Annotated in this window: 54 protein-coding genes, 2 tRNA genes and 1 riboswitch (1 of these 57 cut by a window edge); of the genes, 31 read left to right on the forward strand and 25 right to left on the reverse strand. The window is 71.6% G+C overall.

What is annotated here, in order from left to right:
* The 3 genes from JHAT_RS03285 to JHAT_RS03295 form a co-directional block, all read left to right on the forward strand.
* Window positions 1-932: AIM24 family protein (locus JHAT_RS03285; RefSeq protein ID WP_143660348.1), on the forward strand; the 932-nt coding region annotated here is incomplete at its 5' end.
* 13 nt (window positions 933-945) lie between these two features.
* Window positions 946-1,626: an AIM24 family protein gene (locus JHAT_RS03290; RefSeq protein ID WP_077796505.1), complete on the forward strand. Its 681-nt coding sequence runs from the start codon at window positions 946-948 to the stop codon at window positions 1,624-1,626.
* A gap of 17 nt (window positions 1,627-1,643) precedes the next feature.
* Window positions 1,644-2,399 carry an AIM24 family protein gene (locus JHAT_RS03295; RefSeq protein ID WP_077796506.1) on the forward strand — a complete coding sequence of 252 codons (756 nt, stop codon included), beginning with the start codon at window positions 1,644-1,646 and terminating at the stop codon, window positions 2,397-2,399.
* A 173-nt stretch (window positions 2,400-2,572) separates the two neighbouring features.
* Here JHAT_RS03295 and JHAT_RS03300 read toward each other — a convergent pair whose 3' ends face one another.
* Both JHAT_RS03300 and JHAT_RS03305 read right to left on the reverse strand, forming a co-directional pair.
* Entirely contained in the window at window positions 2,573-3,094 is a 522-nt protein-coding gene (locus tag JHAT_RS03300; protein ID WP_077796507.1) for an NUDIX hydrolase, read from the reverse strand.
* Window positions 3,091-4,536 (reverse strand): zinc-dependent metalloprotease, encoded by a 1,446-nt coding sequence (locus JHAT_RS03305; protein WP_077796508.1) that lies wholly within the window; start codon window positions 4,534-4,536, stop codon window positions 3,091-3,093. The genes JHAT_RS03300 and JHAT_RS03305 overlap by 4 nt, the downstream gene beginning before the upstream one ends.
* Window positions 4,537-4,729: 193 nt before the next feature.
* Between JHAT_RS03305 and JHAT_RS03310 the strand changes: the two genes are divergently transcribed.
* The 4 genes from JHAT_RS03310 to JHAT_RS03320 all read left to right on the forward strand — a co-directional run bounded on the left by JHAT_RS03310 (window position 4,730) and on the right by JHAT_RS03320 (window position 8,049).
* Window positions 4,730-5,851, forward strand: coding sequence for an SDR family oxidoreductase (locus JHAT_RS03310; RefSeq protein ID WP_077796509.1), 1,122 nt, complete (start codon window positions 4,730-4,732; stop codon window positions 5,849-5,851).
* 97 nt (window positions 5,852-5,948) lie between these two features.
* A complete protein-coding gene (locus JHAT_RS03315; RefSeq protein ID WP_077796510.1) occupies window positions 5,949-6,407 on the forward strand; it encodes a molybdenum cofactor biosynthesis protein MoaE in 459 nt (152 codons plus the stop codon).
* Window positions 6,408-6,739: 332 nt separating this feature from the next.
* Complete coding sequence (locus tag JHAT_RS34520) at window positions 6,740-6,904, forward strand: hypothetical protein (protein WP_171990725.1); 165 nt, start codon at window positions 6,740-6,742, stop codon at window positions 6,902-6,904.
* A 50-nt stretch (window positions 6,905-6,954) separates the two neighbouring features.
* Complete coding sequence (locus JHAT_RS03320; RefSeq protein WP_077796511.1) at window positions 6,955-8,049, forward strand: PDZ domain-containing protein; 1,095 nt, start codon at window positions 6,955-6,957, stop codon at window positions 8,047-8,049.
* 93 nt (window positions 8,050-8,142) lie between these two features.
* Here JHAT_RS03320 and JHAT_RS03325 read toward each other — a convergent pair whose 3' ends face one another.
* A complete protein-coding gene (locus tag JHAT_RS03325) occupies window positions 8,143-8,685 on the reverse strand; it encodes a PPA1309 family protein (protein WP_171990726.1) in 543 nt (180 codons plus the stop codon).
* Between the two features lie 163 nt (window positions 8,686-8,848).
* Between JHAT_RS03325 and JHAT_RS03330 the strand changes: the two genes are divergently transcribed.
* The 4 genes from JHAT_RS03330 to JHAT_RS03345 all read left to right on the forward strand — a co-directional run bounded on the left by JHAT_RS03330 (window position 8,849) and on the right by JHAT_RS03345 (window position 14,225).
* Window positions 8,849-11,824 (forward strand): UPF0182 family protein, encoded by a 2,976-nt coding sequence (locus JHAT_RS03330; protein WP_077796512.1) that lies wholly within the window; start codon window positions 8,849-8,851, stop codon window positions 11,822-11,824.
* A 48-nt stretch (window positions 11,825-11,872) separates the two neighbouring features.
* Window positions 11,873-11,946: transfer RNA gene (locus JHAT_RS03335), tRNA-Met, on the forward strand.
* Window positions 11,947-12,175: 229 nt separating this feature from the next.
* Complete coding sequence (locus JHAT_RS03340; protein ID WP_171990727.1) at window positions 12,176-14,044, forward strand: tetratricopeptide repeat protein; 1,869 nt, start codon at window positions 12,176-12,178, stop codon at window positions 14,042-14,044.
* A gap of 107 nt (window positions 14,045-14,151) precedes the next feature.
* Window positions 14,152-14,225, forward strand: a tRNA-Met gene (locus JHAT_RS03345).
* A 126-nt stretch (window positions 14,226-14,351) separates the two neighbouring features.
* Here JHAT_RS03345 and JHAT_RS03350 read toward each other — a convergent pair.
* Window positions 14,352-14,768, reverse strand: coding sequence for a Fur family transcriptional regulator (locus JHAT_RS03350; protein ID WP_077796514.1), 417 nt, complete (start codon window positions 14,766-14,768; stop codon window positions 14,352-14,354).
* 144 nt (window positions 14,769-14,912) lie between these two features.
* Between JHAT_RS03350 and JHAT_RS03355 the strand changes: the two genes are divergently transcribed.
* Window positions 14,913-16,364 (forward strand): catalase, encoded by a 1,452-nt coding sequence (locus JHAT_RS03355; RefSeq protein ID WP_077796691.1) that lies wholly within the window; start codon window positions 14,913-14,915, stop codon window positions 16,362-16,364.
* Between the two features lie 100 nt (window positions 16,365-16,464).
* Here JHAT_RS03355 and JHAT_RS03360 read toward each other — a convergent pair whose 3' ends face one another.
* Together JHAT_RS03360 and JHAT_RS03365 are read right to left on the reverse strand one after the other, a co-directional pair.
* Window positions 16,465-16,872: a cyclic nucleotide-binding/CBS domain-containing protein gene (locus JHAT_RS03360; protein ID WP_171990728.1), complete on the reverse strand. Its 408-nt coding sequence runs from the start codon at window positions 16,870-16,872 to the stop codon at window positions 16,465-16,467.
* A 144-nt stretch (window positions 16,873-17,016) separates the two neighbouring features.
* The gene (locus tag JHAT_RS03365) at window positions 17,017-17,871 is read right to left on the reverse strand and encodes an inositol monophosphatase family protein (RefSeq protein ID WP_077796516.1); all 855 of its coding nucleotides are present in this window, start codon (window positions 17,869-17,871) and stop codon (window positions 17,017-17,019) included.
* 199 nt (window positions 17,872-18,070) lie between these two features.
* Here JHAT_RS03365 and JHAT_RS03370 point away from each other — a divergent pair, with 199 nt between their 5' ends.
* Window positions 18,071-18,682, forward strand: a complete 612-nt coding sequence (locus tag JHAT_RS03370; RefSeq protein ID WP_375603542.1) for a TetR/AcrR family transcriptional regulator — start codon at window positions 18,071-18,073, stop codon at window positions 18,680-18,682.
* A gap of 42 nt (window positions 18,683-18,724) precedes the next feature.
* Here the strand turns inward: JHAT_RS03370 and JHAT_RS03375 are convergent, their stop codons facing one another.
* From JHAT_RS03375 to JHAT_RS03390, 4 genes are all read right to left on the reverse strand, one after another.
* Window positions 18,725-19,048 carry a multidrug efflux SMR transporter gene (locus JHAT_RS03375; RefSeq protein ID WP_030145926.1) on the reverse strand — a complete coding sequence of 108 codons (324 nt, stop codon included), beginning with the start codon at window positions 19,046-19,048 and terminating at the stop codon, window positions 18,725-18,727.
* Window positions 19,049-19,174: 126 nt separating this feature from the next.
* On the reverse strand, window positions 19,175-20,188 hold the full coding sequence (rsgA, locus tag JHAT_RS03380) for a ribosome small subunit-dependent GTPase A (RefSeq protein WP_077796517.1): 1,014 nt from the start codon (window positions 20,186-20,188) through the stop codon (window positions 19,175-19,177).
* A 12-nt stretch (window positions 20,189-20,200) separates the two neighbouring features.
* Window positions 20,201-21,517 (reverse strand): 3-phosphoshikimate 1-carboxyvinyltransferase, encoded by a 1,317-nt coding sequence (gene aroA, locus JHAT_RS03385; RefSeq protein WP_077796518.1) that lies wholly within the window; start codon window positions 21,515-21,517, stop codon window positions 20,201-20,203.
* 151 nt (window positions 21,518-21,668) lie between these two features.
* Complete coding sequence (locus tag JHAT_RS03390) at window positions 21,669-22,391, reverse strand: M50 family metallopeptidase (RefSeq protein ID WP_077796519.1); 723 nt, start codon at window positions 22,389-22,391, stop codon at window positions 21,669-21,671.
* Window positions 22,392-22,441: 50 nt separating this feature from the next.
* Between JHAT_RS03390 and JHAT_RS03395 the strand changes: the two genes are divergently transcribed.
* From JHAT_RS03395 to JHAT_RS03440, 10 genes are all read left to right on the forward strand, one after another.
* Entirely contained in the window at window positions 22,442-23,257 is an 816-nt protein-coding gene (locus JHAT_RS03395; RefSeq protein ID WP_077796520.1) for an SOS response-associated peptidase, read from the forward strand.
* A gap of 1 nt (window position 23,258) precedes the next feature.
* A complete protein-coding gene (locus JHAT_RS03400; RefSeq protein WP_077796521.1) occupies window positions 23,259-23,888 on the forward strand; it encodes an alpha/beta family hydrolase in 630 nt (209 codons plus the stop codon).
* Between the two features lie 278 nt (window positions 23,889-24,166).
* On the forward strand, window positions 24,167-24,850 hold the full coding sequence (gene sigR / locus JHAT_RS03405; RefSeq protein ID WP_077796522.1) for an RNA polymerase sigma factor SigR: 684 nt from the start codon (window positions 24,167-24,169) through the stop codon (window positions 24,848-24,850).
* A complete protein-coding gene (rsrA, locus tag JHAT_RS03410) occupies window positions 24,847-25,158 on the forward strand; it encodes a mycothiol system anti-sigma-R factor (RefSeq protein WP_077796523.1) in 312 nt (103 codons plus the stop codon). Before sigR ends, rsrA begins: the two co-directional genes overlap by 4 nt.
* Before the next feature lie 121 nt (window positions 25,159-25,279).
* Window positions 25,280-26,608, forward strand: a complete 1,329-nt coding sequence (locus tag JHAT_RS03415; protein ID WP_077796524.1) for an HD-GYP domain-containing protein — start codon at window positions 25,280-25,282, stop codon at window positions 26,606-26,608.
* An 83-nt stretch (window positions 26,609-26,691) separates the two neighbouring features.
* Window positions 26,692-27,936: an HD-GYP domain-containing protein gene (locus JHAT_RS03420; RefSeq protein WP_077796693.1), complete on the forward strand. Its 1,245-nt coding sequence runs from the start codon at window positions 26,692-26,694 to the stop codon at window positions 27,934-27,936.
* Window positions 27,937-28,050: 114 nt separating this feature from the next.
* On the forward strand, window positions 28,051-29,031 hold the full coding sequence (locus tag JHAT_RS03425) for a hypothetical protein (RefSeq protein ID WP_077796525.1): 981 nt from the start codon (window positions 28,051-28,053) through the stop codon (window positions 29,029-29,031).
* A gap of 71 nt (window positions 29,032-29,102) precedes the next feature.
* Window positions 29,103-29,753 (forward strand): peptide deformylase, encoded by a 651-nt coding sequence (gene def, locus JHAT_RS03430; protein WP_077796526.1) that lies wholly within the window; start codon window positions 29,103-29,105, stop codon window positions 29,751-29,753.
* Between the two features lie 284 nt (window positions 29,754-30,037).
* Window positions 30,038-31,123 carry an epi-isozizaene synthase gene (cyc1, locus tag JHAT_RS03435; protein WP_077796694.1) on the forward strand — a complete coding sequence of 362 codons (1,086 nt, stop codon included), beginning with the start codon at window positions 30,038-30,040 and terminating at the stop codon, window positions 31,121-31,123.
* On the forward strand, window positions 31,120-32,496 hold the full coding sequence (locus JHAT_RS03440) for a cytochrome P450 (protein ID WP_077796527.1): 1,377 nt from the start codon (window positions 31,120-31,122) through the stop codon (window positions 32,494-32,496). Before cyc1 ends, JHAT_RS03440 begins: the two co-directional genes overlap by 4 nt.
* A gap of 18 nt (window positions 32,497-32,514) precedes the next feature.
* On the opposite strand, the gene JHAT_RS03445 is transcribed toward JHAT_RS03440, so the two are convergent.
* Complete coding sequence (locus tag JHAT_RS03445; protein WP_077796528.1) at window positions 32,515-33,483, reverse strand: GlxA family transcriptional regulator; 969 nt, start codon at window positions 33,481-33,483, stop codon at window positions 32,515-32,517.
* Window positions 33,484-33,576: 93 nt separating this feature from the next.
* Between JHAT_RS03445 and JHAT_RS03450 the strand changes: the two genes are divergently transcribed.
* Window positions 33,577-33,846 carry a hypothetical protein gene (locus JHAT_RS03450; RefSeq protein ID WP_077796529.1) on the forward strand — a complete coding sequence of 90 codons (270 nt, stop codon included), beginning with the start codon at window positions 33,577-33,579 and terminating at the stop codon, window positions 33,844-33,846.
* Here JHAT_RS03450 and JHAT_RS03455 read toward each other — a convergent pair.
* From JHAT_RS03455 to JHAT_RS03480, 6 genes are all read right to left on the reverse strand, one after another.
* Window positions 33,759-34,799, reverse strand: a complete 1,041-nt coding sequence (locus JHAT_RS03455) for a ribonucleotide-diphosphate reductase subunit beta (RefSeq protein WP_077796530.1) — start codon at window positions 34,797-34,799, stop codon at window positions 33,759-33,761. The two genes, JHAT_RS03450 and JHAT_RS03455, sit on opposite strands and share 88 nt — an antisense overlap.
* Window positions 34,799-37,180, reverse strand: a complete 2,382-nt coding sequence (locus JHAT_RS03460) for a ribonucleoside-diphosphate reductase subunit alpha (protein WP_077796531.1) — start codon at window positions 37,178-37,180, stop codon at window positions 34,799-34,801. Before JHAT_RS03460 ends, JHAT_RS03455 begins: the two co-directional genes overlap by 1 nt.
* Before the next feature lie 124 nt (window positions 37,181-37,304).
* A riboswitch (cobalamin riboswitch) is annotated at window positions 37,305-37,474 on the reverse strand.
* A gap of 16 nt (window positions 37,475-37,490) precedes the next feature.
* Window positions 37,491-37,997, reverse strand: coding sequence for a GNAT family N-acetyltransferase (locus JHAT_RS03465; RefSeq protein ID WP_077796532.1), 507 nt, complete (start codon window positions 37,995-37,997; stop codon window positions 37,491-37,493).
* Window positions 37,998-38,070: 73 nt separating this feature from the next.
* The gene (gene mctP / locus JHAT_RS03470; protein ID WP_171990729.1) at window positions 38,071-39,681 is read right to left on the reverse strand and encodes a monocarboxylate uptake permease MctP; all 1,611 of its coding nucleotides are present in this window, start codon (window positions 39,679-39,681) and stop codon (window positions 38,071-38,073) included.
* Window positions 39,678-39,935 carry a DUF3311 domain-containing protein gene (locus tag JHAT_RS03475; RefSeq protein ID WP_077796533.1) on the reverse strand — a complete coding sequence of 86 codons (258 nt, stop codon included), beginning with the start codon at window positions 39,933-39,935 and terminating at the stop codon, window positions 39,678-39,680. The genes mctP and JHAT_RS03475 overlap by 4 nt, the downstream gene beginning before the upstream one ends.
* Before the next feature lie 149 nt (window positions 39,936-40,084).
* Complete coding sequence (locus JHAT_RS03480) at window positions 40,085-40,849, reverse strand: GntR family transcriptional regulator (protein ID WP_077796534.1); 765 nt, start codon at window positions 40,847-40,849, stop codon at window positions 40,085-40,087.
* A gap of 454 nt (window positions 40,850-41,303) precedes the next feature.
* Between JHAT_RS03480 and JHAT_RS03485 the strand changes: the two genes are divergently transcribed.
* The 4 genes from JHAT_RS03485 (at window position 41,304) to JHAT_RS03500 (ending at window position 45,965) form a co-directional block, all read left to right on the forward strand.
* Complete coding sequence (locus tag JHAT_RS03485) at window positions 41,304-42,566, forward strand: extracellular solute-binding protein (RefSeq protein WP_077796535.1); 1,263 nt, start codon at window positions 41,304-41,306, stop codon at window positions 42,564-42,566.
* An 88-nt stretch (window positions 42,567-42,654) separates the two neighbouring features.
* Window positions 42,655-43,641 carry a carbohydrate ABC transporter permease gene (locus JHAT_RS03490; RefSeq protein ID WP_077796536.1) on the forward strand — a complete coding sequence of 329 codons (987 nt, stop codon included), beginning with the start codon at window positions 42,655-42,657 and terminating at the stop codon, window positions 43,639-43,641.
* Window positions 43,638-44,468: a carbohydrate ABC transporter permease gene (locus tag JHAT_RS03495; protein ID WP_077796537.1), complete on the forward strand. Its 831-nt coding sequence runs from the start codon at window positions 43,638-43,640 to the stop codon at window positions 44,466-44,468. The genes JHAT_RS03490 and JHAT_RS03495 overlap by 4 nt, the downstream gene beginning before the upstream one ends.
* 9 nt (window positions 44,469-44,477) lie before the next feature.
* A complete protein-coding gene (locus tag JHAT_RS03500; protein ID WP_077796538.1) occupies window positions 44,478-45,965 on the forward strand; it encodes a glycoside hydrolase family 3 protein in 1,488 nt (495 codons plus the stop codon).
* A gap of 108 nt (window positions 45,966-46,073) precedes the next feature.
* Here the strand turns inward: JHAT_RS03500 and nagB are convergent, their stop codons facing one another.
* Window positions 46,074-46,859, reverse strand: coding sequence for a glucosamine-6-phosphate deaminase (gene nagB, locus JHAT_RS03505; RefSeq protein WP_077796539.1), 786 nt, complete (start codon window positions 46,857-46,859; stop codon window positions 46,074-46,076).
* Between the two features lie 540 nt (window positions 46,860-47,399).
* On the opposite strand from nagB, the gene JHAT_RS03510 reads away from it, so the two are divergent.
* Entirely contained in the window at window positions 47,400-48,875 is a 1,476-nt protein-coding gene (locus JHAT_RS03510; protein ID WP_077796540.1) for a sensor histidine kinase, read from the forward strand.
* A 179-nt stretch (window positions 48,876-49,054) separates the two neighbouring features.
* On the opposite strand, the gene JHAT_RS03515 is transcribed toward JHAT_RS03510, so the two are convergent.
* The gene (locus JHAT_RS03515) at window positions 49,055-49,312 is read right to left on the reverse strand and encodes a WhiB family transcriptional regulator (protein WP_003973730.1); all 258 of its coding nucleotides are present in this window, start codon (window positions 49,310-49,312) and stop codon (window positions 49,055-49,057) included.
* A 319-nt stretch (window positions 49,313-49,631) separates the two neighbouring features.
* On the reverse strand, window positions 49,632-50,600 hold the full coding sequence (locus JHAT_RS03520; protein ID WP_077796541.1) for a diacylglycerol kinase family protein: 969 nt from the start codon (window positions 50,598-50,600) through the stop codon (window positions 49,632-49,634).
* 116 nt (window positions 50,601-50,716) lie between these two features.
* Between JHAT_RS03520 and JHAT_RS03525 the strand changes: the two genes are divergently transcribed.
* The gene (locus tag JHAT_RS03525; protein ID WP_077796542.1) at window positions 50,717-51,169 is read left to right on the forward strand and encodes a hypothetical protein; all 453 of its coding nucleotides are present in this window, start codon (window positions 50,717-50,719) and stop codon (window positions 51,167-51,169) included.
* 13 nt (window positions 51,170-51,182) lie between these two features.
* Here JHAT_RS03525 and JHAT_RS03530 read toward each other — a convergent pair whose 3' ends face one another.
* The 3 genes from JHAT_RS03530 to JHAT_RS03540 form a co-directional block, all read right to left on the reverse strand.
* Window positions 51,183-52,268 carry an RNA polymerase sigma factor SigF gene (locus JHAT_RS03530; RefSeq protein ID WP_171990730.1) on the reverse strand — a complete coding sequence of 362 codons (1,086 nt, stop codon included), beginning with the start codon at window positions 52,266-52,268 and terminating at the stop codon, window positions 51,183-51,185.
* Window positions 52,269-52,285: 17 nt separating this feature from the next.
* The gene (locus tag JHAT_RS03535) at window positions 52,286-52,699 is read right to left on the reverse strand and encodes an anti-sigma regulatory factor (RefSeq protein WP_077796544.1); all 414 of its coding nucleotides are present in this window, start codon (window positions 52,697-52,699) and stop codon (window positions 52,286-52,288) included.
* A 260-nt stretch (window positions 52,700-52,959) separates the two neighbouring features.
* Window positions 52,960-53,220 carry a UBP-type zinc finger domain-containing protein gene (locus tag JHAT_RS03540; protein ID WP_077796545.1) on the reverse strand — a complete coding sequence of 87 codons (261 nt, stop codon included), beginning with the start codon at window positions 53,218-53,220 and terminating at the stop codon, window positions 52,960-52,962.
* Between the two features lie 60 nt (window positions 53,221-53,280).
* On the opposite strand from JHAT_RS03540, the gene JHAT_RS03545 reads away from it, so the two are divergent.
* Window positions 53,281-54,876, forward strand: a complete 1,596-nt coding sequence (locus JHAT_RS03545; protein WP_077796546.1) for a Na+/H+ antiporter — start codon at window positions 53,281-53,283, stop codon at window positions 54,874-54,876.
* A gap of 108 nt (window positions 54,877-54,984) precedes the next feature.
* Here the strand turns inward: JHAT_RS03545 and JHAT_RS03550 are convergent, their stop codons facing one another.
* Window positions 54,985-55,893 (reverse strand): 1-aminocyclopropane-1-carboxylate deaminase/D-cysteine desulfhydrase, encoded by a 909-nt coding sequence (locus tag JHAT_RS03550; RefSeq protein ID WP_077796547.1) that lies wholly within the window; start codon window positions 55,891-55,893, stop codon window positions 54,985-54,987.
* A 39-nt stretch (window positions 55,894-55,932) separates the two neighbouring features.
* On the reverse strand, window positions 55,933-56,272 hold the 3' portion of the coding sequence (locus tag JHAT_RS03555; RefSeq protein ID WP_171990731.1) for an N-acetylmuramoyl-L-alanine amidase. 251 nt of this gene lie beyond the right edge of the window; only the last 340 of its 591 coding nucleotides appear in the window; its start codon lies off the right edge, out of view — the gene reads right to left on this strand; the stop codon is at window positions 55,933-55,935.

The raw sequence follows: 56,272 nt of genomic DNA on the forward strand, positions 1-56,272 counted from the left end.
CCATCGTCGCGCCCCTGCACACCCCGCCCGGCGGCTCCCCGGTGCCGCCCCCGGCCCCGGCGCCCGCGCCGTTCGGGCAGCCGCAGCCGTACGGCCAGGTCCCCGGCCAGACCGCCCCGCCGCCCCCCGGCTACGGCCAGCCCCAGGTCCCCCAGACCCCCCAGGCCCCGCCCCCGCCGTCCGGCTACGGCCAGCCGGTCCCGCCCCCGGGACACGGTCAGCAGGCTCCTTACGGTGCCCCGCAGGCCATGCCCCAGGGTGCCCCGCAGGGCCCCGGTGTGGCCGCCGCGCTCCAGCAGTTCCGCGAGACGGCGACCGGGCAGCGCTGGACGCAGCAGAACAAGAAGCTGGTCCGCGTCGACCTCGGCGCCGAAGGACAGCCCGTCCTTGCCCGGCAGGGCAGCATGGTGCTCTACCAGGGCAAGGTCGACTTCAGCTACAAGGGCGCCGGATTCGCCGGCCGGGTCGTGGGCAACGCGACCGGCCAGGAGATGCAGCTGATGCGCTGCTCCGGCAAGGGACAGGTGTTCCTCGCCGACAACTCCGCGATGCTGCACCCCATCGAGCTCCAGGGCGACGCCGTCTGCGTCTCCGCCGAGAACGTCCTCGCCTTCGACGAGAGCCTCCAGTACGAGGTCCGCCGCATCGAGGGACACGGCATCCCCGGGGGCGCGCTGTTCACGATGCAGTTCCAGGGCACCGGCACGATCGTCGTCAAGACCCGAGGCATGCCCGTGGTGCTGCCGGTCACGCCCACGACGTTCGCCGACTGCAACGCCGTCGTCGCCTGGTCGGCCGCCGCCCAGGTCGTCGTCTCCAGCCAGGTCCGGATGCGCCGCAACGCCTACGCGGGCGACACCGGCGAAAGCGTCAACCTGCAGTTCCGGGCCGCACCCGGCAACTTCGTCGTCGTCCAGCCGTACGAGATCTGAGGGAGAGCCCGACATGAACCAGCCGCTCGCGGGCTACGCCCCCGCACCGGTCACCGCCCGCATGGAGAACCACGGCAACCACATGCTGAAGGTCGCCATGCAGACCGGGCACGACCTCTTCGCGCGCGTGGGCTCGATGGTCGCCTACGAGGGCTTCGTCCAGTACGAGCCCAACCCGCCGGCCGTGCGCCAGATCGCCAAGGACTGGATGACCGGTGAGGGCGCGCCCCTGATGAAGTGCTCCGGTGACGGTCTGCTGTACCTCGCCGACTACGGTGCCAACGTCGTCGTGATCAACCTCAACGGCGACGGGATCAGCGTCAACGCCACCAACCTGCTCGCCTTCGACGCCCACCTCACCTGGGGCGTGGAGCGGGTCAAGGGGCTGGCGAAGTTCGCCGGACAGGGCCTGTGGAACACGAAGATCTCCGGCCAGGGCTGGGTCGCGCTGACCTCCCGCGGCAAGCCGATCGTCGTCGACTGCGGCGGCGGCGAGGACGAGACGTACGTCGACCCGGACGCCCTCGTCGCCTGGTCCCCGAACCTCAAGGTGAAGGGCAAGCGCAGCTTCAAGGCGCAGTCGCTGATCGGCCGCGGCAGCGGCGAGGCCTACCAGATGGCCTTCTCCGGTCAGGGCATCGTCGTCGTCCAGCCCAGCGAGGACAGCACCGACCGCCTTCGGATCCGGGGCTGAGGGGGAGCCAGAACACCATGCAGAGCCCACTTTTCGCCTACAACGACCAGCAGACCCAGGAAGCCTGGAGCCTGCAGAACAAGCACATGCTCCGCATCGCCCTGACGGGTCACGACGACGTGCTCGCCCGCAAGGGCACGATGGTCGCCTACCAGGGCCTCGTCGAGTTCGACGCCGAGTACCAGAGCAACAACCAGTCCCGCGCGCGTGCGCACACCGGCGAGGGCCTGGACCTGATGCGCTGCCACGGGCAGGGCACCGTCTACTTCGCCAACCTCGCCCAGTACATCCACGTGATGGAGGTCGAGCAGGACGGCCTCACCGTGGACAGCAGCTACGTCCTGGCCATGGACTCCTCCCTGCACCACGAGGTCATCGCCGTCGACAGCCTCTACGGCATCTCCGGCTCGGGGAAGTACCAGCTCAACATCACCGGCCGCGGCAGGGTGGCCCTGATGACCTCGGGCGCCCCGCTGCTGATGCAGGTGACGCCCGACAAGTACGTCAACTGCGACGCCGACGCGATCGTCGCCTGGTCCACCGGTCTGCGCGTGCAGATGCAGGCCCAGACGCACTCCTCCGGGGTGTGGCGGCGCCGGGGCAACACCGGCGAGGGCTGGGAGCTGAGCTTCATGGGCAGCGGTTTCGCGCTCGTGCAGCCCAGCGAACTGCTGCCGCCGCAGAACGCCCAGATCGGGTCGGGCCTGGCGGCGCAGTACGGCATGGGGCAGCAGGGAGCGCGCGGTCAGAACCAGGGCAACGTCTGGAGCTGAGCCCTCCGCGACGGGGGCCGGGAAGCCCGGAGGCCCACGGTCCGTGCTCCCGGCTGCCGACCATGAGCGGCCGGCTGGCCGGTCGCGCGGTTCCCCGCGCCCCTCGCGGGGCGTCGGCCCACCGCAGGACGGCGCAAGGGGCGATCCGGAAGACGGAGCGCCCCTTACCGGCCTCAGGCCGGAAGCCTCGCGCGCGTGGCCTCCAGCAACCGTACGACCGACTCGTCGGCCACGTCCGCGACCTCGGTGTACGGGAACCAGCGCAGGTCGAGGGACTCGTCGCTGATCGCCTCCACGGCCCCCTCCGGAGCCACCGCCGCGTACTGGACGTCCAGGTGCCAGGCGCACGGCGTGTGGTGGCGGTCCAGCCGCACGGGGCCGCCGGGCAACAGCGTCAGACCGGCGATGCCCGACTCCTCCGTGCCCTCGCGCAGGGCGGCGCGCGCCAGCGTCTCGTCGACCGGCTCGCAGTGACCGCCCATCTGCAGCCACATGCGCAGCTTCTTGTGCAGGGTGAGCAGCACCCGCTCACGCGACGGATCGATCACCAGGGCGCTCGCCGTGATGTGTCCGTCCGCGCAGGCCTTCCACATCCCGTCCGGATGGGCGGCGAGGTGGTCCAGGTACACCTGACGCAGCTCGTCCTGGCCCTCGTGGCCCTTGAGGACCAGGACCGCGTCGTCGTGGAGGCTCACTCGGCGTCGTCGCCCTTGCCGCCGGCCTCGCCCCGGCCCTCCTCGTCCTTCTTCCGCAGGTCGGGCTTGCCCGCCGCCTCACCGAGCATCTTGTCCAGCTCGGAGAAGTCCATCTGCTCGCGGTGCACGAAGCCGTCCGGGTCGTCCAGGTCGGTGGCCGTCGGCAGCATGTCCGGGTGGGCCCACAGGGCGTCCCGGCCGTCCACACCGCGCGCGTCCGTCACGGACGCCCACAGGCGCGAGGCGTCCCGCAGGCGGCGCGGACGCAGCTCCAGGCCGATCAGCGTGGCGAACGTCTGCTCCGCCGGACCGCCCGAGGCGCGACGGCGGCGCAGGGTCTCGCGCAGCGCGTCCGCGGAGGACAGGCGCGGCTTGGCGGCGGCGTGCACCACCGCGTCCACCCAGCCCTCGACGAGCGCCAGCGCCGTCTCCAGACGGGCCAGGGCGGCCTTCTGCTCCGGGGTGTCCTCCGGCTGGAACATGCCCTGCTGGAGGGCCTCCTGCAGCTGCTCGGGGTTCTGCGGGTCGAACTGGCCGACCACGTCCTCCAGCTTGGCCGTGTCGACCTTGATCCCGCGGGCGTAGCCGTCGACCGCGCCGAACAGGTGCGAGCGCAGCCACGGCACGTGCGCGAACAGGCGCTGGTGGGCGGCCTCGCGCAGGGCGAGGTACAGCCGCACCTCCTCCTGGGGGACGCCCAGGTCCTTGCCGAACGCCTCGATGTTCGCCGGCAGCAGCGCGGCCTTGCCGGCCGGGCCGAGCGGCAGGCCCACGTCGGACGAGCCGACGACCTCGCCGGCGAGCACGCCGACGGCCTGCCCGATCTGGGTGCCGAACATGGCGCCGCCCATGGAGCGCATCATGCCGATCAGGGGGCCGGCCATGGCCTGCATCTCCTCCGGCAGCACGTCGCCCATGGCGGTGCCGACGCGTTCGGCGACCGGGTCGACGAGCTCACGCCAGGCGGGCAGGGTCGCCTCGACCCACTCCGCGCGGCTCCAGGCCACCGCGGAGCCCGCGCCGGAGGGCAGGGCAGTCGCGTCGTCCAGCCACAGGTCGGCCAGGCGGACGGCCTCCTGGACGGCGCTGCGCTCGGCGGGACCGACGCTCGCGTCCTTCGTGCCGTCCGGGGTGCCCTGGGCGACCGTCTGGCGGGCGATCTGCTTGGCCATGTCCCAGTTCACCGGGCCGCCCTCGTAGGAGAGCATCTGGCCGAGCTGCTGGAACGCGGCGCCCAGGTCGGTGGGGTTCATGGAGCCGAACATGGCAGCGAACGGGTTGTCCGCACCAGGGCCGCCAAAGCCTCCGGCTCCGGTCATCCCGAAACCGAACGGGTTGGCCGGTCCCTGACCACCGCCGCTCTGCTGGTCCTTCTTCTTGCCCTCGTCGCCGTCGTCCGGCTCCTCCGGCGGAAGGCCGAATCCGAATGGGGTGTCACTCACGGGGTTCCTCGGCTGGTAAGGCCGCCGGTTCTTTCCGGCGGCACGGCTGCCCGACATTCACCACCCAGCGTAGACACCTGGGACGGTTCGGGCCTCGGTGCTTCGCCGACTGACGGCCTGCGGCAGGATGGATGCCACCTGGTACGTACGCGTCGCTCGCGCCCGTACTGAAGACAACCGCTGGAGACGCCCGGTGAGTTCCCCAGATCCGCAGGTTCGCGCAGCGCGAAACCAGTCAACCAGTTCCCCCGCCTCCGGCGCGCGCGGGCCCGTCGTCGCGGTCACCGGTGCAGCCTCCGGCATCGGTGCCCTGCTCACGGCGCGGCTGGCCGCGTCCGACGAGGTCAGAGAGGTCGTGGCCATCGACGAGCGGCGCGGGGAGTGCGCGCAGGCGCGCTGGCAGGTCCTGGACGTGCGGGACCCGGCCATCGCCGAGAAACTGCGCGGTGCGGACGTCGTGGTGCACCTGGCGCTGGACCTCGATCTGGAGACCGACGCGGCGGCCCGGACGGCTTACAACGTCCGGGGGACGCAGACCGTCCTGACCGCCGCCGCGGCGGCCGGAGTGCACCGCGTCGTGCTGTGCACCTCCGCGATGGTCTACGGCGCGCTGCCGGACAACGAGCTGCCGCTGTCCGAGGACGCCGAGCTGAGGGCCACGGCCGAGGCCACCGGGGTCGGGGACCTGCTGGAGATCGAGCGCCTCGCGCGCCGGGCCCCGCGCGCCCATCCGGGCCTGAACGTGACCGTCGTCCGCCCCGCCGTGCTGGTCGGGGGCATGGACACCGCGCTGACCAGGTACTTCGAGTCGCCCCGGCTGCTCGTGGTGGCCGGGTCGCGGCCGGCCTGGCAGTTCTGCCACGTCGACGACCTGTGCAGCGCCCTCGAGTACGCCGTCCTGGAGAAGGCCGACGGAGAGCTGGCCGTCGGGTGCGACGGCTGGCTGGAACAGGAGGAGGTCGAGGAGCTCAGCGGGATCCGGCGGATGGAACTGCCGTCGGCCGTCGCCCTCGGCGCCGCGGCCCGCCTGCACCGGATCGGCCTGACGCCCTCCCCGGCCGGCGACCTGGCCTACACGATGTACCCCTGGGTGGTGAGCGGCAGCCGGCTGCACGACGCCGGGTGGCGGCCGAAGTACACCAACGAGGAGGTCCTCGCCCAGCTGCTGGAGGAGGTCGCGGGGCGGCACACGGTGGCCGGGCGGCGCCTCGGGCGCAAGGACGCGACGGCGGCCGGGGCCGCGGGCGCGACGGTCGCCCTGCTGGGCGCGGCGGCGGTGGTGCGGCGGGCACGGAAGGCCCGGCGGCGGATCTGAGGCGGACGCCGTCCTGGAGGAGGCTCCAAGGCGGTACGCGCGCGTACCGGGCGATGACGCTATTCCGTGCCTGCGCACCGTGGGGCACGATGGGCACATGGCATCCACGAACGATCACCCCGGTGAGCAGGGCGCACCGGACCCCGTCAAGCTGATCGGCATCCGGGAGACGCCCCTCTCGGTGGACGAGGTCTTCCGGGCCGTCGGGGACGACGCGGCCGGGGGGACCGCGCTGTTCGTCGGGACCGTGCGGAACCACGACGGGGGCACCGACGTCGACCGGCTCGGCTACTCCTGCCACCCCAGCGCCGAGGCCGAGATGCGGCGGATCGCCGAGAAGGTCGTCGCCGAGTACCCCGTACGGGCGCTCGCCGCCGTACACCGTGTGGGGGACCTGGAGGTCGGGGACCTCGCCGTGGTCGTCGCCGTCTCCTGCCCGCACCGGGGCGAGGCCTTCGACGCCTGCCGGAAGCTCATCGACGACCTCAAGCACGACGTACCCATCTGGAAGCACCAGACCTTCTCCGACGGAACCGAGGAATGGGTCGGCGCGTAGCGCTGTCGTGTGGGGGTGGTGGTCGGGTGACGGGTGGGCGGGTCGGCGCGTAGCGCTGTCGTGTGGGGGTGGTGGTCGGGTGACGGGTGGGTGGGTCGGCGCGTAGCGCTGTCGTGTGGGGGTGGTGGTCGGGTGACGGGTGGGTGGGTCGGCGCGTAGCGCTGTCGTGTGGGGGTGGTGGTCGGGTGACGGGTGGGCGGGTCGGTGCCTGCTGAGGCAGGAACCTTCCCGACTCCGGTTGCGTAACCGGCCCCCCGACGTGAGCGTTGTCACGGCGGAGAGTTAATCTGCTGATCAGTCAGTCGCGGAGCTCATAGGGTCGGGAGGTCGGTATGGCGGCGCTCACCTGGTTGCTGATTCCGCTGGTGGCTGCGGTGGCCGCGGGTCTGTGGGGAAGCTGGGCCAACCGCACCCGCAAGATCCGGAGCGACGGTCCGGAGCTCGACGGGTACGCCCGCTTCCGCGAGGCGATGGAGAAGTCCCGCACCGGAGCCTGACGGCACCGCCCTGACGGTGCTCCGACAGCCGCGTCCCGTAATGTCGTCCCATGCCACGCCGCACCGCGACGATGCTCGCTTCCACCCTGATGCTGATCGCGCTCCTGTGCGCGGGTGTGTTCATTCCCGTGCCCTACGCGGAGATGTCACCGGGGCCGACGGTGAACACCCTCGGGGACCACGACGGCGAACCGGTGCTGCAGATCTCCGGGCACAAGACGTACGAGACGAGCGGTCACCTGAACATGACCACCGTCCGGGTCACCAGCGCCGACTACCGGATGAACCTCGTGGAGGCCGTCTACGGGTGGTTCTCGCACGACGACCGCGTGGTGCCGCACGACACGCTCTACCCGGACGGCAAGACCGAGGAGGAGGCCACGCAGGAGAACGCCGAGGAGTTCAGCCAGTCCCAGGAGAGCGCCAAGGTCGCCGCCCTCAAGGCGCTGGACATCCCGGTGAAGTCCTGGGTGGTCGTCTCCACGGTCGTCAAGGGCTCCCCGGCGCAGGGCAGGCTGCACGCCGGTGACGTGATCCGGGCGGTGGACGGCACGATGGTCGAGGAGCCCGGCGACGTCGCCGACCTGGTGACCGAGCACAAGCCAGGCCAGGACGTCGTCTTCACCGTCGTGCCCGCCAAGGAGCAGGCCGCCGCGGAGAAGGAGGGCCGGACGCCGACGAAGACTGAGGACGTGACGATCACCACCGCGACCTCCGACGACGCCGGCGAGAAGCGCGCCATCGTCGGGATCAGCGCCGGGACGGACCACACGTTCCCGTTCTCCATCGACATCAAGCTCGCCGACGTCGGAGGTCCCAGCGCCGGTCTGATGTTCGCGCTCGGCATCTACGACAAGCTCACGCCGGGCAGCCTCACCGGCGGTACGTTCGTCGCCGGCACCGGGACGATCGACGACGCCGGCAAGGTCGGCCCGATCGGCGGCATCGGGATGAAGACCATCGGCGCGCGGGAGAAGGGCGCCCGGTACTTCCTGACGCCCGCCGACAACTGCGCGGCCGCCGCCGAAGACACCCCGGACGGGCTCACCCTCGTGAAGGTGAACACCATCGACGACGCCCTCGGCGCCCTCGACGACATCCGCTCCGGGAAGATCGCCGACCTGCCGAGCTGCACGACCGGATAGACGGCGCCCGCCCGGACGGACGGCGCACGACCCGTCGGACGGCGCCCCGGGCAGTCCGACGGGCCGCCCGGGACCGCTGGGGACCGCCCGGGACTACTCCTCGAAGGTCGCCGTCAGCGCCTCGGCCAGGCCGGGCACCAGGTCGGAACCCGTGAGGACCTCGGTGGCGGTGTCCTTCTCCCGCAGCCGCAGAGCCGACTCGCGGGCGCCGTCGCGCAGCACCGCGACCGTCATACGGACCTCCTGGCGGTCCGGGTGCTCCGCCACCCACTGCGTCAGCTTCGCCCCGTCCAGGTCCGCCGGCACCTGTGCCTCGGCGGACGGCGGCAGCATCAGGCGCTCCACGGCCAGCGCGCAGCCGACCACGGCGTCGGGCCAGGCGATGGTTCCGAGGAACTCGTCCAGCGGCTGGTCCGTGGGAATCTCGTCCTGCTCGATCGGGGTGAGGCCGGAGCTCTCCGTCTCCTCCTGCAGACCGAGCCGGTCCGCGAGCGTGGGCTGGTCGGCCCGCAGGCGCGCGGTGTCGACAAGGGCGAAGAGGCGTGCGGGCTGGTCCCAGCCGAGGCCGGAGACGTACTCGTCGATCTCGAGTACGGCCCGGGTGAGGGGGCTCGCTGCCATGGGGGTGTTGGACATGGTCACAATCCTGCCTCGTTCCTGGGCCGAATCGGGAACCGAGTAAACGATGAGTAAGTTGCATAGGTGTGGGCCCACGGTCACGGGGGCGCACGGGGGGCCCGCGAACCCGAGGGCCTGACGGAACAACAGCGACTTCGAGGTGCGCACCTTGGCTTTCCAGATGCCGGACCGAGGCGGAGGCCCGACGGGGCCACGGATCAGAGTGGGCCGCCCCTCCCGGCGTGTCCGCACCCTGCTGATGACGCTTGGCGTCCTCGCCGTGCTCGGCATGGCGTTCACCATGTTCGCGGGCTTCTGGACGGACTGGCTGTGGTACCGGTCGGTCCATTACTCGTCGGTGTTCACGACGACGCTGTGGACGAAGATCGGTCTGTTCTTCGTCTTCGGCCTGCTCATGGCCCTCGCCGTGGGGTTCAACGTCTGGCTGGCCCACCGGCTCCGGCCGCCGCTGAGCGCCATGTCGATGGAGCAGCAGAACCTCGACCGCTACCGGATGGGCATCGCCCCGTACAAGAAGTGGCTGCTTCTCGGCGTCACCGCCCTGGTCGGTCTGATCGCCGGCGCGTCGGCGTCCGGCCAGTGGCGGACGTGGCTGATGTGGGTCAACGGCGTGCCCTTCCACCAGAAGGACCCCCAGTTCGGGCTGGACGTCTCCTTCTACGCCTTCGACCTGCCCTGGTACCGGTTCCTGCTCGGCTTCGGTTTCGCGACCGTGATCATCTCGGTGATCGCCGCCGCGCTCACCCACTACCTCTACGGCGGTCTGCGCGTCACCAGCCCGGGAGCGCGCGCCACGGCCGCGGCGACCGGCCACCTGTCGGTGCTCATCGGCGTCTTCGTCGCCCTCAAGGCGGTCGCGTACTGGCTCGACCGGTACGGACTGGCGGTGAAGTCCAGCGACTTCAAGGCGACCGACAGCTGGACGGGCCTGAGGTACGTCGATGCCAACGCGTACCTGCCGGCCAAGACGATCCTGTTCTGCATCGCCGTCATCTGCGCGCTGCTGTTCTTCGCCACCCTGTGGCGGCGCACCTGGCAGCTGCCCGTCATCGGCTTCGGCCTGATGGTGCTGTCGGCGATCCTCATCGGCGGCCTGTACCCGGCGCTGGTCCAGAAGTTCGAGGTGCAGCCCAACGAGCAGGCCAAGGAGGCGCCGTACGTCGAGAAGAACCTCGAGGCGACCCGCAAGGCCTACGGCATCGAGGGCACGGAGGTCACCGAGTACGCCGGCGTGAGCGAGACCGAGGACAAGACCGAGCTCCGGGACGACGTCGACGCCGCGGCATCGATCCGGATCATGGACCCGAACGTCATCTCGCCCACGTTCCAGCAGCTCCAGCAGATGCGGAACTACTACGCGTTCCCGAACAACCTGGACGTCGACCGCTACTCCAAGGACGGCAAGGAGCAGGACACGGTCATCGGGCTGCGCGAGCTGAACCTCGCCGGCATCCCGAAGAAGAACTGGATCAACAACCACTTCCGCTACACCCACGGCTTCGGAGTGGTCGCCGCCAAGGGCACCCAGGTCGACTCCGAGGGACGCCCCGTCTTCACCGAGTCCGACCTGCCCTCCAAGGGTGACCTCGGCACGTACGAACAGCGGGTCTACTACGGCGAGAAGACCACCACCTACTCCATCGTCGGCGGTCCCCAGAAGGAGATCGACTACTCCGACGACAGCGGTGAGAAGACCACCAGCTACAAGGGCGACGGCGGGGTGGACCTGTCCAACCCGGTCAACCGCGCCGCGTACGCGGTGGCGTTCAGCGAGCCGCAGATCCTCTACTCCGGAGCCATCGGCGAGGGGTCGAAGATCCTCTACAACCGCACGCCGAAGGAGCGCGTCGAGGCGGTCGCCCCGTGGCTGACCATCGACGGCGACGCCTACCCGGCGGTGGTGGACGGCCGGATCCAGTGGATCGTGGACGCCTACACGACGACCAACGGCTATCCGTACGCCTCCCGCACGACGCTCGGCGACACGACCGCCGACTCGCTGACCGCGCGCAACGACTCGCGCGCGGTGGTGGCCCAGCAGAACCAGGTCAACTACATCCGCAACTCGGTCAAGGCGACCGTCGACGCCTACACGGGCGACGTCAAGCTGTACCAGTGGGACACCCAGGACCCGGTCCTGAAGACCTGGATGAAGGCGTTCCCGGACACGGTCAAGGCCAAGAGCGAGATCTCCGACGCGCTGATGGCCCACCTGCGGTACCCGCAGGACCTGTTCAAGGTCCAGCGCGAACTGCTCACCCGCTACCACGTGAAGGACGCCACGACGTTCCTCAGCGGCAGCGAGGTGTGGCAGGTGCCGGACGACCCGACCAACAAGTCGGGCGACGCGGTGCCGCCGTACTACCTGAGCATGAAGATGCCCGGCCAGAACCAGCAGGCGTTCTCGCTGACGACGACGTTCACGCCCATCGGACGCGACAACCTCAGCGCGTTCATGGCGGTCGACGCGGAAGCGGGCACGAAGGGCTACGGCAAGATCAGGATCCTGAAGCTGCAGACGAGCACGACCGTGAACGGACCCAAGCAGGTCCAGAGCCAGTTCAACTCCGAACAGGACATCGCCGAGTCCATCAGGCTGCTGAGAGGCGGCGACTCGGAGGTGGAGTACGGCAACCTGCTGACGGTGCCGCTCGACGGCGGACTGCTCTACGTGGAACCGGTCTACGTGCGCGGTGGTGACCTCAAGTACCCGCTGCTGCGGAAGGTGCTGGTGTCCTACGGCGGCAACACCGCCTTCGAGGACACGCTCGACGAAGCCCTGAACAAGGTCTTCGGCGCGAAGGGCCCGGCCACCGAGCCGCCGGACCAGGACGACGACACCACCACACCGCCGCCGACGTCCGCCAATCCCACGGTCCAGGAGGCGTTGGACGACGCCCAGAAGGCCTTCGAGGCCGGCCAGGAAGCGCTCAAGCAGAACGACTGGACGGCGTACGGCGAGGCGCAGAAGGACCTGGAGGACGCCCTCAAGAAGGCCGAGGACGCGCAGGCCCGGGCCGGCCGGAGCGGTGGCGACAAGAACGGCGAGGAGAGCGAGGACGGCAAGAACCAGGGCGGCAAGGCGAGCCCGAGCCCGACCCCGACCGGCACCGCCGGCGGATCGGGCAGCGGCTGAGCTGGTCAAACGCCATCCCGCGCCGTGATACGGTGGTGAACACAACGGCGCGGGGTGGAGCAGCTCGGTAGCTCGCTGGGCTCATAACCCAGAGGTCGCAGGTTCAAATCCTGTCCCCGCTACTCAGGTCGTGAGCCACGTGCGCACGACGACGAAGGCCCGGATCCCGAAAGGGATCCGGGCCTTCGTGATGTGCGAACGCATGTGCCGATGGGAACGACGGCCGCGCCGAAGGGGAGTTGGAGGCGATCCGTGTTTGACTTGTCTCCCTGTGGGCATGTCGACAAAACGCTGAAGTGACCTCGATGGCTGCGGTATACCAGGTGTACCCGGGGTACGGATGGTGCGACGATGGACGTTATGGGGGACATGGTAAATCTGTTCGAGACGGGGCGTTTTGTACAGCCGTCCGGCCGTGAGGAGGCCGGGGACGAGGCCCAGGAAGCCGCCGACGAGGCCGCCGAGGAGATCCGCCGGCGGCTCGCCGCCGAAGCCGGTGACGTCGAGGCGATGAGTGTCCTCGGGGCCATGCTGCTGCGCCGTGGCGATCTCGACGGAGCCGAGTCCCACCTGCGTGCCGCCACCGCCGCCGGTGACCGCGCGGCCGCCAACAACCTGGGCGTCCTGCTGCACCAGCGCGGCTACGCCGACGAGGCCGCCGGGTGGTGGCGGATCGCCGCCGTCGCCGGGTCCTGCGCGGCCGCCCACGCGCTGGGGCGGCACTTCCGTGAGCGCGGCGACGAGCCCGCCGCCGAGTACTGGCTCCGCCAGTCCGCCGAGCAGGGACACGTGCTGGGCGCCTACGCGCTCGCCGACCTGCTGGAGCACCGCGGCGACCGCGCCGGCGCCGAGCGGTGGATGCGGGCCGCGGCCGAACGGGGGCACCGGGAGGCCGCGTACCGGCTGGCCCGGGCGCTGGACCGGCGCGCGGGGCGGGACCTCGACGGCGACGGCGGCGCCGGTGTCGTGCGCTCCGCGACCGAGCGAACCCCTCGGACCGGGCGGGCCGAGGGGAGCGAGGAGGCCGAGCAGTGGTACCGGCAGGCCGCCGCGCGCGGACACCGGCGGGCCGCGCTGCACCTCGGCGCGATCCTGGAGCGGCGGGGCGAGCTCAAGGAGGCCGGGCGCTGGTACCTGACGTCCGCCAAGGACGGCGAGCCGCGTGCGGCCTGTGCGCTGGGCTTCCTGCTGCGCGACGCCGGGGACGCCGAGAGCGCCGCCGTGTGGTGGCTGCGGGCCGCGCAGAACGGCGACGGCAACGCGGCCAACGCCCTGGGCGCGCTGCACGCCGAGCGCGGCGAGCCGCAGACCGCCGAGCGGTGGTACCGGGCCGCGCTGGACGCCGGGGACGACAACGGCGCCTACAACCTGGGGCTCCTCTGCGCCGAGCAGGGGCGTACGGCACAGGCCGAGCAATGGTACCGGCGCGCCGCCTACGCCGGGCACCGGGAGGCCGCGAACGCGCTGGCGATCCTGCTGCTGCGGGGCGGGGACGCGGTCGGCGCCGAGCCGTGGTTCTCCAAGGCCGCCGAGGCGGGCAGCGTGGATGCCGCCTTCAACCTCGGCATCCTGCACGCCGGACGGGGTGAGGACGCCGCGGCGCTGCGCTGGTACGAGCGGGCCGCCGCCGCGGGGCACACGGAGGCGGCGCTGCAGGTCGGGATGGCGCGGCTGCGCGACGGCGACGAGCCGGAGGCGGAGCGGTTCCTGCGGTGCGCGGCGGGGGGCGGCAGTCCGGAGGCCGCGTACCGCCTGGCCACACTGCTCGACGCGCGCCGGCCGCCGGCACCCGCGCACGAGCTGGGCGGGCCGGCCCAGGAGAAGACCGAGTGCGAGGAGTGGTACGAGCGGGCGGCCTCGCAGGGACACCGCCGGGCCCAGGTGCGGGTCGGGATGCTGGCCGCGGCACGGGGCGACGTGGTGGAGGCGGCGCGGTGGTACCGGGAGGCGGCCGAGGCCGGCTCCCGAAACGGGGCGTTCAACCTGGGACTGCTGCTGGCGCGGGAGGGCAGCGAGCCCGAGGCCGTCGTGTGGTGGCGCCGGGCGGCCGACGCCGGGCACGGGCGGGCGGCGCTGCGGCTCGCGCTGGTGTACGCGCGGCGGGGGGAGCTGGACGAGGGGCAGCGGTGGGCCGACCGGGCGGTGTCGCTGGGACCCCGGGAGGTGGCGGAGCGGGCGGCCCGGTTGCGGGACGCGCTGCGGCAGGAACTGTCGGCGTAGACCGCGCCGAGCGGGGGCACGGTCCGGAGCCCCGGGTGTCGGTGCGGGGTGGGGGCGGGGGCGATTTGCTTCCCGCCCCGGGGTTGACGTACTGTTCCATTCATCGACGCGGGGTGGAGCAGCTCGGTAGCTCGCTGGGCTCATAACCCAGAGGTCGCAGGTTCAAATCCTGTCCCCGCTACTGAAGGCCGAGGGCCGGAATCCGAAAGGGTTCCGGCCCTCGGTGTTTTCCGCTTCGGGCAGGCGGCACGACGCGAGAGCCCCGGCACCCCTCAGGGGTGCCGGGGCTCTCGCGTCGTGAGCGGGGCTACGCCGCGGCGCAGTTCGGGCAGATGCCGCGGTACGTCACCTCGACGTCGGAGACGGCGAAGCCGAAACGCTCCGTGTCGGGGAGGTCGGCCAGCGGATTGCCGGTCGGGTGGACGTCGCGGATCGCGCCGCACTGCGCGCAGACCAGGTGGTGGTGCGGCCGGTGCGCGTTCGGGTCGTACCGCTTGGCGCGCTTGTCCGTGGCGACCTCCAGCACCTCACCGAGCGAGACCAGCTCACCCAGGGTGTTGTAGACGGTCGCCCGGGAGATCTCCGGCAGCTTGGTGACGGCTCTGGCGTGCACCTCGTCGGCGGTCAGATGGACGTGATCGCCGTCGAGGACCTCGGCCACGACGCGCCGCTGCGCGGTCATGCGCCATCCGCGTCCACGCAGCCGTTCCAGTAGGTCACTCATGCGGACCAGCCTAACAGCAAGGGGGACCAGGTCCCGAACGGGTGTGACTTTGGAGCCTTACTTGACTTAGACATTGTCCATTGTAGGATCGAGGACGGCATTAGCCAAGGGACAGGTTTTGCAGGAATGGCGCAGGAGGCGTACGTGACTCAGGGACCGCTTACTACGGAAGCCGGTGCTCCGGTGGCCGACAACCAGAACAGCGAGACCGCGGGTGTCGGCGGCCCCGTGCTCGTGCAGGACCAGCTCCTCCTGGAGAAGCTGGCGCACTTCAACCGCGAGCGCATCCCGGAGCGCGTCGTGCACGCCCGCGGCGCCGGCGCCTACGGCACCTTCACGGTCACCGCCGACGTCACCGGGTACACCAGGGCGAAGTTCCTCTCCGAGGTCGGCAAGCAGACGGAGACCTTCCTCCGCTTCTCGACCGTGGCGGGCAACCTGGGCGCGGCGGACGCCGTCCGCGACCCGCGTGGTTTCGCGCTGAAGTTCTACACCGAAGAGGGCAACTACGACCTCGTCGGCAACAACACCCCGGTGTTCTTCATCAGGGACGCGATCAAGTTCCCCGACTTCATCCACACCCAGAAGCGCGACCCCTACACGGGGTCGACCGAGATGGACAACGTCTGGGACTTCTGGAGCCTGTCGCCCGAGTCCACGCACCAGGTGACCTGGCTGTTCGGTGACCGCGGCATCCCGGCGTCGTACCGCCACATGGACGGCTTCGGCTCGCACACCTACCAGTGGAACAACGAGGCCGGCGAGGCCTTCTGGGTCAAGTACCACTTCAAGACCGACCAGGGCATCAAGTGCCTCACGCAGGCCGAGGCCGACAAGCTCGCCGGTGAGGACCCCGACTCCCACCAGCGCGACCTGCGCGAGGCCATCGAGCGCGGCGAGTACCCGTCCTGGACCGTCGGCGTGCAGATCATGCCCGTCGCCGAGGCCGCGACGTACCGCTTCAACCCGTTCGACCTGACCAAGGTGTGGCCGCACGCGGACTACCCGATCCTCTGGTTCGGCAAGCTGGAGCTCAACCGCAACCCGGAGAACATCTTCGCCGAGGTCGAGCAGTCGATCTTCTCCCCGGCGCACTTCGTGCCCGGCATCGGCCCGTCCCCGGACAAGATGCTCCAGGGCCGCCTCTTCGCCTACGGCGACGCCCACCGCTACCGCGTCGGCATCAACGCCGACCACCTGCCGGTGAACCGCCCGCACGCCACCGAGGCGCGCACCAACTCCCGTGACGGCTACCTGTACGACGGCCGCCACAAGGGCGCGAAGAACTACGAGCCGAACAGCTTCGGCGGCCCGTTCCAGATGGACCGGCCGCTGTGGCAGCCGATCGCGGTCTCCGGCGTCACCGGCGACCACGAGACCCCGAGGCACGCCGAGGACGACGACTTCGTCCAGGCGGGCAACCTCTACCGGCTGATGACGGACGAGGAGAAGGAGCGCCTGATCGGCAACCTGGCCGGCGCCATCTCCCAGGTCTCGCGCGAGGACATCATCGAGCGCGCGGTCGACAACTTCCGTCGGGCCGACGGCGACTTCGGCAAGCGGCTGGAGGCCGCGGTCCAGGCCCTGCGCGGCTGACGGCCGGCACGGCACCGTTTGCCGTGGCGGTGGGCCGGATCCCCGGGAACGGGGGTCCGGCCCTTCGTCGTTCCGTCCGGTCGTCGTCCGCGGGACGGCGTCAGGCGGTCACCGTCGGCGTCTCGCGCTGCCGCCGCACGGGCGTCCAGCAGCGGATGATGTCGCGGACCGAGACGATGCCGACGGGCTCGTCGCGCTCCAGGACGATGAGGTGGCGGAAGCCGCCGTGCGTCATCGCCCCGGCCGCCTCCTCCAGGGTCCAGGACGGCGCGGCGAACACGACGTCGGTGGTGGTGTGGTCGTGGGCGCGCTCGACGTCCGGGTCCTGGCCCCGGCCGAGGGAGTTGAGGACGTCGCGTTCGGTGAGGATGCCGATGCCGCCGGCGTCGGGGTCGTACACCACGGCCGCGCCGACGCGGCGGGCGGACATCAGCGCGGCGGCCTGGCGCAGGGTGTGGGCGGGACCGATGGTGAGGACGACCGTGCTCATGGCTTCGCGGACGAGCATGGGTGGAGCCACCTCCTGCCGGTGATCCATGAGTCGGTTCATGGATTCACAATTTCACAAGTGGGGGAACTCTCAGGGTGGCAGGTAAGGCGGGGGCCAACAAGGGGGCGCGGAAGGCGAGTCGGCGGGCGCGCGGGAGCGGGATCAGTGCCGCTGGTTGAGATATCCGAGCAGTTCGTCGTGGAGTCGGCCGTTGGACGCCGCCGCGTTGCCGCTGTGCGGGCCGGGGCGGCCGTCCAGACCGGTGAAGGTGCCGCCGGCCTCCGTGACGATGATGGCGTTCGCGGCCATGTCCCAGAGTGAGAGCTCGGGTTCGGCACACAGGTCGACCGAGCCCTCGGCGACCATCATGTACGGCCAGAAGTCGCCGTACGCGCGCGTGCGCCACACCTCGCGGGTCAGGTCCAGGAAGCCGTCCAGCCGGCCCTGCTCCTCCCAGCCGCTGAGCGAGGAGTACGCGAAGGAGGCGTCGGAGAGCGCGGAGACCCGGGAGACCTGGAGCCGGGAGGCCGAGGACAGGCTGCGGCCGGTGAAGGCGCCGTGGTCCTTCACGGCCCACCAGCGGCGGCCGAGGGCCGGGGCGGAGACGAGGCCAACGACGGGCTGGTAACCGCCCTCGCCCCCGCCCCCGCCCCCGCTCTCGAACTCGCCCGAGCGGGAGGGGCCTTCACCGCCCGCCTCCATGAGGGCGATGAGGGTGGCCCAGACGGGGACGCCGCGCACGTAGTTCTTGGTGCCGTCGATCGGGTCGATCACCCAGCGGCGGGGGCCGGTTCCCTCGGTGCCGTACTCCTCGCCGAGGACGGCGTCGCGGGGGCGGGCGCGGGAGAGGTGGTTGCGGATGAGTTCCTCGGCGGCCTTGTCGGCCTCGCTCACCGGGGTCATGTCCGGCTTGGTCTCGACCTTCAGGTCGAGGGCCTTGAAGCGGTCCATCGTGGCGGCGTCGGCGGCGTCCGCGAGGACGTGGGCGAGGCGCAGGTCGTCGAGGTAGTCCGGCATGCGGCCACGGTATCCGGCGGGGGCGGGGCGGGGCCACCAGGGGTTCGGCGGGGGTGAGGGGTTCCGGTGCGGTGTCAGGGCGGCGCGGTGGTCCGGGTGCGGGCGTGTCGGTGCGGGCCGTGCGGGGATGCGAGGTCCCTTGACAGGGGTGGCGGGGGCGTCAAATCTGGGCGCTGAGTCGCTTCGGCCGAGGGAGGCGATGATGCCTGCAGCCCGGGAGTCCCTGCTCGACGCCGCCTACACGGCGCTGGCGCGGCGGCCGTGGACCGCCGTGCGGATGGTGGACGTGGCGGCGGCGGCCGGGGTGTCGCGGCAGACGCTGTACAACGAGTTCGGGAGCAAGGAGGGCCTCGGCCGGGCGCTCGTCCGGAGGGAGGCGGACGGGTATCTCGCCGGTGTGGAGCGCGCGCTCTCCGCGTTCGGCGACCCTCGTGAACGGCTCACCGCGGCGGCCGAGTGGACGACCTCCGCCGCCGGGGAGAACGCGCTGGTGCGGGCCATGCTCACCGGATGCTGGGGCACGTGGCTGCCCGCCCCGGCGCCGGGGGCCGTGCCGTCCTCCTCCGCCGTGCGGGCCCAGCGCCGGGCCGACGGCCCGCTGCCCTCGCCCGGCGACTTCGTGGCCCTCGTCCGCGACCGCGCCGTCGCCGCCCTGTCCGGACCCGGCGTTCCCCGCGCGGAGGCCGCCGACCTCGCCCGCACCTGCGAACTCACCGTCCGCCTCGCCCTGTCCTGCGTCGCGGCCCCGCCCGGCGAGGGCGGCGTGTCGGAACTCGTCCGCACCGTCCTGCCGCGGCGGTCGACGGCGTGACGGCCGGAGGCGTGACGGCTGGAGGCGTGACGGCCGGTGGCGTCAGTGGGCCGAGCCGGACAGCTGGAGCCCGATCACACCGATGATGACGAAGCTGATCGAGACGATCTTCAGCGTGGAGACCAGGTCACCCAGGAACACCATGCCGTAGATGGCGGTGCCCGCCGCCCCGATCCCGGTCCACACGGCGTACGCCGGGCCGACGTCGAGCTTCTTCAGCGACATGGTCAGCAGGCCGAAACTGCCCAGCGCGAAGGCGCAGAACGCGATCGTGGGCCAGAGCCGGGTGAAGCCGTGCGACAGCTTCAGACACACGGCGAAACCGGTCTCGAGCACCCCGGCCACTATGACCAGCAGCCACGCCATGTGTCGTCCTTCCGTGGTCCCGTACCGCGATCGCTTCGTCGATTCGTCGGCTTTTGCTCGGGCTTGGATCCGGCTTGGTGCGATTATGCACTTACCGGTCTCACGGCACGGCAAACCACGCGAACCTCAGTCGCCCTCCGTCCGTTCCCGCGTCGCCAGCAGCCGGCGCAGCGAGTACAGCCGCGCCGGGTCGGCGTGGCCCTCGGCGACCCACGCGTCCAGCGCGCAGTCGGGCTCGTCGTGACTGCACGCGCGCGGGCAGCCCTCCGTGCCCGGCTCCAGGTCGGGGAAGGCGTGGATCACGCGGGACGGGTCGATGTGGGCGAGCCCGAACGACCGTACGCCCGGGGTGTCGACGACCCAGCCGCCCGTCCGGGAGGACAGCGGCAGGGCGAGGGCCGAGGTCGTCGTGTGCCGGCCGCGTCCCGTCACCGCGTTGACGTGGCCCGTCACCCGGCGGCGCTCCTCGGGCACCAGTGTGTTGACCAGCGTCGTCTTGCCGACGCCGGAGTGGCCGACGAAGGCCGTGATCTTGCCGGCCAGGTGTTCCCGCACGAGGTCGGCCGCGGCGCCGTTCTCCAGCTCCTCGCGGCTGGTGACGACGTACGGGATGTCCAACGCGCCGTACAGGCCGAGCAGTTCGTCGGGCGGGGCGAGGTCCGACTTGGTCATCACCAGCAGGGGGGTGAGTCCGCCGTCGAACGCCGCGACCAGACAGCGGTCGATGAGGCGCGGGCGCGGTTCGGGGTCGGCGAGGGCGGTGACGATGGCGAGCTGGTCGGCGTTGGCGACGACCACGCGCTCGTAGGGGTCGTCGTCGTCCGCCGTGCGGCGCAGGACCGAGGTGCGCTCCTCGATGCGGACGATGCGCGCGAGCGTGTCCTTCTTGCCGCTCAGGTCACCGACCAGAGCCACCCGGTCGCCGACGACCGCGGCCTTGCGGCCCAGTTCGCGCGCCTTCATCGCCGTGACGATCCGGTCCTCGACGAGGCAGGTCAGCCGGCCCCGGTCCACGGTGAGGACCAGGCCCCCGGCGGCGTCCTCGTGCTTGGGCCGGATGTGCGTGCGCGGCCGGTTGCCCTTGCGGTTGGGGCGGGAGCGGATGTCGTCCTCGTCGGTGTGCTTGCCGTAGCGGCGCATGGCGAACGGTCCCTACGCCCCGAGCATCCCGGTCCACAGGTCGGGGAAGTCGGGCAGCGTCTTGGCGGTCGTCGCCACGTTCTCGATCTCCACGCCCTCGACCGCGAGGCCGATGATCGCGCCGGCGGTGGCCATGCGGTGGTCCTCGTAGGTGTGGAAGACCCCGCCGTGCAGGCGGCGCGGGCGGATGTGCAGCCCGTCGGCGGTCTCGGTGACGTCGCCGCCGAGTTCGTTGATCTCCTTGGTGAGCGCGGCCAGCCGGTCCGTCTCGTGCAGGCGCAGGTGCGCCACCCCGCGCAGGGTCGAGGGGGAGTCCGCGAGGGCCGCGACGGCCGCGATGCCGGGGGTGAGCTCGCCGACCTCGCCGAGGTCCACGTCCACGCCGTGCACGGCACCCGAGCCGGTGAACACCAGGCCGTAGTCGGTCAGTTCGCAGGAGCCGCCCATCTCGGTGAAGATCTCGCGCAGCCGGTCGCCGGGCTGGGTGGTGCGGGCCGGCCAGTCGGGGATCACCACCTTGCCGCCGGTCACCAGCGCCGCCGCCAGGAACGGCTGGGCGTTCGACAGGTCCGGCTCGATCGTCAGGTCGCGGCCGAGCAGCGCGCCCGGCGTGACCCGCCAGACGTTCGGCTCGCCGCCGGACTCCGGGGTGTCCACCTGGGCGCCGACCGAGCGCAGCATGTCGACGGTCATGCGGATGTGCGGCATGGACGGCAGCGCCGCGCCGGTGTGGCGGACCTCGACCCCCTGGTTGAAACGCGGCCCGGACAGCAGCAGGGCGCTGACGAACTGGGAGGACGAGGACGCGTCGATCTCGACCGGCCCGCCCTCCAGGGCCCCGCCGCCGTGCACCGTCATGGGCAGCGCGCCGCGCTCGTCGTCGTCGATCCGGGCGCCGAGGGCGCGCAGCGCGTCGATCACCCCGTGCAGCGGGCGCTCGTACGAACGGGGGTCGCCGTCGAAGCGGACGGGACCGTCGGCGAGCGTGGCGACCGGCGGGAGGAAGCGCATGACCGTGCCGGCGTTGCCGACGTCGACCGTGGCGGGACCGTGCAGACCGGCCGGGATGACCCGCCAGAACTCGCCGGTGCCGTCGGGACCGACGCCCTCCTCGATCTCGACGCCCATCGCGCGCAGCGCCCCGGCCATCAGCAGGGTGTCGCGGGAGCGCAGCGGGCGGCGCAGCCACCCGGGCTCGGAGGCGAGGGCGGCCAGCACCAGGGCGCGGTTGGTGACCGATTTGGACCCGGGCACGTGGACGGTCGCGTCGACGGCTCCGCTCGCGTGCGGGGCGGGCCAGAGGGCGGTGTGCGCGGAATTCACGGTCATGGGCCCCACTTTAATGGCTGAAGGCGATCGGAGATCTTGATCAAAGGTGGCGAAATCCGATCGAAACCCCGACATGGGAAGTGCCGTGCATATATGCGGCGGATGGCGGCGCGGGCGACCGCCCCCGGCCGTCGCCGACCGCCGGGGTCGCTCAGAGCCCCAGCAGCCAGCGGCCCCCGCCGATCAGCGAGCACAGCGACACGGCGTGGAACAGGAAGAACCACACCGCCGCCGGCGCGTGGGACAACCGGGCCAACTGGTCCGCGTCCGAGTCGCCGGCCCCGCCCCGCGCCCGCTTGGCCTGCAGCTCGAACGCCGGCCGCACCCCGCCCAGCAGCAGGAACCACACCGCCGCGTAGGCGAACGCCGCCTGGACCTGGGGGCCGGCCAGCCAGGACGCCAGGAGGAACATCCCGCCGGTCAGCACGACCGTCAGCACGCCGTACGCGTTGCGGATCATCACCAGCAGGGCGAGCAGCAGCGCCGTCGCCGCCCACAGCAGCAGCGTGACGCGCCCGGAGGCCAGCAGCGCGGCCCCGCCGAGGCCCAGCAGCGGCGGGGCGGTGTAGCCGGCGACCGCGGTGAGGACCATGCCGAGTCCGTGCGGCCTGCCCCGGCTCAGGGTCAGGCCGCTGGTGTCCGAGTGCAGGGTGATCCCGACCAGCGTCCGGCCGGTGAGCAGGGCCACGAGGCCGTGGCCGCCCTCGTGGGCGATGGTGATCGCGTTGCGCGCCGTCCGCCACAGCGGCCGCGGCACGACGACGGCGAGCGCGGCGACCAGGGTGGCGATCACCACCCCGAGCGCCGGCTCGGGCTGGGTGCCGGTGACCTCGTCCCACAGGGAGGCGAGCGAGGCGGATGCGAGGTGGTCCATAAGGGGTGAGGGCTCCTCGTGCGGGCGCGGAGTCTGGCAGTGTGGCACGTATGTGCGGACGGTATGCGGCGAGTCGTCGACCCGAGGATCTCGCAGGAATCTTCGAGATCGAGAAGTGGGACCCCGAGGAGGCCCTGGAACCCGACTACAACGTGGCCCCCACCAAGGAGGTCTACGCCGTCCTGGACCGTCCCCTGAAGGACGCCGAGGACCCGAAGCCGGTTCGCCAGCTGCGGAGACTGAAGTGGGGACTCGTCCCCTCCTGGTCCAAGACGCCCGAGGGCGGCGCCCGGATGATCAACGCCCGCGCGGAGACCGTCCACGAGAAGCCGTCCTACCGCCGCGCCTTCGCCACCCGGCGCTGCATCCTGCCCGCCGACGGCTACTACGAGTGGGTCACCGGCACGCAGGAGCGGGACCTGGAGGTCGAGGGGCGCAGGAAGCGGCCCCGCAAGCAGCCGTACTTCGTGACCCCGGCCGACGGCTCGGTGTTCGCCATGGCGGGGCTGTACGAGTTCTGGCGGGACAGGACGCTGCCGGACGACCACCCCCGGGCCTGGTGGGCGACGTGCTCGGTGATCACGACCGAGGCGGAGACCACGCCGCTGGCCGCCGCCCCGGCCGACGGACCGCACACCCTGGCCGACATCCACCCCCGGATGCCGCTGATGCTGACGCCGGACCGGTGGGACGCCTGGCTCGACCCGGCGCGCACCGACCCCGGCGACCTCACCCCCCTGCTGGCGCCCCCGCCCCCCGGACTGATGCGGGCGTTCCCCGTCTCCACGGCCGTGAGCAACGTCCGCAACAACGGGCCGGAGCTGCTGACGGAGCTGGAGGCACCGGAGGAGGGCACACTCTTCTGACGTGAAGACCGAGATCATCGACACGGAGGCCGGCGCCGCCCGCATCACCTGGCACCCGGCCGCGAAGCCCCGCCTGGTCCTCGCCGCCGGCCACGGCGCCGGCGGCGGCATCGAGGCGCGCGACCTCGCGGCACTGGCGGCGGCGCTGCCCGCGCGGGGCGTGACCGTGGCCCTGGTCGAGCAGCCCTGGCGGGTGGCCGGCCGGAAGCTGGCGCCCGCCCCGAAGACCCTGGACACCGGCTGGCGGGGGGTGTGGCCCGCGCTGAACGGCCCCGGCCTGCCGGTGATCTCGGGCGGCCGCAGCGCCGGCGCCCGCGTCGCCTGCCGCACCGCGGCCGAACTGGGCGCCCACGCCGTGCTCGCCCTGAGCTTCCCGCTGCACCCGCCGGGCAAGCCGGAGAGGTCCCGCGCCCAGGAGCTGCTCGGGGCCGGGGTGCCCACCCTCGTGGTCCAGGGCGGCAACGACCCGTTCGGGAAGCCCGAGGAGTTCCCCGAGGGGCCCTACGACCTGACCCGGGTGCCGTACGGCGACCACGGCTTCGCCGTGTCCGGACGGGCGGGGATCACGCAGGAGGAGGCCCTGGCACTGCTCACCGACGGCGTCGCGGAGTGGGTCCGCTCACTCGGCTGAGGGCCCGGGAATGACCGGCGGACGACCGCTGTTGTGGCCGACATACGGTGCTGGACATCAGCACCGACGCCGTACGAGAGGAAGTCCGCCGCATGGCTTCAGCCTTCTGCCCGAGTCGCAGCAGTCGTGCCGACCTGGACTGGACGGTGCTGCACGCGGCGAAGACCGCCCCTGGTCGGACGGCGGGCGGTCTGAATCGGCAAGCGCCTCGGACCGCAGGTCGTCTATCCTCCGATTCCAGCGGGGCCGATTTCGGCACCGTGACGTCACTGGAGGAGGTGGGTCCGGTCACTGGGACCGACGCAGGGACCGAGAACGGCCAGGCGGAGCAGCCCGAGGGCCGGGGCACGGGTGCGGAGTCGACCGCGGAGCGCAGTGCGCGCTTCGAGCGGGACGCGCTCGAGTTCCTCGACCAGATGTACTCGGCCGCGCTGCGCATGACCCGCAACCCGGCCGACGCCGAGGATCTGGTGCAGGAGACCTACGCCAAGGCGTACGCGTCCTTCCACCAGTTCCGTGAGGGCACCAACCTCAAGGCGTGGCTGTACCGCATCCTCACCAACACCTTCATCAACTCCTACCGCAAGAAGCAGCGCGAACCCCAGCGCAGCGCGGCCGAGGAGATCGAGGACTGGCAGCTCGCGCGAGCCGAGTCGCACATGTCGACGGGTCTGCGTTCCGCCGAGTCGCAGGCGCTCGACCACCTGCCCGACTCGGACGTGAAGCAGGCGCTCCAGGCGATCCCCGAGGAGTTCCGCATCGCCGTGTATCTGGCCGATGTAGAGGGCTTTGCCTACAAGGAGATCGCGGACATCATGGGAACACCCATCGGTACGGTGATGTCCCGGCTGCACCGGGGCCGTCGCCAGCTGCGCGGCATGCTGGAGGACTACGCCCGCGACCGTGGTCTGGTCCCGGCCGGTGCCGGAGAGTCGAACGAAGCGAAAGGCTCGGGGTCATGAGCTGCGGAGAGCCGCACGAGACGGATTGCAGCGAAATCCTCGATCATCTCTACGAGTTCCTCGACCGGGAGATGCCGGACTCGGACTGCGCGAAGTTCGAGCACCACTTCGAGGAGTGCTCGCCCTGCCTGGAGAAGTACGGGCTGGAGCAGGCCGTGAAGAAGCTGGTCAAGCGGTGCTGCGGACACGACGACGTGCCGGGTGACCTGCGCTCCAAGGTCATGGGCCGGATCGACCTGATCCGCTCGGGCCAGTCGGTGCCCGAGCACGACGTCACGGCGGCGCCGTCCGCTCCACAGGAGTCCTGAGACCGCGGCGCCCCGCGCCACGCGTCACTCGTCCGTGCTAATCCGCGGGATGTCCGCCCGCCTCCCCCACCGCCGAACCTAGGCTCGCGAGCCTGACGGGAACGGTCGGGGGGAGGCGCTCATGGACGGGGTACCGGCACGGGCGCGTGCGTATGTCGCCGGTGTCGTTCTCGCCGCCCTGCTCTGCCTGCGCCCGCCGGCCCAGGCGTCCACCCCCTGGTGGGCCGTCCTGCTGCTCGCCGGGCTGTACGCGGGCTGCGAGCACGTCGCCCGGTCCCGGTTCGTCGGGACCTGCTACCCCGTCCTGCTCGCCGGGGCCTTCCTGCTCCCGCCGCACGCCGCCGCGCTCGTGGCGCTGCCGGGGGCCCTGCTGTCCCCGGTGACGCGGCGGCCGACCGCCCTGCGGCGGGCCTGGCGGGCCGCGCAGCTGACACTCGCCGTGTGGGCCGCGGCCCGGGTGTACGGGGAGTGCGGCGGGCGGGACGCGGTCGCGGGCCCGGACTTCCCCTACGCGCTCGTACCGGCGGGTGCCGCGGTGCCCGCCTTCTGCCTGGTGCTGGCCCTGCTGGACGGCGGGATCCTGACGCTGGCCGACCGGGTGCCGGCCCGGCGGGCGTGGCGGGGGCTGTTCTCCCGTTCGCTCGCCCCGATCGCCGTGCACGGGCTCGCCGGTCTCATGATGGCCGTCCTGTGGCGCAGCCCCTACGGTCCGGTCGCCGCGCTGCTCGTGCTCCTGCCCATGGGCGTGGCCTGGTGGGCGTTCGCCCAGTACCACCGGGAGAGAGCCGCGCACCAGGCGACCATCCGCGCCCTGGTGCAGGCCGTCGACATCAAGGACGGCTACACCCGCGGACACAGCGAACGGGTCGGCCACGCCTCGATGATGATCGCCCGCGAGCTGGGCCTGGACGACGAGCGCGTCGAGACGCTCCGCTTCGCCGGGATCCTGCACGACGTGGGCAAGCTCGGGGTGCCCACGCGACTGCTGCGCAAGGACGGTCCGCTGACGCCGGAGGAACGGCGCGTGATCGAGCTGCACCCCGAGTACGGGCACGAGATGGTGCGCGGCATCCGCTTCCTCGGCGAGGCCCGGGCCGCCGTACTGCACCACCACGAACGCCTGGACGGCAGCGGATACCCCTACGGGCTGGCGGGCGGCCAGATCCCCGAGTCGGCCCGGGTGGTCGCCGTCGCCGACGCCTTCGACGCGATGACGTCCACCCGGTCCTACAGCAGGGCGAGGCCCGTCGCGGCGGCCCTGGAGGAACTCCGGCGGTGCGCGGGAACCCACTTCGACCCCCGGATGGTCGGGGCGCTGGTGCGGGCCCTGGAACACCACGGCTGGCACCCGGCGGTGACCTCCGACGGCACCCCCGCCCGCCCGCCCCGGCCGGCCGGCACCCACAGCCGGGACGCGCACGACGGCGTGGCGAAGAAGGGAGCCCCGTGACGGCGCCGGGGGCGACGGAGGGGCTCCACCCCGCACGCACCGGCCGCGACCGTGCCGGTGCGTGGTGGCCGCGCGCGCACGCCGTGACGGCGTCACGGGCCCCGGCGGTGCTCCTGACGCACGCCGGGGCCGCCCTCCTCGCGCTCGTGTGCCTCGCCTCCGTGCTGTGGTCGGGCATCGTGGAGCGCCCCGCCGCGCTCGCCTTCGGCCTGCTCGTCGCGCTCGGCGAGCTCACCCGCCGGACCGGGGGCGAGGGACGGGAGACGGCCCCCCTCGGGACCGCCGGGGCACTGGCGTACGCCCTGCTCGGGGAGAACGCCGGACGGCCCGTGCACCACGGGGTCGCCCAGACCGTCACCGTGGTGCTCGTCGCCTCGCTGCTCGGCAGCGTCCCGCACGTCGCGCGCGGTGACGGCCCCGTGCTCGACCCCCTGGCACGGCGCCTGCTCACCGTCGCCTTCGCCGCCGTGTGCTTCCGGCCCCCGGCCGGGCAGGGCACCTTCCGCGACTGGGGCGGCCCCGCCCACGCGCTGCTGCTGGTCGCGCTGCTCGCCCTGACGGCGCTGTGCGACGCCGTGCTCGCCGCGGCACCGGCGCACGCGCGCACCGGATGGCCCTTCGGCCCGCTGCTGCGCGAGGAGCTGCGGGCCATGGTCGGCATCACCTCCGCGGTGTGCGCCACGGGGGCGGTGATGGCGCTCGCGGTGGCCGTCGCGGGACTGTGGGCGCTGCCCGTCTTCTGCGTGCCGCTGCTGCTCACCCAGCTGTCCTACCGGCGGTACGCCGCCGTCCGCGCCACCTACCGGCAGACCATCGCCTCCCTGGCCCGGTCCACCGAGATCGCCGGGTACACCCCCGCCGGGCACGCCCGCCGCGTCGCCGAGCTCAGCACGGCCGTCGGACGGGACCTGGGGCTGTCCGGGCCCGAGCTGACGGTGCTGGAGTACGCGGCCCTCATGCACGACATCGGGCAGCTGAGCCTCGTCGACCCGGTCCCGGCGGGCGCCACGGCCGGTCTGCCCGTGACCGAACAGCGGCGGATCGCGCTGCTCGGCGGGGCCGTCGTCCGCCGGACCGGCGTCGACGCGGCGGTCGCCGTGGTGGTGGAGCGGCAGGCCGACCCCTGCCACGAGCAGCCGGTCGCCGCGCGGATCGTGCGCGCGGTGAACGCCTACGAGGAGAAGGCGCGGGACGCCGGGCCCGGCGGGGACCTCACCGCGCTGGAGGAGCTGCGCCTGGCCACCGCGGGCGACTACGCTCCCGACGTCGTGGAGGCACTGGCCCGGGTGCTCTCCCGGGGCAGCCTTACCTCGCCCCCGGCTGGGTAACCCATGGGTAATGAGCGCCCTCCGAGCCGTACATGGTTTGATGCGCAGGAGAGGGTGTCCGGGGGCGCGGAAAGGCACAGCCAGCCCACAGAACGGAACTGGCAGGCGGGAATCGTGAGGATCTTCGGCAAGGGACGGCACCGGCCCTCCGCCTCCTGGCGGCAGGCCACCGACCGGGCGTTCACGCTGATCGGCGACGGTCGCTACGAGGACGCGGGCGCGCTGCTGACGCGGGCCGCCGACCTGGAACCCTGGCTGTCGGAGTCGTGGTTCAACCTCGCCCTGCTGCACAAGTTCCGGCACGACTGGGAACAGGCGAGGGCGGCGGGCCTGCGGGCCGTGGCGCTGCTCGACCGGGACAGCGGGGCGCCCGACTGGTGGAACGTCGGCATCGCCGCGACCGCCCTGCAGGACTGGCCGCTGGCCCGTCGCGCGTGGCAGGCCTACGGGCTGAGGACGCCCGGCGACGCCACGGACGCCGGTGAGCCCCTCGGCATGGACCTCGGCAGCGCGGCCGTACGGCTGTCCCCGGAGGGCGAGGCCGAGGTGGTGTGGGGGCGGCGGCTCGACCCCGCCCGCGTCGAGGTGCTGTCCATTCCGCTGCCGTCCTCCGGGCGGCGCTGGGGCGAGGTCGTGCTGCACGACGGCGTCCCGCACGGGGAGCGGACCACGGCCGCCGGGCACGCCTACCCCGTCTTCGACGAGATCGAGCTGTGGGCGCCGTCGCCCGTGCCCACCTGGGTGGTCCTCCTGGAGGCCGCGACCGAGGCCGACCGGGACGCCCTGGAGCAGCTCGCCGCCGACGCCGGGTTCGCCGCCGAGGACTGGTCGTCCTCCGTGCGGCTGCTGTGCCGCATGTGCTCGGAGTCCCGGATGCCGTCCGACGAGGGCGACGGCGAGCACCTCGACCCGCACGACCACAGTGAGCCGGGTCATCCGGGGCCGCTCGGGCACCGGACGGACGGGCAGCTGTGGGTGCCGGAGCGGGAGTGCGGGGTGGCCGCGCCGGCCTCCCTGGTGCGGGGGCTGCTGGACGGGTGGGTCGCGGACAGTCCGGACTCCCGGGACTGGCGTGATCTCGAAGAGGTCTGCTGAGGCCGCCGCCCGTTCCCCGTACCCTGTAACAGGCATCAACCCGGGTTTCATGAGGAAGGCGTACGTCGGTCATGGCGCAGCAGGACACCGATCAGCAGCACGCGGGCGTGCTTCCCGTGGACGACGAGGGCTTCGTCGTCGACACCGAGGACTGCGAGGAGCGCGAGACGGCCTGGCGTGAGCGCGGTACCTCGCGTCCGATCACGGTGGTCGGCAATCCGGTGCTGCACAAGGAGTGCCAGGACGTCACCGACTTCGGCGAGGAGCTCCAGCAGCTGGTCGCGGACATGTTCGCCAGTCAGCGCACCGCCGAGGGCGTGGGCCTGGCCGCCAACCAGATCGGCGTCGACAAGAAGGTCTTCGTCTACGACTGCCCCGACGACGAGGGCGTCCGTCACGTCGGCGTGGTCTGCAACCCGCGGCTCGTCGAACTGCCCGCCGACCGGCGCCGCCTGGACGACAGCAACGAGGGCTGCCTGTCCGTGCCGACCGCCTACGCGCCGCTGGCCCGCCCCGACTACGCCGAGGTGACCGGGCAGGACGAGCAGGGCAACCCGGTCAAGGTGCGCGGCACCGGCTACTTCGCGCGGTGTCTGCAGCACGAGACCGACCACCTCTACGGGTACCTCTACATCGACCGGCTCTCCAAGCGCGAACGCAAGGACGCGCTGCGGCAGATGGCGGAGAACGAGCCGCGCTACCCCGTGGTCGCGAACGACTGAGACCTCACCCGGCCTCACAAGTCCCAGACGAACGGCGTCCGTTCGGGTCCGACCCGAACGGACGCCGTTCGTCTGCTTGTCACCCGTTCGATCCCTGTCGCCCTCCCGGTGATTCCGAAGCCGACACACAACAGGAGAATTCAGGCGCCGCAGGGTAGTGAATGGAGCAAATCCGTTCCCAGAGCCGTCAGTTGTGGTGCTGAATGGAAGAACGGGGATACGCAACGGCGCACGCCCCGCTCTCGCGGAGGAGTGCGCCATCGGCGGCTGAGAGGGGTTTGTTCGTGCATGCTTTCTCACACGGCACCACAGCGACACCGACCACGACCGCAGTTCCACCGCAGCTCTCACTCCCGGTGATCGAGGCGGAATTTCCCCGGCAACTGCACCCGTATTGGCCGAAGCTCCAGGAGAACACCCGCACCTGGCTGCTCGAAAAACGGCTCATGCCGGCGGACAAGGTGGAGGAATATGCCGATGGCCTGTGCTACACGGACCTCATGGCCGGCTACTACCTCGGCGCCCCCGACGAGGTCCTGCAGGCGATAGCCGACTACAGCGCGTGGTTCTTCGTCTGGGACGACCGGCACGACCGGGACATCGTCCACGGCCGTCCGGTCGCCTGGCGGCAGCTGCGGGACCGGCTGCACACGGCACTGGACTCACCCGGGGACCACCTGCACCACGAGGACGCGCTGGTCGCCGGGTTCGCCGACAGCGTGCTGCGGCTGCACGCCTTCCTGACGCCGACGTGGAACACCCGGTTCGCCCGGCACTTCCACGCGGTGATCGAGGCGTACGACCGGGAATTCCGCAACCGCACCCATGGAATCGTGCCCGGCGTCGAGGAGTACCTCGAACTGCGCCGGCTCACCTTCGCGCACTGGATCTGGACCGACCTGCTGGAGCCGAGCGCGGGATGCGAATTCCCGGAGACCGTGCGGAAGCACCCCGCGTACCGGCGGGCGGCACTGCTGAGCCAGGAATTCGCGGCCTGGTACAACGACCTCTGCTCACTGCCCAAGGAAATAGCGGGCGACGAGGTCCACAATCTCGGAATCAGCCTCATCACCCACCAACGGCTGACCCTGGAAGAAGCGATAGAAGAAGTCCGGCGGCGGGTCGAGGAATGCATCACGGAATTCCTCGCCGTCGAACAGGACGCCTTGCGGTTCGCCGACGAACTCGCCGACGGAACCGTACGCGGAAAGGAACTGAGCGGCGCCGTGCGGACCAGCGTCGGCAATATGCGGAACTGGTTCAGTTCCGTCTACTGGTTCCACCACGAGTCCGGCCGGTACATGGTCGACAGCTGGGACGACCGGTCCACGCCCCCGTACGTCAACAACGAAGCGGCAGGTGAGAAATGACCGTCGAGTCCGTCAACCCCGAAACCACGACAGACCACCCGCGGGAACTGCGCGAGCCGCCCGTCGCGGGCGGCGGCGTCCCGCTCCTCGGCCACGGCTGGAGGCTGGCCCGGGACCCGCTGGCCTTCATGGCCCAGCTGCGCGACCACGGCGACGTCGTGCGCATCCGGCTCGGTCCGAAGACCGTGTACGCGGTCACCACCCCGGCGCTCACCGGCGCCCTCGCCCTGAGCCCCGACTACCACATCGCCGGTCCGCTGTGGGAGTCGCTGGAGGGCCTGCTCGGCAAGGAGGGCGTGGCGACCGCCAACGGTCCGCTGCACCGGCGCCAGCGGCGCACCATCCAGCCCGCCTTCAAGCTCGACGCGATCCCCGCCTACGGGCCGATCATGGAGGAGGAGGCGCACGCGCTCACCGAGCGCTGGCAGCCGGGGCGGACGATCGACGCCACCTCCGAGTCCTTCCGCGTCGCCGTGCGCGTCGCGGCCCGGTGCCTGCTGCGCGGCCAGTACATGGACGAGCGCGCCGAACGCCTGTGCGTCGCCCTCGCCACCGTCTTCCGCGGCATGTACCGGCGGATGGTCGTCCCGCTGGGACCGCTGTACCGGCTGCCACTGCCGGCTAATCGAAAATTCAACGACGCACTGGCCGATCTGCACCTCCTGGTCGACGAGATCATCGCCGAACGCCGCGCATCCGGCCAAAAGCCGGACGATTTGCTGACGGCTTTGCTGGAGGCGAAGGACGACAATGGCGACCCCATCGGGGAACAGGAGATCCACGACCAGGTCGTCGCGATACTCACCCCCGGCAGTGAAACCATCGCCTCCACGATCATGTGGTTGCTTCAGGCACTTGCCGAACACCCGGAACATGCCGACCGCATACGCGACGAAGTCGAAGCGGTCACCGGTGGGCGCCCCGTGGCATTCGAGGACGTCCGCAAGCTCACGCACACCGGCAATGTCATCGTGGAGGCCATGCGTTTGCGCCCCGCCGTGTGGGTATTGACGCGCCGCGCCGTGGTCGAGACGGAACTCGGTGGCTACCGCATTCCAGCCGGGGCGGACATCATCTACAGTCCGTACGCAATCCAGCGCGACCCGAAGTCGTACGCCCGCAACCTGGAGTTCGACCCGGACCGATGGCTCCCGGAACGCGTGACGGAACTGCCGAAATACGCCATGCGGCCGTTCAGCGTGGGCAATCGCAAGTGCCCCAGCGACCACTTCTCCATGGCGCAGCTGACGCTGATCACGGCGGCGCTCGCCACCAAGTACCGCTTCGAGCAGGTGGCGGACTCGAACGACGCCGTGCGCGTGGGCATCACGCTGCGTCCGCACGACCTGCTGATCAGGCCCGTGGCGCGGTGAGCGCCGCGGTGCCGCGGCTCAGGCGGCGGCCTCGGGGCCCCGGAACGTGCGCCGGTAGGCGTACGGGGTGGTGCCCAGCGCCCTGACGAACTGGTGCCTCAGGGCCGCCGCCGTACCGAAACCGGTGCGCCAGGCGATCGCGTCCATCGTCTCGTCCGTCGCCTCCAGCAGCCGCTGGGCCAGCAGCACGCGCTGGCGCAGGATCCAGCGGTAGGGGGTCGTCCCCGTCTCCTGCTGGAAGCGGCGGGCGAAGGTGCGCGGTGACATGTGCGCCCGGGCCGCCAGCTGCTCGACGGTGACCTCCTCGTCGAGGTGCTGTTCCATCCAGGCCAGCACCTCGCCGACGGTGTCGCAGGAGGAGCGCGGCAGCGGCCGCTCGATGTACTGCGCCTGGCCGCCGTCCCGGTGCGGCGGGACCACCATGCGCCGGGCGATCCTGTTGGCGACCTCCGGCCCTTGCTCCTTGCGCACGATGTGCAGACAGGCGTCGATCCCGGCGGCCGTGCCGGCGGAGGTGATCACCGGGTCCTCGTCGACGTAGAGCACGTCGGGCGAGACCACCGCCCGCGGGTACTGCCGGGCCAGCTCGGCCGCGTGGTGCCAGTGCACCGCGCAGCGCCGCCCGTCCAGCAGCCCGGCGGCGCCCAGCACGAACACCCCGGAGCACACGCTCAGCACCCGCGTGCCCCGGTCCACGGCCCGCCGCAGGGCGTCCAGCAGCTCGGGCGGGTACTCCCGGCGGGCGAACTCGTTGCCCGCCGGGACGGTGATCAGGTCCGCCTCCTCGAGACGGTCCAGCCCGTACGGCGTGGAGACGCTCAGCCCGCCGACGTGGGTACCCAGCGCCGGGCCCTCCGCGGAGACCACCGCGAAGTCGTACCCCGGCAGTCCCTCGTCGCTCCGGTCGATGCCGAATACCTCGCAGACCACGCCGAGTTCGAAGGGATGCACGCCGTCCAGCAGGACGGCGGCCACGTTCTTCAGCATGCTGCCAGTGTGCACCGGAAGTGGCAGGAAATCGAGGTCCTACGGCAGTCCTGCCAGTCACGGGGAGGGGACCCGAGCGAGACAGTGGTGTGCATGAACGCAGACCAGACAGAAGCCCTGCTCGGAATGCTCGTGACCTTCGGACTCCTGGTCCTCATGGCCCTCCCGTCGGTGGTCGGCATCGTGCGCGAACGGCGCATCGACCGGCAGATCAGGGAGGCCCACGAGGAACGGGAGCGCCGCGAGGCCGTCTCGCGGGAGGAGATGCGGAGGACTCAGAAGTCCTCGGACAGGTCGACGGTGCCCTCCACCGCCACCTGGTACGCCGAGGGACGCCGCTCGAAGAAGTTGGTCAACTCCTGAACGCCCTGGAGCTCCATGAAGGAGAAGGGGTTCTCGGAGCCGTACACCGGGGCGAAGCCGAGGCGTGTCAGACGCTGATCGGCCACGCACTCCAGGTACTGCCGCATCGAGTCGGTGTTCATGCCCGGGAGGCCGTCACCGCACAGGTCGCGCGCGAACTGCAGCTCGGCCTCGACGGCCTCCCGCAGCATGTCGGTGACCTGCCGGCACAGCTCGTCGTCGAAGAGGTCCGGCTCCTCCTTGCGGACGGTGTCGACCACGTCGAAGGCGAAGGACATGTGCATCGTCTCGTCGCGGAACACCCAGTTGGTGCCGGTGGCCAGGCCGTGCAGCAGGCCCCGGCTGCGGAACCAGTACACGTAGGCGAAGGCGCCGTAGAAGAACAGGCCCTCGATGCACGCGGCGAAGCAGATGAGGTTGAGCAGGAAGCGGCGGCGGTCGGCCCTGGTCTCCAGGCGGTCGATCGACTCCACCGAGTCCATCCACCGGAAGCAGAACTCGGCCTTCTCCCGGATGGACGGGATGTTCTCCACGGCCGCGAAGGCGGCGGCGCGGTCCTCCGGATCGGGCAGGTAGGTGTCCAGCAGCGTCAGGTAGAACTGGACGTGGACGGCCTCCTCGAACAGCTGCCGGCTCAGGTACAGCCGCGCCTCGGGGGAGTTGATGTGCTTGTAGAGGGTCAGCACCAGGTTGTTCGCGACGATCGAGTCTCCGGTGGCGAAGAAGGCCACCAGCCGGCCGATCAGGTGCTGCTCCTCGGGGCTGAGCTTCGCCAGGTCGGCGACGTCCGAGTGGAGGTCGACCTCCTCGACGTGCCAGGTGTTCTTGATGGCGTCCCGGTAGCGCTCGTAGAAGTCCGGGTAGCGCATGGGGCGCAGGGTCAGCTCGAAGCCGGGGTCGAGCAGGTTCTTGGCGGCGGGGTTCACGGTGGTCTCGGTGGTCTCGGTGGTCATCACTGACAGGCCTCGCAGGACTCGGGGTTCTCCAGGGAGCAGGCGACCGCTTCGGGGTCCGGGGTGGCCTGTACGGGGACGGGGACGGCGGCGGTTCGGGCGGCGGCGCGGGCGATCCGGGTCGCCGGGCGCGAGCGCAGGTAGTACGTGGTCTTCAGGCCCTGCTTCCAGGCGTACGCGTACATCGAGGAGAGCTTCCCGATGGTCGGCGTCTCCAGGAACAGGTTCAGCGACTGGGCCTGGTCGAGGTACGGGGTGCGGGCGGCGGCCAGGTCGATCAGGGCGCGCTGCGGGATCTCCCAGGCGGTGCGGTACAGCGCGCGCACGTCCTCGGGGATCCAGGAGAAGCCCTGCACCGAGCCGTTCGCCTCGCGCAGCGCCTCACGGGTGCGCGCGTCCCACACGCCCAGCCGCTTGAGGTCGTCCACCAGGTACGAGTTGACCTGGAGGAACTCGCCGGACAGCGTCTCGCGCTTGAACAGGTTGGACACCTGCGGCTCGATGCACTCGTAGACACCGGCGATGGAGGCGATGGTCGCCGTCGGCGCGATGGCCAGCAGCAGGGAGTTGCGCAGCCCGGTCGTGGCCATGCGCGCGCGCAGCGCGGCCCAGCGCTCCGGCCATACGGGCTCGACGCCGTAGTGGTCCGGGTGCAGCACGCCCCGGGCCGTACGGGTCTTCTCCCAGGCGGGGGCGGGGCCGCTCCGCTCGGCGAGGTCGGCGGACGTCTCGTACGCGGCGAGCATGATCCGCTCGGCGATGCGGGTGGACAGGGCCTTCGCCTCGGGGGAGTCGAAGGGCAGGCGCAGCCGGAAGAAGACGTCCTGCAGGCCCATCGCGCCGAGGCCGACCGGACGCCAGCGGGCGTTGGAGCGGGCCGCCTGCTCGGTCGGGTAGAAGTTGATGTCGACGACCCGGTCCAGGAAGGTGACCGCGGTGCGGACGGTGGCGTCCAGGCGCTCCCAGTCCATGTCGCCGCTCGCCGGGTCGACGAACGCGCCGAGGTTGACCGAGCCCAGGTTGCAGACCGCCGTCTCCCCGTCGTCGGTGACCTCCAGGATCTCCGTGCAGAGGTTGGACGAGTGCACGACGTGGCCCGGCTCGGCGGTCTGGTTGGCGGTGCGGTTGGCGGTGTCCTTGAAGGTCATCCAGCCGTTGCCGGTCTGCGCGAGGGTGCGCATCATGCGGCCGTACAGCTCACGGGCCGGGAGGGTCTTGCGGGCCAGGCCCTTCGCCTCGGCCTGCCGGTAGGCCGCGTCGAACTCCGCGCCCCACAGGTCGGCCAGCTCCGGCACGTCCGAGGGCGAGAACAGCGACCACGGCCCGTCGGCGTCCACCCGGCGCATGAACTCGTCCGGGATCCAGTGCGCGAGGTTCAGGTTGTGCGTCCGGCGGGCGTCCTCGCCCGTGTTGTCCCGCAGCTCCAGGAACTCCTCGACGTCCGCGTGCCAGGTCTCCAGGTAGACCGCCGCCGCGCCCTTGCGCCGGCCGCCCTGGTTCACGGCGGCGACCGAGGCGTCCAGCGTCTTCAGGAACGGGACGATGCCGTTGGAGTGCCCGTTGGTGCCGCGGATCAGCGAACCCCGGGCACGGACGCGGGAGTAGGCGATGCCGATGCCGCCGGCGTGCTTGGACAGGCGGGCGACCTGGTGGAGGCGGTCGTAGAGGGAGTCCAGCTCGTCCTTGGGGGAGTCCAGGAGGTAGCAGGACGACATCTGGGCGTGCCGGGTGCCGGAGTTGAAGAGGGTGGGGGAGGAGGGCAGGTAGTCCAGGCGGCTCATCAGGCCGTACAGGGCGGCGACCTCGTCCACCGCGCGGACCGACTCGTCCTCGGCGAGCCCCGAGGCGACCCGCAGCATGAAGTGCTGGGGCGTCTCGACGACCTTCCGGGTGATCGGGTGGCGGAGCAGGTAGCGGCTGTACAGCGTGCGCAGCCCGAAGTAGCCGAAGCGGTCGTCGGCGGCCGGGTCGATCAGCGCGTCCAGCCGGGCCGCGTGCAGCCGGACGAAGGCGGCGGTGCGGTCGGCGATCAGGCCCTCGCGGTGGCCGGTGGCGACGGACTCCGTGAAGCTGGTGACGCCCTGGGAGGCGGCCTCGGCGCGGATGCCGAGGGTCAGCAGCCGGGCGGCGAGGCGGGAGTAGGCCGGGTCCTCCGAGATCAGGCCGGCCGCGGCCTCCGTGGCGAGCTCCCGCAGTTCCGCCTCGTCGGCGCGCGCGGACCGGCCGCGCAGCGCGGCGGCGGCGACCCGGCCGGGGTCGGCGTCGGGAAGGTCGGAGGTGAGGCCGGTCAGGGTCCGCAGCAGGGCGGCACCGGGTCCGTCGGGTTCCTCGGTCACCGTCACCGGGGTCGCTGGAGCCGGATCGGCTGGCGCGATGGTCACGTGGGGGCTCTCCCTCGCTCGGCACGGGGCCTGGCGGAGGGCAGGGGGCAGCTCACGAGCGCACGCGGCGTCGCGTCCACCGGCCCACTCCACGAGGCCCGGACGTCATGGCACCCGGGCCGGGACGGCCGGGCGCACTGTCGGCAGGTCCTCGGACTGAAGCCCGTACGCGCTCATGCGCACACGTACGAGTACACCGTTGCGGGACAGTTCCGGACTCGCACCGGATTCCCCTGCGGCGACAGCGAGCATGAGCATACATCTTGTGCCGCGACCCGCGAGCACCCCCAGATGTTGTGCCGCGCCGGTGTCAGAGGGGCAGCCGGTAGGTGAGCAGCACGATGTCGTCGAGCTCCGGCAGCGGGTTCCAGTCGCGCTCGGGGGTGCGGGCGAAGCCCAGTCGTTCGTAGAGCCGGTGGGCGGTGTGCATCGTCCGCTGGGTCGACAGCACCAGGCCGGTGCAGCCCTCGACGGCCCGGGCGCGGTCCACGCAGGCCCGTACGAGTGCCTCGCCCGCACCGCGTCCCCGCGCCTCGCGGGCGACGGCGAGCATGCGTATCTCGGCCTCGCCGTGCCGGGCGATGTCGGCCATGGGGCCGCCGGACGGTACGAAGGTCACGCCGCCGAGGACGCGGCCGTCCGCGGCGGCGACCAGCACCTCCGCGGACGCCGCCCGTGCGGCCACGTCCCGCAGTTCGCCGAGGTACGCGTCGGCCTCCCCGAAGTCGAGGAGGCCGTCCTGGAGGTAGGCCCGCGCGGTGATCTCACCGAGGGTGTCGTACTCGTCGGCCGCTGCGTGCCGGATCATGAAGTCCATGCCGCCGAGTGTGCCCGACGGGTACGGCGACGGGCCGCCGGATCCCTCCGACGGCCCGTCGCCCGTGCGTGGGTCAGTGCGAGGCGCCCGCCGTGGCCGGCGGCAGCTCCGTCTGGACGCCCGGGTCGCCCACGTCCGCCGTGTAGTCGCCCGGCTGCGTCTCGTCGACGCCGTCGGGTGCCTTGACGGCCCTCAGGACGAAGGTCAGGACCACGGTGACCAGGACGTTCAGCACGAAGGCGGTGAGACCGATGTAGCCGATCTCTCCGATGCCCGGGATCTCCTTCGAGGAGCCGCCGAAGTGCTCCTGCGTCGGCGAGGCGACCCCGTACGCGGCGGCCGTGCCGTAGACCATGCCGACCGCCCAGCCGGCGAGCAGGGCCCAGCGGTGGAACCAGCGGGTGAACAGGCCGCCCACCAGGGCCGGGAAGGTCTGCAGGATCCAGATGCCGCCCAGCAGCTGGAAGTTGATCGCGACCGTCTTGTCCATACCGAGGACGAAGATCAGCGCACCCACCTTGACCAGCAGCGACACCAGCTTGGAGACCTTGGTCTCCTGCTCCGGGGTGGCGTCCGGCCTGATGAAGTCCTTGTAGATGTTGCGGGTGAAGAGGTTCGCGGCCGCGATCGACATGATCGCCGCCGGGACCAGCGCGCCGATGCCGATCGCCGCGAAGGCCACGCCCGTGAACCAGTCCGGGAACATGTCCTCGAACAGCTGCGGGATCGCCAGCTGGCCGTTGCTCACCTTGACCCCGGCCGCGATCGCCATGAAGCCCAGCAGCGCGAGCAGGCCGAGCATCAGGGAGTACAGCGGCAGGATCGTGGTGTTGCGGCGGATCACCTCACGGCTGCGCGAGGACAGCGTCGCGGTGATCGAGTGCGGGTACATGAACAGCGCGAGCGCCGAGCCGAGCGCCAGCGTGGCGTAGGTCCACTGCTGGTTGCCGTTGGGCAGTACGCCGCCCGTGCCGGCTTCGGCGAACTTGTCGCCGGCGGAGGCGAAGATGTCGTCGAAGCCGCCCAGCTTGATCGGGATGTAGATGATCGCCACGGCGATCACGATGTAGATCAGCGTGTCCTTCACGAACGCGATCAGCGCGGGCGCGCGCAGTCCCGACGAGTAGGTGTACGCGGCCAGCACGCCGAAGGCGATCAGCAGCGGCAGGTCCTTGACGAACCAGTTGGTGTCCTCGCCGCCGCCGACGCCCATCACGTCCAGCACGGCCTGGATGCCGACCAGCTGGAGCGCGATGTACGGCATCGTGGCGAGGATGCCGGTGACGGCGACCGCCAGCGACAGGCCCTTGGAGCCGAACCGGCCGCGCACGAAGTCCGAGGTCGTCACGTAGCCGTGCTTGTGGGAGACCGACCACAGGCGGGGCAGGAAGGTGAAGATCAGCGGGTAGACCAGGATCGTGTACGGCACGGCGAAGAAGCCGGACGCGCCGGCCGCGTAGATCGCCGCCGGCACGGCCACGAAGGTGTACGCCGTGTAGAGGTCGCCGCCCAGCAGGAACCAGGTGATCCAGGTGCCGAACGAGCGGCCGCCCAGGCCCCACTCGTCGAGGCTGTGCTCGTTCTCGGCCCTGCGCCAGCGGGCGGCCAGGAAGCCCATCGCGGTGACGAGCACGAAGAAGAAGATGAAGACGGCGAGTGCGACGCCGTTCACGCCGTCGTTCACTGGGTACCGCCTTCCCGGCGGGCGCGCTGGTCACGCTGCCAGAGCTTGTACGCGATCACCGTCAGCACGGTGGAGATCAGCACCCACGCCATCTGGTACCAGTAGAAGAACGGGATGCCGATGAGGGTGGGGTCGGTCTTGGCGTACGAGCCGACCCACAGCATGGCGACGAAGGGTGCGACGAGACAGAGGGCGATGACGACGCGCACCGGCGTCACCGTCGGCCCTCTGTTCACTTCTGAGGCTTGTGACATGCGGTGGCTCCGTCCCCTCGCTGATCACCTGGTGCAGTGCGCACGAAAATGTAGGTGACGGCGTCGAGAGAGCGGAAGACCTCGTCCGCATATCGGTCCTCAACCGCAATGTCGCGTGCTGCGGGAGGGGGAGCGGGGGACGGGGGCGCTCAGTCCTGGGGCCGCTTGAGCCGGGCCACGAACTTGTAGCGGTCGCCCCGGTACACCGACCGCACCCATTCCACCGGCCGGCCCGTGCGGTCCAGCGAGTGCCGGGAGAGCATCAGCATCGGCAGGCCGACGTCGGTGCCGAGCAGGCCGGCCTCGCGCGGGGTCGCCAGCGAGGTCTCGATGGTCTCCTCGGCCTCGGCGAGACGGACGTCGTACACCTCGGCGAGGGCCGTGTAGAGGGACGTGTACTTCACCAGCGACCGGCGCAGGGCGGGGAAGCGCTTCGCCGACAGATGGGTCGTCTCGATGGCCATGGGCTCGCCGTTGGCCATGCGCAGCCGCTCGATGCGCAGCACCCGCCCGCCCGCCGTGATGTCCAGCAGCCCGGCGAGGCGTTCGTCGGCGGTGATGTAGCCGATGTCCAGCAGCTGCGAGGTGGGTTCGAGGCCCTGGGCCCGCATGTCCTCGGTGTACGAGGTGAGTTGCAGCGCCTGCGACACCTTGGGCTTGGCGACGAAGGTGCCCTTGCCCTGGATGCGTTCGAGGCGGCCCTCGACGACCAGCTCCTGCAGGGCCTGGCGCACGGTCGTGCGCGAGGTGTCGAACTCCGCGGCCAGCGTGCGCTCGGGCGGGACCGGCGTGCCCGGCGCCTGCGTCCGGGTCATGTCGAGCAGGTGCTTCTTCAGTCGGTAGTACTTGGGCACGCGCGCGGTACGGACGGTCGCCCCACCCTCGTTCTCCGCACTGCTGACGTCGGTGCTCATGCTCTGCCTTCCCGGCTCCGGGTGCCGAAGCGACCGACATCCCCTATCGGCCACGGCTCACATCGTGGCACGGGTTGGTGCCGGGAGGATCCCGCACGCTCCGTGATCCCCTCTGTATACCTCCGAGACCCCCGTTGGTCTAGTCCACCGCGCCGCTCCGGAAGCGTTGGTACGCGCCGTACGGCCGGTCCCGGCGCCTCTCCGAGGGGCGGTGGTACACCCGGCGCCGGCCCGTCCGAAGTGTCGCTTGCGCAATGAAAGGTCCCTGCATATCTCGGTCGCATCACGGACGTCCGGGGGGCGCTTGAACACCCTTGACAGCCCTATTGGTCTGGGCCAAGCTCCCCGTACTGGTCTACACCATTGGTCCAGGTCCCGGCCCCATGGGCGGTCCGCGTCGACGAGCAACCGCGGGGAGGCAGGGGGGTTTTGTGGCATCCCTGAGGAGGGTGGCGTGAAGCGCAAGCTGACAGCCGCGATCGGTATCGCGGGCATGATGGTCTCGATCGCGGCGTGCGGGGGCGACGACGGCGACGGCAAGGCCGGGGCGGACAGCCAGACGCTGACCGTGTGGGTGATGGACGGTTCCTCGCCCGACCAGTGGCAGGCGGACCTCGCCAAGGAGTTCGAGGCGAAGACCAAGGCCAAGGTCAAGTTCGAGATCCAGAAGTGGAACGGTATCCAGCAGAAGCTGACCACCGCCCTCTCCGAGGAGAACCCGCCCGACGTCTTCGAGATCGGCAACACCCAGACCCCGGCCTACGCCAAGACCGGCGGCCTCGCGGACCTGAGCGACCTCAAGAGCAGCATCGGCACCGACTGGTCCGAGTCCCTCAACAAGTCCGCCGTCTTCGACGGCAAGCAGTACGCGGCCCCGTGGTTCGTGGTCAACCGCGTGGTCATCTACAACAAGAAGATCTGGGCGGATGCGGGCATCAAGGACACGCCCAAGACCCGCGACGAGTTCTACAACGACCTCAAGACGATCGGCGAGAAGACCGACGCCGAGCCGATCTACCTGCCCGGCCAGAACTGGTACCACTTCGTCGGCCTGGTCATCGGCGAGGGCGGCGAGCTGGTCAAGAAGGACGGCGACAAGTACGTCTCCAACCTGGCCGACCCGAAGGTCGCCGCCGCCACCGAGACCTACAAGAAGTTCCAGGCCCTGTCCAAGGCGCCCAAGGACAAGGACGAGGCCACCCCGCAGCAGGGCGAGATCTTCGCCAAGGGCAAGACCGGCGCCATCATCGGCATGGGCTGGGAGGGCGGCACGGCGATCACCGCCAACCCGGCGATCGAGAAGGACCTCGGCTACTTCACCATCCCGGGCGCCACGGCCGGCAAGCCCGAGGGCGTCTTCCTCGGCGGCTCCAACCTGGCCGTCGCCGCGGGCAGCAAGAAGCAGGAGCTGGCCAAGGAGTTCCTGAAGCTCGCGCTCTCCGACAAGTACGAGGGTGCGCTGGCTAAGGCCAACGGCGTCATCCCGAACAAGGAGTCGCTGCAGAGCAACCTCCAGGGCAACGCCGCCGCCCAGGCCGCCGCGCCGGCCGCCGCGGGCGGTGACACCACGCCGCTGATCCCGGAGTGGGCCGCGGTCGAGAACGACCCCAACCCGATCAAGACCTACCTGACGGCCGTGCTCAAGGGGAAGTCCCCCGCCGAGGCCGCCAAGCAGGTCGAGGGCGAGTTCAACAAGCGCCTGGCGCAGCAGCAGTAGCACCGGGTGAGCAGGGGCGGGGGCCGGCAGGCGACGGCTCCCGCCCCGGCTCGAGCCGGACAGGTCGAGAAGAAGAGAGACCGCGAGCATGACCGTGCAGACCGAACGGCCGCCCCGGGGCCCGTCGGACGTCCGCAAGGCGGACGGCGGGAACACCGGCCAGGCGAAACCGAGAGCCGCGTCCCGCGCCGGCGCGCTCGTCCCGTACCTCCTGCTGCTGCCGGCCTGTGCGGCCACCGTGCTGCTGCTCGGCTGGCCGCTGGTGAAGGACGGACTGCTGTCCTTCCAGAACCTCAACATGGCGCAGCTCATCCAGCACGTCACCGAGTGGACCGGCTTCGACAACTACCAGGAGGTCCTCACCGGCGAGGACTTCTGGCGCGTCACCCTGCGCTCCATCGTCTTCACCGCGGTCAACGTCGTCCTCACCATGGTGGTGGGCGGCCTGATCGGCCTGCTGCTCGCCCGTCTCGGCAGGACGATGCGGTTCGTGCTGATGATCGGCCTGGTGCTGGCGTGGGCGATGCCGGTGGTCGCCGCGACCACCGTCTACCAGTGGCTGTTCGCCCAGCGCTTCGGCGTCGTCAACTGGGTCCTGGACAAGCTCGGCTGGCACTCCATGGCCGACTTCAGCTGGACCGGCAGCCAGTTCTCGACCTTCTTCGTCGTCACCGTGCTGATCGTCTGGATGTCCGTCCCGTTCGTCGCGATCAACCTGTACGCGGCGACCACGACCATCCCCGCCGAGCTGTACGAGGCCGCCTCCCTCGACGGGGCCGGCGCCTGGCGCAGCTTCACCACGGTCACCCTGCCGTTCCTGCGGCCGTTCCTCTACGCCACGACCTTCCTGGAGATCATCTGGATCTTCAAGGCGTTCGTCCAGGTCTACACGTTCAACGGCGGCGGCCCCGACCGTCTCACCGAGATCCTGCCCGTCTACGCCTACATCGAGGGCGTCGGCAACCAGCACTACGGCATGGGCGCCGCGATCGCGGTCCTGACCATCCTGATCCTGCTCGGCCTGACCGCCTACTACCTCAGGATCGTGCTCAAGCAAGAGGAGGACGAGCTGTGAAGCGCTCGCTCTTCGGCCGCCTGTGGCCCAACGTCACGGCCGTCGTCCTGTTCATCGGCCTCGTCTTCCCCGTCTACTGGATGTTCGCCACGGCCTTCAAGCCGACCGGCGACATCATCTCGGAGGACCCGGTCTGGTTCCCGACCGACGTCACCTTCGAGCACTTCAGGACCGCGGTCGACGCCGACCACTTCTGGACGTACGTCACCAACTCGCTCGTCGTCACCGTCTGCGCGGTCGTCTTCTCGCTGGTCATCGCGCTGGCCGGCGCCTTCGCCCTGGCCCGCATGCGGTTCCGGGGGCGGCGCGGCTTCATCGTCGGCTTCATGCTCGCCCAGATGGCGCCCTGGGAGGTCATGGTCATCGCCATCTACATGATCGTGCGCGACGCGTCGATGCTGAACAGCCTCGTGCCGCTCACGCTCTTCTACATGATGATGATCCTGCCCTTCACCGTCCTGACGCTGCGCGGCTTCGTCGCCGCCGTGCCGAAGGAGCTGGAGGAGTCCGCGATGGTCGACGGCTGCACCCGCGCCCAGGCCTTCCGCCGGGTCATCCTGCCGCTGCTCGCCCCGGGCCTGATGTCCACCTCGATGTTCGGCTTCATCACCGCCTGGAACGAGCTCCCCCTCGTCCTGGTCGTCAACAAGGAGGCGGAGTCCCAGACCCTGCCCCTGTGGCTGACCAGTTTCCAGACGGTCTTCGGCGACAACTGGGGTGCGACCATGGCCGCCTCGTCCCTCTTCGCCGTCCCGATCCTGATCCTCTTCGTCTTCCTGCAGCGCAAGGCCGTCAGCGGCCTGACCGCCGGCGCCGTGAAGGGATAACGCCACCCGATGACGACAACCGCCAGCGGCACCGACACGCTCACGCGCGACGCGCTGACCGTCCTCCAGCCCGGTTTCACCGGCACCACCGCCCCCGACTGGGTGCTGCGCCGCCTCGGCGAGGGCCTGGCCTCCGTCGGCCTGTTCGGGCGCAACATCGCCTCGGACGAGCAGGTGGCCGCCCTCACCGCCCAGTTGCGCGCCGAGCGCGAGGACGTGCTGGTCGCCATCGACGAGGAGGGCGGCGACGTCACCCGGCTCGAGGTGCGCACCGGTTCCTCCTTCCCCGGCAACCTCGCCCTCGGCGCGGTGGACGACGTGGGCCTCACCCGGCAGGTCGCCGCCGAGCTGGGCCGCCGCCTCGCGGCCTGCGGCGTGAACCTCAACTGGGCCCCGTCCGCCGACGTCAACTCCAACCCCGGCAACCCGGTCATCGGCGTGCGCTCCTTCGGCGCCGGCACCGACCTGGTCGCCCGGCACACCGCGGCCTACGTCACCGGGCTGCAGTCGGCGGGCGTGGCCGCCTGCACCAAGCACTTCCCGGGCCACGGCGACACCGCCGTCGACTCCCACCACGCCCTGCCGCGCATCGACGTGGACGCCTCGGTGCTGGCCGAGCGCGACCTGGTGCCCTTCCGCGCGGCCATCGCCGCCGGCAGCCGCGCGGTGATGAGCGCCCACATCCTGGTCCCGGCCCTGGACCCGGACCGTCCGGCGACGCTGTCCCGCCGCGTCCTGACCGGCCTGCTCCGCGACGAGCTGGGCTACGACGGCCTCATCGTCACCGACGGCATGGAGATGCGGGCCGTCGCGGGCACCTACGGCATCGAACGCGGCAGCGTCCTGGCCCTCGCGGCCGGCGCCGACGCGATCTGCGTGGGCGGCGGCCTGGCCGACGAGGAGACCGTGCGGCGCCTGCGCGACGCCCTGGTGGAAGCGGTCCGCTCGGGCGAGCTGCCCGAGGAGCGCCTGGCCGACGCCGCCGAGCGGGTGCGCGCCCTGGCCCGCTGGGCGGCGGAGCGGGCCGACGCCGCGCGGTCCGTGCCCGCCGACGGTGACGTGGGCCTGCGCGCGGCCCGCCGCGCCCTGCGCGTCACCGGCGCCGAGGCCTTCACCCCCCTCACCGAACCGCCGTACGTCGCCGCGCTCACCCCCGTCGCCAACATCGCGGTCGGCGACGAGACCCCCTGGGGCGTCGCCGCCGAGCTGGGCCGCCTGCTCCCCGGCACCGGGACCGGCAGTTTCGCCGGGGCGGACGCCGGGGCCGAGGTGCTGGCGGCGGCCGGCCCGCGCCGCGTCGTGGCGGTCGTCCGCGACGAGCACCGCCACCCCTGGATGGCGGCGGCCCTCGACACCCTGCTGGCGGCCCGGCCCGACACGGTCGTGGTCGAGATGGGCGTCCCCGGGGCCGAGCCCCGCGGCGCCCTGCACGTGGCCACCCACGGCGCGGCCCGCGTCTGCGGCCGGGCGGCGGCGGAGCTCGTCGCGGGCGCCTGACCCGGGCGCCGGCCGGCCCGGCACGACGAAGGCGCCGCACCCCCGGTCGGGGGTGCGGCGCCTTCGTCGTGCCTCCGGGTCCGCAGGGGGTGGGCGCGGACCCGTCGGTCAGATGCCCTGCCAGTCGGGCTTGTGGGCGTAGGTGTGCCGGAAGTAGTCGGCGAGCTTCAGCTTGGACGCGGCGGCCTCGTCGACGACGACCGTGGCGTGCGGGTGCAGCTGCAGCGCGGAGGCCGGGCACACGGCCGCGACCGGGCCCTCCACGCTCGCGGCGACCGCGTCCGCCTTGCCCTCGCCGGTGGCCAGCAGCACCAGGTGCCGGGCCTCCAGGATGGTGCCGATGCCCTGCGTGATCACGTGGTGCGGGACCTGCTCGATGTCGCCGTCGAAGAACCGCGCGTTGTCCACGCGGGTCTGCTCGGTCAGCGTCTTGATCCGGGTCCGCGAGGCGAGCGAGGAGCACGGCTCGTTGAACCCGATGTGTCCGTCGGTCCCGATCCCCAGCAACTGGAGGTCCACCCCGCCGGCCTCGCCGAGCGCGCGGTCGTAGGCCTCGCACGCGGCCTGCACGTCCGCGGCCGTGCCGTCCGGGCCCATGAACGCGTCCATGCTGATCCCGAGCGGTTCGAGCACCTCGCGCCGCAGCACCGAGCGGTACGACTCCGGGTGCTCCGCCGGCAGCCCCACGTACTCGTCGAGCTGGGCGATCCGTGCCCGCGCGGTGTCCACGGAACCCGCCCGCACCCGCGCCGCCAGCGCCTCGTACACGGGCAGCGGCGTCGAGCCGGTGGCGACCCCGAGCAGGGCGTCGGGCTTGCGCCGGAGCAACTGCGCCATGGCCTCGGCAATGAGCTCGCCGCCCGCCCTGGCGTCGGGAACGATGACAACTTCCACGCGTGCCTGCCGTTTCGAAGTAAGGGACCCACCCGGTGCCCGGGACTGGCTATGTGGTTTAGACCAATCTAACAGAGGAGGGCCCCGCAGGCGTGTCGAAACGGCGGCCGGACCCGGACGCACGACGGCACGCGCGCGGAAATTGCCCCGGCCGTCCGGCCCCGCTCGTGGGCCGACGGGGTTAGGCTTCAGGCGACAACCGCAAAGACCGTCCACCGCATGGACACGGCTAGTGGTCTAGTCCACAATGGACACCGGACACCGGCCGCGACTCTCGTGCGAGAGGACGTCGAGCTTCCGCCTTCCCCGCACAGGAGGGCGGACCGAGGAACCGGAGCTCTCTGCCCTGACTGCCCCGGCTCCTCACCCTTCGGCCGAACGGGACCGCACACCCCACGGCCGATGTTGCTCCGGGCTGCGGTGCCGGGAGGGTTGAGGGTCCCTCCCAGGCGCCGCGGCCCGCGGGTGTCCCCGGGCCCGGGCGCGGCGGAATCCGGCCGATTTCGATCGCTGTCCGTACCGCCAGGTACGCTCGGCCACGTGCCCTCCATGAACGAACTCGTACGCCAGCACACCGCCCTCGACGACTCCGATCTCGAGTGGCTCCACCTGCTGGTCTCGGAGTGGCAGCTCCTCTCCGACCTCTCCTTCGCCGACCTGGTCCTGTGGGTCCCCACCCGCGACGGCACCCGGTACGTGTCGGTCGCCCAGATGCGGCCCAACACCGGCCCCACCTCGTACCAGGACGACATGGTCGGCCACCTCGTCCCGCGCGGCCGGCGCCCCATGCTGGACGTCGCCCTGGACGAGGGCCGGATCGTGCGCGAGGGCGACCCGGAGTGGCGCGAGGAGGTCCCGGTCCGCGTCGAGTCCATCCCCGTACGGCGCCAGGGACGCGTCCTCGGCGTCATCGCCCGCAACACCAACCTCCTCACCGTGCGCACGCCGAGCCGTCTGGAGCTCACCTACCTCCAGAGCGCCTCGGACCTCGCGCAGATGATCGCCGCCGGCGCCTTCCCGTTCGAGAACCAGCAGGTCGACATGGACGCCTCGCCCCGCGTCGGCGACGGCCTCATCCGCGTCGACGGGGACGGCATCGTCCAGTACGCCTCCCCGAACGCGCTGTCGGCCTACCACCGGATGGGCCTCGCCGCCGACCTGGTCGGCCACCACCTGGGCCGGACCACGGCCGAACTCGCCCCGTCCCGCGGCCCGGTGGACGAGGCGCTCGCCAAGGTGGCCAGCGGCTGGGCGCCGCGCGAGTTCGAGATCGAGGCGCACGACGGGGTGATCCAGTTCCGCGCCATCCCGCTCAAGCCCAAGGGCACGCGCATCGGTTCGCTGGTGCTGCTGCGCGACGTCACGGAACTGCGCCGCCGCGAGCGCGAGTTGATCACCAAGGACGCCACCATCCGGGAGATCCACCACCGGGTGAAGAACAACCTCCAGACGGTGGCGGCCCTGCTCCGGCTCCAGGCCCGGCGCATCGAGTCCGAGCGCGGCCGCGAGGCGCTCGAGGAGGCGGTCCGCCGGGTCGGTTCGATCGCGATCGTGCACGAGACGCTGTCTCAGAACCTGGACGAGCGCGTGGAGTTCGACGAGATCGCCGACCGCGTGCTGGCCATGGTCGCCGAGATCTCGCCCGGCAAGGTGACCGGCCGGCGCGCGGGCCGCTTCGGCATCCTGGACGCCGAGGTGGCCACACCGCTGTCGATGGTGCTGACCGAGGTGCTGCAGAACGCGCTGGAGCACGGCTTCCGCGAGGGTGACACCGGCACGGTCGAGGTCTCCGCGGTCCGCGGGGGCACGACGAAGGAGGCGCGACTGCTGGTCACCGTCCAGGACGACGGTGTCGGCCTGCCCGAGGACTTCGACCCGCACCGCTCCGGCAACCTGGGGCTGCAGATCGTCCGCACGCTGGTCGAGGGGGAGTTGGGCGGCGCCTTCGACATGGTCCCGGCTCCCGAGCGCGGCACCCGGGTGATCCTGGACATCCCGGTGCCGACGGAGAAGTAGGGGCGGCGGGAGCCGACGGAGCGGGGACGGCAAAAAGCCCCGGACCGACGAGGGTCCGGGGCCAGTGCTCATACGATGCGGGGGAGCATCGGGGGTACTGCGCGCTGCGGCTCGGGGGGCGGGAACTGCGTACTCGCTGTACGCGCCGCCAAGCTCAGGCTGTCAGCAGGGGTGACTGATCAGGCGGAGGCCTGACGAGCCCGGTTGCGGGCGGCACGGCGCTTCATCGCGCGGCGCTCGTCCTCGCTGAGACCACCCCAGACGCCGGAGTCCTGGCCGGACTCGAGCGCCCACTGCAGGCACTGCTCCATGACGGGGCAGCGACGGCAGACGGCCTTGGCTTCCTCGATCTGCAGCAGCGCGGGACCGGTGTTGCCGATGGGGAAGAAGAGCTCGGGGTCTTCCTCGCGGCAAACGGCGCGGTGACGCCAGTCCATGGCTGCTACCTCTCCTTGGTATGACTGTGCAGGGTGCTTGTGAATGTGAACGCTTTCACGAATCCCTCAACAAGGGAAGGGCCTACCGCCGGGTTCCCGGTGTGGTCCTTGGGTTTGAAGAGGGGTTCCGGTGATCTGTGGAGGCCGGTGTTGCGGGCCGTCCCGATCGCCAAGAAGAGACTCGCAAACCTCGGCGAGGGATACAACCCCTTCCGGAAAGTTTTTTTTGATTCTTCGGTGTCGACTAGGTCACAGCCGTACTTCTATGGGGTGGACCCTGGCCTAAACGTTCGACTGAAAGGACTTTTGCCGGTTCTGCTCACACAATCACACGCAGTGCACGGCGTACGCCTGTGAACGTCACGCTCGTCCGCAGCCCCAGATGGTCACCGTCCATCTGGAGGGGCAGCGGCACCTTCGAATGCAAGGTGAAGTCGCTCAGATCGTGCAGTGAGACGGCGTGCTTGCCGCGGGGGCCGCGCTCGGGGGACGAAGTGAGCAACTGGGTGCCATACCGGGCAACCGCGGCCGTCGAGAGCCGGCTGAGGCCGAAGACGTCGAGGCCCGTGTCGAACGAGGCCTCGGGCGACGCGTAGATGGGGCGGTTGCCGAGGAACGTCCAGGGGCAGGTGTTCGAGACTATGGACAGCACCAGGCCGGTGACCGGGTCCTCGCCCGCCCGCTCCAGGGTGATCGTCCCGCTGCGGCGGTGCGGCTCCCCGACGAGCTGGCGCACCACCTGGCGGACGTAGAGGGAGTGGGTGGACTTCTTGCCCTGCTCGCGGTGCTGCTCGACCCGGCCGACCACGCCGGCGTCGAAGCCCAGTCCGGCGTTGAAGGTGAACCAGCGGGACGGCACGGCCTCGTCCGCCGAGCCCGGGGTGCCGGAGGCCAGCCCCAGACCGACGGTCCGTTCGCTGCCCTCGCGCAGCGCGTCCAGCAGGGCGCCGGTGGCCTCGACCGCGTGGTTGGGCAGGCCGAGGGCCCGGGCGAAGACGTTGGTGGACCCGCCGGGGACGACCGCGAGACCCGGCAGGTGCTCCGGATCGGGGCCGGCGTGCAGCAGGCCGTTGACGACCTCGTTCACCGTGCCGTCGCCGCCGAGGGCCACCACGAGTTCGATGTCGTCGCTCTGCGCGGCCTGCCGTCCGAGGTCGCGCGCGTGGCCGCGGTACTCGGTGGTGACCGCCTCCAGCTTCATCTCGCTCGCGAGCGCGTGGATCAGCACGTCGCGCGTACGCGCGCTCGTGGTGGTTGCCGCCGGATTGACCACGAGAAGTGCACGCATGGTGTGCAGGGTACCTACTGGGCGGTACCCCGGCCCAGACCGAGGTGGGGGTCGGGCGGGGGAGCGGGGCGGGACCGGTCCGCGGGCGCCGGCGCAAGGAGGGCTACCCTTCAGGGGTGAGCAGTGAGCAGAACCCCACCCCCGAAGCCGAAGCCGCCGAAGAGGCGGGCCCCCGCCCCGGCCGGCTGACCGCCGCGGCCGCGCTCGCCGCGCTGGAGGGGCTGGCGCTCGTCGCCGGCGGCGCCTGGATGCTCGTGGAGGGGCTCACGGGGCAGCCCGACGACCGGACCTCGGCCGTCACCGGCGGCGTCACCCTGATCGTCCTCGCCCTGCTGCCGCTGCTCGCCGCGCGCGGACTGCTGGGCCGGCGCAGCTGGAGCCGGGGGCCCGCGGTGATCACGCAGATCCTGGCGCTGCCGGTGGCCTACAACCTGCTTCAGGCCGACAGCATCGCCATTCCGGCGGGCATCGTGCTCGCCGTCGTGGCCGTCGCGGCGCTGGTCCTGCTCGTGAACCCCACGACGACCCGGGCCCTCGGCATCCGGGGACCGGGCCGCACCGGGGAGTAACCGGCGCCGGCGGCTACTCCTCGACCAGCAGCTTCTCCCGCAGCTGCGCCAGCGTGCGCGCCAGCAGCCGCGACACGTGCATCTGGGAGATCCCGACCTCCTGCGCGATCTGCGACTGGGTCATGTTGCCGAAGAAGCGCAGCAGCAGGATCCGCTTCTCGCGCGGCGGCAGGTCCTCCAGCAGCGGCTTGAGCGACTCCCGGTACTCGACGCCCTCCAGCGCCTCGTCCTCGGCCCCCAGGGTGTCCGCGACCGCCGGCGACTCGTCGTCGGTGTCCGGGACGTCCAGGGACAGCGTGGAGTACGCGTTGGCGGACTCAAGGCCCTCCAGGACCTCCTCCTCCGAGATCGACAGCTTCTCGGCGAGCTCGTGGACCGTGGGGGAGCGGCCGTGCAGCTGCGAGAGCTCCGCCGTGGCCGTCGTCAGGGCCAGCCGCAGCTCCTGGAGCCGGCGCGGGACGCGCACCGCCCAGCCCTTGTCCCGGAAGTGCCGCTTGATCTCGCCGACGACCGTCGGGGTCGCGTACGTGGAGAACTCCACCCCGCGGTCCGGGTCGAAGCGGTCGACGGACTTGATGAGCCCGATGGTGGCGACCTGCGTGAGGTCGTCCAGGGGCTCGCCGCGGTTGCGGAAGCGCCGCGCGAGGTGCTCGACGAGCGGCAGGTGCATGCGGACCAGCCGGTTGCGCAGCTCCGCGTACTCCGGGGTGTCCTTCGTCAGCGTACGCAGCTCGGTGAACAGGGCGCGCGCCCCGCTGCGGTCCTGCGGGTCGTGCCGCGTGCCCTGCGTGCCGCGCGCGCCCGGCGCCCGGTCCTCGGAGTGTCGCTCGTGCTCGCTCATCGTCCCGCCCGTCGCCCTCTTCCGAGCCTCCGCCTCCGCTCGGCCGGGCGGGGCGGGCGTGCCCCCGGCCCGTCCCGCCGTGGGCGCGCTCCGCACGGCTGCGCTCCCGCTCCCGGCCCCCGCGGGGGTCTCGTCCTGCGGGTGCGGGCGGGCCTGCTCGGGGATGCCGTCGATGCCGTCAACCATGCGTGGGGCCTCGTTCTCCGCACGTGCGCCGTCGGCCGACAGCTCCCGTGTGCCGCGCTCTTCGTCCCGCACCGGCCCGTCCCCGTTCCTCACGTCGGCCCGGGTCCCGCGCCGCGCTGTTTGTAGAGGCTGATCGAAACGGTCTTGTCCTCGTCCACGGCGGAGGAGACCTTGCCCGCGAGAGCGGACAGGACGGTCCAGGCGAAGGTGTCCCGCGAGGGGGCGTGACCGTCCGTGGTCGGCGCCGAGACGGTGACTTCGAGAGAGTCGTCGACGAGGCGGAAGACGCAACTGAGCACCGAGCCGGACACGGCCTGCTGCAGCAGGATCGCGCAGGCCTCGTCCACTGCGATGCGCAGGTCCTCGATCTCGTCGAGGGTGAAGTCCAAACGGGCTGCGAGGCCGGCGGTCGCCGTACGCAGCACCGACAGGTAGGCACCCGCGGCCGGCAGCCGGACTTCCACGAAGTCCTGGGTCGCGGGCTCGCCTGCGATCTGGGACACCCTCACCTCCAAGGTGGTACAAGCGTTACAGGGCCGGGGAACGCCCCCGGGGTAACGCGACGCGTGGTTCAGCGGTGACGTTATCGCGCTCCGAAGCTCTCTGTCCCCGAGACCCCGTCCCCTTGCTGTCACTCATAGTAAACACCCGAACACGCACAGTGGCTAGGGGTTGGGCGGAATCAAATCGGTGGAGCGCGCGCCGGGTTGACGTACCCAGGCGCCGGACGGTCGAACCGTACCCGGGCACAGTCGTGCGAGAGTCACACGAGCACGTGGTCGACGAAGCACCAGCGCCAGTTCTCCCCGGGCTCGAAGGTCCGCATCAAGGGGTGGCCGGTCTCCTTGTGGTGCGCCGTCGCGTGCTGCCTCGGCGAGGAGTCGCAGCAGCCGATGTGGCCACAGGTGAGACACAGCCGCAGCTGCACCGGATCCGTGCCCTCGGCCAGGCATTCCGGACAGGTGTCGCTCAGCGGCTCCGGCTCCGGGTGCGGCAGCGCGTCGGCGTGCGTGCACTGTTTCATGATGGCCAGGTTACGACGGGCGCGCGGCCGACCGCGCGGAGAAAAGGGTGGGCGAGGACCATGGACGTGATGCCGCTGCTGTTGCTGGTGGCGGGCAGCGCCGCGATCGCCGCCGCGGGACGGCGCACCCCGGTACCGGCCCCGCTGCTGCTGGTCGCGGCGGGACTGGCGGTCAGTTACGTCCCCGGGGTGCCCGACTACACCCTCGATCCGCACGTCGTCCTGCCCCTGCTCCTGCCCCCGCTGCTCTACACGGCGGCCACCGACAGCTCCTACCTCGACCTGCGGGCCCAGCTGCGGCCGGTGGCGCTGCTGTCCGTGGGGTACGTGCTCTTCGCCACCTTCGTCGTCGGCTGCGCCGCCTATCTGATCGTGCCCGGGCTGCCGCTGACCGCCGCGCTGGTGCTCGGCGCCGTGGTGGCGCCGCCTGACGCCGTCGCGGCCACGGCGGTCGCGCGCCGGGTGGGACTGCCGTCCCGGATCACCACGATCCTCCAGGGCGAGTCCCTGGTGAACGACGCGACCGCGATCACCGCCTACAAGGTGGCCCTCGCGGCGGCGGTCGGCGAGGGCGCCACCTGGGCCGGCGGTGTCGGCGAGTTCCTGCTCGCCGCGGTCGGCGGCGTCGGTGTCGGGCTGGTGCTGATGGTGCCGATCCACTGGCTGCGCACGCACGTGAAGGAGGCCCTGCTCCAGAACACGCTCTCCCTGCTGATCCCCTTCGTCGCGTACGCGGCCGCCGAGCAGGTGCACGCCTCCGGGGTGCTGGCGGTGGTGGTCGTCGCCCTCTACCTCGGCCACCGCGCGTGGGAGGTCGATTTCGCCACCCGCCTCCAGGAGGAGGCGGTCTGGAAGATGGTCGCCTTCGTCCTGGAGTCGGCCGTGTTCGCCCTGATCGGACTGCAACTGCCCGTCGTCCTCAAGGGCCTCGGGGCGTACGAGGGCCTCGACGCGGCCTGGTACGCGCTCGCCGTCTTCCTGGTCGTCGCCGCGGCCCGGTTCGTGTGGGTGTATCCGGCGACCTTCCTGCCGCGGCTGCTGTCGGCACGCATCCGCGCGCGCGAGGAGGACCCCGGCTGGAAGGGGCCGTTCGTGATCGGCTGGGCCGGCATGCGGGGCGTGGTCTCACTGGCCATCGCCTTCTCCGTCCCGCTCACCGTGCACGGCGGCGCGCCCTTCCCCGAGCGCAACCTCGTCCTGTTCCTGACCTTCACCACGGTCATCGGCACGCTGGTCGTGCAGGGGGTGACCCTGCCCCCGCTGATCCGGGTGCTGAAGTTCCCGGCGCGCGACGTGCAGGCCGAGACGCTCGCGGAGGCCAACGCCCAGGCACAGGCCTCCCGGGCCGCCGAGCAGCGTCTGGACGATCTGCTCACCGACGAGCGCAACGCCCTGCCGGCGCCCCTGGCCGACCGCCTGCGCATGGTCATGGAGCGCCGCCGCAACGCCGTCTGGGAACGCCTCGGCCAGGCCAACCCCGTCACCGGCGAGAGCGTGGACGACACCTACCGGCGGTTGTCCCGGGAGATGATCGGCGCCGAGCGTGAGGTGTTCGTCCGGTTGCGGGACGGCCGCTACATCGACGACGAGATGCTGAGGACGCTGCTGCGCCGCCTGGACCTGGAGGAGGCGGCGGCGTACCGGGAGACGGCGTAGGGCGGCCGGAGCGCCCCCGGCGCGACGGTGCGCCCGTCGTCCGCGCCGTGCGGGAGCGGCGGGCTCCGGGCCCGGCCCGTCGGCCCGCGGGCCGGGCGGGGACGCCCGTCACGGGAAGGGGCGGCCGGTGACGACCGCGGCGAGGGTCGTTCCCCGGGGGAAGGCGCCCTCCTCGGTCAGCGCGAGCAGGCCGTACAGCATCTTGGCGACGTAGACGCGCTCGACGGGCAGGCCGTGACGCCGTTCGAAGTCCTCGGCGAACGAGTCGAGCTCGGGCGTGACGCGGGCGTAGCCGCCGCAGTGGAAGCGCTCGTCGAGGCTCCAGGTGCCGCGGGGCCCGCCGAACGCCCGCTGCTGGAGCCCGCGTACCTCGTCGGCCAGGAAACCGCCCTTGAGCACGGGTATCCCGAGCGTTCGCCGGCCTCGGGGGAGTCCGGCGGCCAGCCCGGCCAGCGTGCCGCCGGTTCCGCAGGCGAGCGCGACGACGTCGGCGTGCCCGGCCAGTTCCTCGCCGAGGGCCCGGCAGCCGCGGACGGCCGCGGCGTTGCTGCCGCCCTCGGGGACGACGACCGCGTCCTCGGCACCGGCCGCCCGCAGCAGGGCCGCCAGGGTCCCGGGCTCGGCCTTGCGGCGGTACGTCGAGCGGTCGGCGAAGTGCAGCCGCATGCCGTCGGCCACGCACCGGGCCAGGGAGGGGTTGAGCGGCCGGTCGGCCAGCTCGTGGCCGCGCACCACGCCGACCGTGGGCAGCCCGAGCAGCCGGCCCGCGGCGGCGGTGGCACGCAGGTGGTTGGAGTACGCGCCCCCGAAGGTGACGACGGTACGGCCGTGCGCCGCGGCGAGGTTGGGCGCGAGTTTGCGCCACTTGTTGCCGACCAGGTCCGGGTGGATCAGGTCGTCGCGCTTCAGCAGCAGCCGTACCCCGCGCCGCTCGAAGCGTTCGTCCACGGCCTCCTGCAACGGTGAGGGCAGCCGGGGGCGCAGGGCGGCGAGGTCGGGCGTGTCGGCGCTGGTCACCCCGCCATTGTCACGCCGCTGCGGGTGCGGCGTCCGCGGTCACTTCAGCCGGTCCCGGATCCGCGCCCGCATCGACGCCATCGTGAACCCCCTCGGGTCCACCTTCCCCGGCTGCCACTCGAGGTGGCCGATGACGGAACGTTCCGTCCATCCGTGGTGGCGGCAGACCGCGGCGGCGGCCCGCTCGATCGCCTCCAGCTGCGCCGCCGGCCAGGGGTCCTCGCCGTCGCCCAGGTTCTCGCACTCGAAGCCGTAGAAGTGCCGGTTGCCGTCGGTGTTCGCCTCGTTGTCCCGGGGCAGCGCCTTCTCCGCGATCACCGCGCGCAGGACGTCGTCGTCGCCGAGCCCGGCGTGGTTGGCCCGGCCGTAGCCGACCAGG

The sequence above is a fragment of the Streptomyces sp. JHA26 genome (assembly GCF_002005565.1).
Taxonomy (GTDB): domain Bacteria; phylum Actinomycetota; class Actinomycetes; order Streptomycetales; family Streptomycetaceae; genus Streptomyces.

Coding starts and splice junctions, on each gene's coding strand:
- rsgA (WP_077796517.1), bottom strand. CDS start 20,188: ATGCGCCGCTACGGCAAGCACACCGACGAGGACGACATCCGCTCCCGC.
- JHAT_RS34520 (WP_171990725.1), top strand. CDS start 6,740: ATGGCGGCGCTCACCTGGTTGCTGATTCCGCTGGTGGCTGCGGTGGCC.
- JHAT_RS03455 (WP_077796530.1), bottom strand. CDS start 34,799: ATGACCACCGAGACCACCGAGACCACCGTGAACCCCGCCGCCAAGAAC.
- JHAT_RS03515 (WP_003973730.1), bottom strand. CDS start 49,312: ATGGACTGGCGTCACCGCGCCGTTTGCCGCGAGGAAGACCCCGAGCTC.
- JHAT_RS03445 (WP_077796528.1), bottom strand. CDS start 33,483: ATGCTGAAGAACGTGGCCGCCGTCCTGCTGGACGGCGTGCATCCCTTC.
- rsrA (WP_077796523.1), top strand. CDS start 24,847: ATGAGCTGCGGAGAGCCGCACGAGACGGATTGCAGCGAAATCCTCGAT.
- JHAT_RS03290 (WP_077796505.1), top strand. CDS start 946: ATGAACCAGCCGCTCGCGGGCTACGCCCCCGCACCGGTCACCGCCCGC.
- JHAT_RS03465 (WP_077796532.1), bottom strand. CDS start 37,997: ATGGACTTCATGATCCGGCACGCAGCGGCCGACGAGTACGACACCCTC.
- JHAT_RS03475 (WP_077796533.1), bottom strand. CDS start 39,935: ATGTCACAAGCCTCAGAAGTGAACAGAGGGCCGACGGTGACGCCGGTG.
- JHAT_RS03540 (WP_077796545.1), bottom strand. CDS start 53,220: ATGAAACAGTGCACGCACGCCGACGCGCTGCCGCACCCGGAGCCGGAG.
- JHAT_RS03295 (WP_077796506.1), top strand. CDS start 1,644: ATGCAGAGCCCACTTTTCGCCTACAACGACCAGCAGACCCAGGAAGCC.
- JHAT_RS03350 (WP_077796514.1), bottom strand. CDS start 14,768: ATGAGTGACCTACTGGAACGGCTGCGTGGACGCGGATGGCGCATGACC.
- JHAT_RS03450 (WP_077796529.1), top strand. CDS start 33,577: ATGAACGCAGACCAGACAGAAGCCCTGCTCGGAATGCTCGTGACCTTC.
- JHAT_RS03330 (WP_077796512.1), top strand. CDS start 8,849: ATGCCGGACCGAGGCGGAGGCCCGACGGGGCCACGGATCAGAGTGGGC.
- JHAT_RS03480 (WP_077796534.1), bottom strand. CDS start 40,849: ATGAGCACCGACGTCAGCAGTGCGGAGAACGAGGGTGGGGCGACCGTC.
- JHAT_RS03415 (WP_077796524.1), top strand. CDS start 25,280: ATGGACGGGGTACCGGCACGGGCGCGTGCGTATGTCGCCGGTGTCGTT.
- aroA (WP_077796518.1), bottom strand. CDS start 21,517: ATGACCGTGAATTCCGCGCACACCGCCCTCTGGCCCGCCCCGCACGCG.
- JHAT_RS03360 (WP_171990728.1), bottom strand. CDS start 16,872: ATGCTCGTCCGCGAAGCCATGAGCACGGTCGTCCTCACCATCGGTCCC.
- JHAT_RS03320 (WP_077796511.1), top strand. CDS start 6,955: ATGCCACGCCGCACCGCGACGATGCTCGCTTCCACCCTGATGCTGATC.
- JHAT_RS03395 (WP_077796520.1), top strand. CDS start 22,442: ATGTGCGGACGGTATGCGGCGAGTCGTCGACCCGAGGATCTCGCAGGA.
- JHAT_RS03375 (WP_030145926.1), bottom strand. CDS start 19,048: ATGGCGTGGCTGCTGGTCATAGTGGCCGGGGTGCTCGAGACCGGTTTC.
- JHAT_RS03440 (WP_077796527.1), top strand. CDS start 31,120: ATGACCGTCGAGTCCGTCAACCCCGAAACCACGACAGACCACCCGCGG.
- JHAT_RS03390 (WP_077796519.1), bottom strand. CDS start 22,391: ATGGACCACCTCGCATCCGCCTCGCTCGCCTCCCTGTGGGACGAGGTC.
- def (WP_077796526.1), top strand. CDS start 29,103: ATGGCGCAGCAGGACACCGATCAGCAGCACGCGGGCGTGCTTCCCGTG.
- JHAT_RS03365 (WP_077796516.1), bottom strand. CDS start 17,871: ATGCCGGACTACCTCGACGACCTGCGCCTCGCCCACGTCCTCGCGGAC.
- JHAT_RS03500 (WP_077796538.1), top strand. CDS start 44,478: ATGACGACAACCGCCAGCGGCACCGACACGCTCACGCGCGACGCGCTG.
- JHAT_RS03325 (WP_171990726.1), bottom strand. CDS start 8,685: ATGTCCAACACCCCCATGGCAGCGAGCCCCCTCACCCGGGCCGTACTC.
- JHAT_RS03340 (WP_171990727.1), top strand. CDS start 12,176: ATGGACGTTATGGGGGACATGGTAAATCTGTTCGAGACGGGGCGTTTT.
- JHAT_RS03520 (WP_077796541.1), bottom strand. CDS start 50,600: ATGCGTGCACTTCTCGTGGTCAATCCGGCGGCAACCACCACGAGCGCG.
- JHAT_RS03545 (WP_077796546.1), top strand. CDS start 53,281: ATGGACGTGATGCCGCTGCTGTTGCTGGTGGCGGGCAGCGCCGCGATC.
- JHAT_RS03315 (WP_077796510.1), top strand. CDS start 5,949: ATGGCATCCACGAACGATCACCCCGGTGAGCAGGGCGCACCGGACCCC.
- JHAT_RS03370 (WP_375603542.1), top strand. CDS start 18,071: ATGATGCCTGCAGCCCGGGAGTCCCTGCTCGACGCCGCCTACACGGCG.
- JHAT_RS03490 (WP_077796536.1), top strand. CDS start 42,655: ATGACCGTGCAGACCGAACGGCCGCCCCGGGGCCCGTCGGACGTCCGC.